At 43.2% G+C, this 52,649-nt stretch carries 47 protein-coding genes, 1 tRNA gene and 4 pseudogenes; 33 read left to right on the plus strand and 19 right to left on the minus strand.

The window, feature by feature from the left end; translation table 11 throughout:
- Window positions 1-303: 303 nt before the first annotated feature.
- On the plus strand, window positions 304-462 hold the full coding sequence (locus tag V7L20_RS25650) for a hypothetical protein (protein WP_334746783.1): 159 nt from the start codon (window positions 304-306) through the stop codon (window positions 460-462).
- Here V7L20_RS25650 and V7L20_RS25655 read toward each other — a convergent pair.
- Window positions 459-602 carry a hypothetical protein gene (locus V7L20_RS25655; protein WP_334746784.1) on the minus strand — a complete coding sequence of 48 codons (144 nt, stop codon included), beginning with the start codon at window positions 600-602 and terminating at the stop codon, window positions 459-461. The two genes, V7L20_RS25650 and V7L20_RS25655, sit on opposite strands and share 4 nt — an antisense overlap.
- Window positions 603-850: 248 nt before the next feature.
- Window positions 851-952: pseudogene (locus V7L20_RS25660) on the minus strand (transposase); the annotation flags it as partial.
- A 33-nt stretch (window positions 953-985) separates the two neighbouring features.
- Here V7L20_RS25660 and V7L20_RS25665 point away from each other — a divergent pair.
- Window positions 986-2,310, plus strand: a pseudogene (locus V7L20_RS25665) (RNA-guided endonuclease InsQ/TnpB family protein).
- 20 nt (window positions 2,311-2,330) lie between these two features.
- Window positions 2,331-3,584 carry a DNA polymerase III subunit beta family protein gene (locus V7L20_RS25670; protein WP_334746785.1) on the plus strand — a complete coding sequence of 418 codons (1,254 nt, stop codon included), beginning with the start codon at window positions 2,331-2,333 and terminating at the stop codon, window positions 3,582-3,584.
- 330 nt (window positions 3,585-3,914) lie between these two features.
- Here the strand turns inward: V7L20_RS25670 and V7L20_RS25675 are convergent, their stop codons facing one another.
- Window positions 3,915-5,111: a pentapeptide repeat-containing protein gene (locus V7L20_RS25675; RefSeq protein ID WP_334746786.1), complete on the minus strand. Its 1,197-nt coding sequence runs from the start codon at window positions 5,109-5,111 to the stop codon at window positions 3,915-3,917.
- A 115-nt stretch (window positions 5,112-5,226) separates the two neighbouring features.
- On the opposite strand from V7L20_RS25675, the gene V7L20_RS25680 reads away from it, so the two are divergent.
- Window positions 5,227-7,431, plus strand: coding sequence for a Z1 domain-containing protein (locus V7L20_RS25680; RefSeq protein ID WP_334746787.1), 2,205 nt, complete (start codon window positions 5,227-5,229; stop codon window positions 7,429-7,431).
- Window positions 7,432-7,488: 57 nt separating this feature from the next.
- On the opposite strand, the gene V7L20_RS25685 is transcribed toward V7L20_RS25680, so the two are convergent.
- Window positions 7,489-7,731: a hypothetical protein gene (locus V7L20_RS25685; RefSeq protein WP_334746788.1), complete on the minus strand. Its 243-nt coding sequence runs from the start codon at window positions 7,729-7,731 to the stop codon at window positions 7,489-7,491.
- 340 nt (window positions 7,732-8,071) lie between these two features.
- Between V7L20_RS25685 and V7L20_RS25690 the strand changes: the two genes are divergently transcribed.
- The 6 genes from V7L20_RS25690 (at window position 8,072) to V7L20_RS25715 (ending at window position 12,607) form a co-directional block, all read left to right on the plus strand.
- Window positions 8,072-9,313 (plus strand): AAA family ATPase, encoded by a 1,242-nt coding sequence (locus V7L20_RS25690; RefSeq protein WP_334746789.1) that lies wholly within the window; start codon window positions 8,072-8,074, stop codon window positions 9,311-9,313.
- Between the two features lie 60 nt (window positions 9,314-9,373).
- Window positions 9,374-10,876 carry a vWA domain-containing protein gene (locus V7L20_RS25695; protein WP_334746790.1) on the plus strand — a complete coding sequence of 501 codons (1,503 nt, stop codon included), beginning with the start codon at window positions 9,374-9,376 and terminating at the stop codon, window positions 10,874-10,876.
- 95 nt (window positions 10,877-10,971) lie between these two features.
- Window positions 10,972-11,484, plus strand: coding sequence for a hypothetical protein (locus V7L20_RS25700; protein ID WP_334746791.1), 513 nt, complete (start codon window positions 10,972-10,974; stop codon window positions 11,482-11,484).
- Between the two features lie 2 nt (window positions 11,485-11,486).
- Window positions 11,487-11,723, plus strand: a complete 237-nt coding sequence (locus tag V7L20_RS25705; RefSeq protein ID WP_334746792.1) for a hypothetical protein — start codon at window positions 11,487-11,489, stop codon at window positions 11,721-11,723.
- A gap of 250 nt (window positions 11,724-11,973) precedes the next feature.
- Entirely contained in the window at window positions 11,974-12,345 is a 372-nt protein-coding gene (locus tag V7L20_RS25710; protein WP_334746793.1) for a hypothetical protein, read from the plus strand.
- Between the two features lie 43 nt (window positions 12,346-12,388).
- Entirely contained in the window at window positions 12,389-12,607 is a 219-nt protein-coding gene (locus tag V7L20_RS25715; protein ID WP_334746794.1) for a hypothetical protein, read from the plus strand.
- Between the two features lie 125 nt (window positions 12,608-12,732).
- On the opposite strand, the gene V7L20_RS25720 is transcribed toward V7L20_RS25715, so the two are convergent.
- Window positions 12,733-13,398, minus strand: coding sequence for an O-methyltransferase (locus V7L20_RS25720; protein WP_334746795.1), 666 nt, complete (start codon window positions 13,396-13,398; stop codon window positions 12,733-12,735).
- Window positions 13,399-13,483: 85 nt separating this feature from the next.
- On the opposite strand from V7L20_RS25720, the gene V7L20_RS25725 reads away from it, so the two are divergent.
- The 4 genes from V7L20_RS25725 (at window position 13,484) to V7L20_RS25740 (ending at window position 16,544) form a co-directional block, all read left to right on the plus strand.
- Window positions 13,484-14,167 carry a TetR family transcriptional regulator gene (locus tag V7L20_RS25725; protein ID WP_334746796.1) on the plus strand — a complete coding sequence of 228 codons (684 nt, stop codon included), beginning with the start codon at window positions 13,484-13,486 and terminating at the stop codon, window positions 14,165-14,167.
- A 401-nt stretch (window positions 14,168-14,568) separates the two neighbouring features.
- Window positions 14,569-15,177, plus strand: a complete 609-nt coding sequence (locus V7L20_RS25730) for a hypothetical protein (protein WP_334746797.1) — start codon at window positions 14,569-14,571, stop codon at window positions 15,175-15,177.
- Window positions 15,178-15,259: 82 nt separating this feature from the next.
- Window positions 15,260-15,565 (plus strand): hypothetical protein, encoded by a 306-nt coding sequence (locus V7L20_RS25735; protein WP_334746798.1) that lies wholly within the window; start codon window positions 15,260-15,262, stop codon window positions 15,563-15,565.
- Between the two features lie 4 nt (window positions 15,566-15,569).
- Window positions 15,570-16,544, plus strand: coding sequence for a hypothetical protein (locus tag V7L20_RS25740; protein WP_334746799.1), 975 nt, complete (start codon window positions 15,570-15,572; stop codon window positions 16,542-16,544).
- Between the two features lie 5 nt (window positions 16,545-16,549).
- Here the strand turns inward: V7L20_RS25740 and V7L20_RS25745 are convergent, their stop codons facing one another.
- On the minus strand, window positions 16,550-16,834 hold the full coding sequence (locus V7L20_RS25745; RefSeq protein WP_334746800.1) for a hypothetical protein: 285 nt from the start codon (window positions 16,832-16,834) through the stop codon (window positions 16,550-16,552).
- Window positions 16,835-17,037: 203 nt separating this feature from the next.
- Between V7L20_RS25745 and V7L20_RS25750 the strand changes: the two genes are divergently transcribed.
- Window positions 17,038-17,232, plus strand: coding sequence for a hypothetical protein (locus V7L20_RS25750; protein ID WP_334746801.1), 195 nt, complete (start codon window positions 17,038-17,040; stop codon window positions 17,230-17,232).
- Window positions 17,233-17,363: 131 nt separating this feature from the next.
- Window positions 17,364-18,299, plus strand: coding sequence for a sigma-70 family RNA polymerase sigma factor (locus V7L20_RS25755; protein WP_334746802.1), 936 nt, complete (start codon window positions 17,364-17,366; stop codon window positions 18,297-18,299).
- A gap of 203 nt (window positions 18,300-18,502) precedes the next feature.
- Here the strand turns inward: V7L20_RS25755 and V7L20_RS25760 are convergent, their stop codons facing one another.
- Window positions 18,503-18,700: a hypothetical protein gene (locus V7L20_RS25760; protein WP_334746803.1), complete on the minus strand. Its 198-nt coding sequence runs from the start codon at window positions 18,698-18,700 to the stop codon at window positions 18,503-18,505.
- Window positions 18,701-18,905: 205 nt separating this feature from the next.
- On the opposite strand from V7L20_RS25760, the pseudogene V7L20_RS25765 reads away from it, so the two are divergent.
- Together V7L20_RS25765 and V7L20_RS25770 are read left to right on the plus strand one after the other, a co-directional pair.
- Window positions 18,906-19,799, plus strand: a pseudogene (locus V7L20_RS25765) (IS5 family transposase).
- A gap of 47 nt (window positions 19,800-19,846) precedes the next feature.
- Window positions 19,847-20,044 carry a hypothetical protein gene (locus tag V7L20_RS25770; RefSeq protein ID WP_334746804.1) on the plus strand — a complete coding sequence of 66 codons (198 nt, stop codon included), beginning with the start codon at window positions 19,847-19,849 and terminating at the stop codon, window positions 20,042-20,044.
- 143 nt (window positions 20,045-20,187) lie between these two features.
- Here the strand turns inward: V7L20_RS25770 and V7L20_RS25775 are convergent, their stop codons facing one another.
- From V7L20_RS25775 to V7L20_RS25795, 5 genes and pseudogenes are all read right to left on the minus strand, one after another.
- The gene (locus V7L20_RS25775; protein ID WP_334746805.1) at window positions 20,188-20,382 is read right to left on the minus strand and encodes a hypothetical protein; all 195 of its coding nucleotides are present in this window, start codon (window positions 20,380-20,382) and stop codon (window positions 20,188-20,190) included.
- A gap of 3 nt (window positions 20,383-20,385) precedes the next feature.
- A complete protein-coding gene (locus V7L20_RS25780; RefSeq protein ID WP_334746806.1) occupies window positions 20,386-20,649 on the minus strand; it encodes a hypothetical protein in 264 nt (87 codons plus the stop codon).
- An 85-nt stretch (window positions 20,650-20,734) separates the two neighbouring features.
- Window positions 20,735-21,730, minus strand: a pseudogene (locus tag V7L20_RS25785) (RNA-guided endonuclease InsQ/TnpB family protein); the annotation flags it as partial.
- Window positions 21,731-21,742: 12 nt separating this feature from the next.
- Entirely contained in the window at window positions 21,743-21,922 is a 180-nt protein-coding gene (locus V7L20_RS25790) for a helix-turn-helix domain-containing protein (RefSeq protein ID WP_334746807.1), read from the minus strand.
- A 154-nt stretch (window positions 21,923-22,076) separates the two neighbouring features.
- Window positions 22,077-22,472 (minus strand): hypothetical protein, encoded by a 396-nt coding sequence (locus tag V7L20_RS25795; RefSeq protein WP_334746808.1) that lies wholly within the window; start codon window positions 22,470-22,472, stop codon window positions 22,077-22,079.
- Window positions 22,473-22,561: 89 nt separating this feature from the next.
- Between V7L20_RS25795 and V7L20_RS25800 the strand changes: the two genes are divergently transcribed.
- From V7L20_RS25800 to V7L20_RS25820, 5 genes are all read left to right on the plus strand, one after another.
- Window positions 22,562-22,861 carry a hypothetical protein gene (locus V7L20_RS25800; protein WP_334746809.1) on the plus strand — a complete coding sequence of 100 codons (300 nt, stop codon included), beginning with the start codon at window positions 22,562-22,564 and terminating at the stop codon, window positions 22,859-22,861.
- Window positions 22,862-22,964: 103 nt separating this feature from the next.
- Entirely contained in the window at window positions 22,965-23,309 is a 345-nt protein-coding gene (locus tag V7L20_RS25805) for a hypothetical protein (RefSeq protein WP_334746810.1), read from the plus strand.
- Window positions 23,278-23,628 carry a hypothetical protein gene (locus V7L20_RS25810; protein ID WP_334746811.1) on the plus strand — a complete coding sequence of 117 codons (351 nt, stop codon included), beginning with the start codon at window positions 23,278-23,280 and terminating at the stop codon, window positions 23,626-23,628. The genes V7L20_RS25805 and V7L20_RS25810 overlap by 32 nt, the downstream gene beginning before the upstream one ends.
- A gap of 79 nt (window positions 23,629-23,707) precedes the next feature.
- Window positions 23,708-23,938 (plus strand): hypothetical protein, encoded by a 231-nt coding sequence (locus V7L20_RS25815; protein WP_334746812.1) that lies wholly within the window; start codon window positions 23,708-23,710, stop codon window positions 23,936-23,938.
- Between the two features lie 10 nt (window positions 23,939-23,948).
- Window positions 23,949-24,344, plus strand: a complete 396-nt coding sequence (locus V7L20_RS25820) for a hypothetical protein (protein ID WP_334746813.1) — start codon at window positions 23,949-23,951, stop codon at window positions 24,342-24,344.
- Between the two features lie 63 nt (window positions 24,345-24,407).
- Here the strand turns inward: V7L20_RS25820 and V7L20_RS25825 are convergent, their stop codons facing one another.
- The 4 genes from V7L20_RS25825 to thrC (V7L20_RS25840) form a co-directional block, all read right to left on the minus strand.
- Window positions 24,408-25,538 carry an integrase gene (locus tag V7L20_RS25825; RefSeq protein ID WP_334746814.1) on the minus strand — a complete coding sequence of 377 codons (1,131 nt, stop codon included), beginning with the start codon at window positions 25,536-25,538 and terminating at the stop codon, window positions 24,408-24,410.
- A gap of 193 nt (window positions 25,539-25,731) precedes the next feature.
- Window positions 25,732-25,802, minus strand: a tRNA-Cys gene (locus V7L20_RS25830).
- A gap of 304 nt (window positions 25,803-26,106) precedes the next feature.
- The gene (locus V7L20_RS25835) at window positions 26,107-26,697 is read right to left on the minus strand and encodes a chromophore lyase CpcT/CpeT (protein ID WP_334746815.1); all 591 of its coding nucleotides are present in this window, start codon (window positions 26,695-26,697) and stop codon (window positions 26,107-26,109) included.
- A gap of 314 nt (window positions 26,698-27,011) precedes the next feature.
- Window positions 27,012-28,103 carry a threonine synthase gene (thrC, locus tag V7L20_RS25840; RefSeq protein ID WP_334746816.1) on the minus strand — a complete coding sequence of 364 codons (1,092 nt, stop codon included), beginning with the start codon at window positions 28,101-28,103 and terminating at the stop codon, window positions 27,012-27,014.
- Between the two features lie 440 nt (window positions 28,104-28,543).
- Here thrC (V7L20_RS25840) and V7L20_RS25845 point away from each other — a divergent pair, with 440 nt between their 5' ends.
- A complete protein-coding gene (locus tag V7L20_RS25845; protein ID WP_334746817.1) occupies window positions 28,544-28,735 on the plus strand; it encodes a hypothetical protein in 192 nt (63 codons plus the stop codon).
- A 63-nt stretch (window positions 28,736-28,798) separates the two neighbouring features.
- On the opposite strand, the gene V7L20_RS25850 is transcribed toward V7L20_RS25845, so the two are convergent.
- Complete coding sequence (locus V7L20_RS25850) at window positions 28,799-31,177, minus strand: hypothetical protein (protein ID WP_334746818.1); 2,379 nt, start codon at window positions 31,175-31,177, stop codon at window positions 28,799-28,801.
- Between the two features lie 249 nt (window positions 31,178-31,426).
- On the opposite strand from V7L20_RS25850, the gene V7L20_RS25855 reads away from it, so the two are divergent.
- Window positions 31,427-33,082: an iron uptake porin gene (locus V7L20_RS25855; protein WP_334746819.1), complete on the plus strand. Its 1,656-nt coding sequence runs from the start codon at window positions 31,427-31,429 to the stop codon at window positions 33,080-33,082.
- Window positions 33,083-33,391: 309 nt separating this feature from the next.
- Here the strand turns inward: V7L20_RS25855 and V7L20_RS25860 are convergent, their stop codons facing one another.
- Both V7L20_RS25860 and thrC (V7L20_RS25865) read right to left on the minus strand, forming a co-directional pair.
- Window positions 33,392-33,667, minus strand: coding sequence for a ubiquitin-like small modifier protein 1 (locus V7L20_RS25860; protein ID WP_334746820.1), 276 nt, complete (start codon window positions 33,665-33,667; stop codon window positions 33,392-33,394).
- Between the two features lie 86 nt (window positions 33,668-33,753).
- A complete protein-coding gene (thrC, locus tag V7L20_RS25865; protein WP_334746821.1) occupies window positions 33,754-35,064 on the minus strand; it encodes a threonine synthase in 1,311 nt (436 codons plus the stop codon).
- An 833-nt stretch (window positions 35,065-35,897) separates the two neighbouring features.
- Here thrC (V7L20_RS25865) and V7L20_RS25870 point away from each other — a divergent pair.
- The 8 genes from V7L20_RS25870 (at window position 35,898) to V7L20_RS25905 (ending at window position 52,439) form a co-directional block, all read left to right on the plus strand.
- Complete coding sequence (locus V7L20_RS25870) at window positions 35,898-38,381, plus strand: beta strand repeat-containing protein (protein WP_334746822.1); 2,484 nt, start codon at window positions 35,898-35,900, stop codon at window positions 38,379-38,381.
- A gap of 173 nt (window positions 38,382-38,554) precedes the next feature.
- Entirely contained in the window at window positions 38,555-39,142 is a 588-nt protein-coding gene (locus tag V7L20_RS25875) for a hypothetical protein (protein ID WP_334746823.1), read from the plus strand.
- A gap of 303 nt (window positions 39,143-39,445) precedes the next feature.
- Window positions 39,446-40,987, plus strand: a complete 1,542-nt coding sequence (locus tag V7L20_RS25880) for a hypothetical protein (RefSeq protein ID WP_334746824.1) — start codon at window positions 39,446-39,448, stop codon at window positions 40,985-40,987.
- On the plus strand, window positions 40,984-44,937 hold the full coding sequence (locus V7L20_RS25885; protein WP_334746825.1) for a TonB-dependent receptor: 3,954 nt from the start codon (window positions 40,984-40,986) through the stop codon (window positions 44,935-44,937). The genes V7L20_RS25880 and V7L20_RS25885 overlap by 4 nt, the downstream gene beginning before the upstream one ends.
- A 319-nt stretch (window positions 44,938-45,256) precedes the next feature.
- Window positions 45,257-47,677, plus strand: coding sequence for a hypothetical protein (locus tag V7L20_RS25890; protein WP_334746826.1), 2,421 nt, complete (start codon window positions 45,257-45,259; stop codon window positions 47,675-47,677).
- Window positions 47,678-47,777: 100 nt separating this feature from the next.
- A complete protein-coding gene (locus V7L20_RS25895; protein ID WP_334746827.1) occupies window positions 47,778-50,555 on the plus strand; it encodes a GEVED domain-containing protein in 2,778 nt (925 codons plus the stop codon).
- A gap of 43 nt (window positions 50,556-50,598) precedes the next feature.
- The gene (locus V7L20_RS25900; RefSeq protein ID WP_442943634.1) at window positions 50,599-51,192 is read left to right on the plus strand and encodes an alpha/beta fold hydrolase; all 594 of its coding nucleotides are present in this window, start codon (window positions 50,599-50,601) and stop codon (window positions 51,190-51,192) included.
- A 629-nt stretch (window positions 51,193-51,821) separates the two neighbouring features.
- Window positions 51,822-52,439, plus strand: coding sequence for a hypothetical protein (locus V7L20_RS25905; RefSeq protein WP_334746828.1), 618 nt, complete (start codon window positions 51,822-51,824; stop codon window positions 52,437-52,439).
- Window positions 52,440-52,649: the final 210 nt, after the last annotated feature.

Here is a 52,649-nt window from a genome sequence, read left to right on the forward strand (position 1 = left end):
CCCATTTTACCCGATTCAAATATTATGACTGTCTCTTTTAAAATACCTGTCCTGGGCAATGACTATGGTGCTGTTTATTTTTTATTTATAAACACTCTCTAAGACACCTCGAAGAAGCTGAACAGAAAATGCGCCAAGCTCATAAGTGATAGCAATCTGCGGGTTTGCTTTGACCTATTTATTTCACCAGACACTGCTTATAGCGGCATCTGGTGGTTTTTCACAAGGAAATTATTTCTGAAGAGAAAGCAGGTATGCCTAAATGCAAGAAACAGCAGAACATTAATAGCACTGCCTCAAATCTTGAAAATTCAAAAGGCGGGATTACTCCCGCCTTCAGTCCGCGCCGGAACCACCCTTTGCGGAGAACCTCAAACCACCGAAGTTCAGACTCTTGTTGAAGAGAAAGAATCCGATGATTTACACGTCCAAGTTAACACAGATTTGTTCGGTCAACATTAATGATTTTTGTAAAGCGATCGCCATTGCTTCATAGGTTGCAGTAAGCGATCATCACTGCGACCGAAATGGTTATCACGGCAGAGCATTTGAGTTTGTGGAACCAGAATTTTATTTGCTCTGTGCCGCTTACTGTCGGGCACAAGCCACTGAAATTTATAGCGCTTTCAGAAAGCTTACGAAAGCTGTGCCTCAAGTGGCAGTCGTGGACGACTCAGATAGAAATTTGTACCACGACAGATAGCCTGGGACGAGATTGTTTGTTGCTCAAAAGAAAGACGCCTGAAAATAGCGACTTTGAACGTATCGCGGCAGTCCCTACCTTCAACGTACTCGTAAGGTAGGGATCAGAGTGGGTTATTGAAACGAAGTGGAAATAACCAATCCATATTTATTCAGTTGGTACATCTTGCTCTTTAATATATTCTTTTAATTTATTAATCGATGCGCCACCACTTGAAACAACATAATACGAGCTAGACCAAATTTTTGGAGGAAACAAAAACGTACTGTGGCAACAAGACGAATGACTTTTCGGTTGTACCCAAATGAGAAAACTAAATCAATTTTGCGGTATCACCGAAAGCTCCACAAGAACTTGTATAACGCCGCAGTAAATAACCGATTTACTCAATACAAAAAGTTCAATCATCGTGTTAATTATTTTGAGCAACAGAATTGTTTACCTGCGTTTAAAGAGGTTTGGATAGAGTACAAAGAACTTCCTAGTCATGCTCTGCAAGCGACTTTAAAACGTGTTTATTTTGCTTTTGAGCGTTGGTTAAAAGGACTTGGTAAGCGTCCTAGATTTAAATCAATTAGGCATTATTCAGGTTGGACTTATCCAGACTGTGCAGGTTTTAAGGTAGAGTCATTAGGTGAGAACGGGTATCTCAATTTATCTAAAATTGGGCGTATTCAGATGCGTGGTCAGGCTAAATATTGGGGTAAACCAACTACTTGCACTATTCTTTATCGCAATAGTAAATGGTATGCCTCAATTACTGTCAACGTATTAGACCAAATTTTACAGCCAAAAACTTTACCCATTAGCGCTGTTGGTATTGACTTAGGGTGTAAATCTGCATTATCGATCACTGACGGTGAAAATCATAAACAAATAGATGCTCCTAAGTTTTTGAGGAATGCAGAACATCTAATCAAAAAAGCATCTAAGGATAAACGACGCAAACGTGCGCCAAATATAAAAAAGAAAATTAAAGCTTCTAGGCGGTTTAAAAAAGCTCAAGCTTCGGTTTGTAAGCTGACTCAAAAGTCGCTAGTCAACGCCAGAACTGGGTACATCAAGTCGCTGCACAAATCACTAGCAGTAATAGCATGGTGGCGACTGAAAAACTAGAAGTCAGAAACATGACCAGTAGAGCGAAAAAAGGCAAGCGCAAAAAGCAAAAAGCAGGTCTAAACAAATCTATTCTTGATGTTGGTTTTGGAATGTTACGCAACACTATCAAATACAAAATTGAGCAGATTGGTGGAGTGTTTGTAGAAGTGCCAACACGACTTCTTAAACCTTCTCAAACCTGTCCCAAGTGTGGACACCAACATAAAAAGACACTTGATATCAGAACTCACGAGTGCGCTATTTGTGGATATGTTCAAGACCGTGACATTGCTGCTGCCGAAGTTATGCTTTATTGGGCAAAAGGTACTCTACCGGGATTGGGAACCAGTCTCGTAGGCGCTGATCTTGCTAGCTCTACCTCACGCACTTGCAAACAAGCAGGAAGCATGAAGCAACTGGGGGAAAAGAAGCGTCAAAAATCTCAAAACAACTTTGCTAAAAACAAGTTAGAGGATGTAGAAACCTCTAGCTCAGGCAAAGCCAGCTAGAGGTAGTTCATTTTATTTTGATGCCTCCGCCGCCTAATGTTGGGGATGAAAGCAGCTTCCCAGAACCTGATGCTATTGTCGCCGAAGTTGGAAATGCAGCAGTTGATGCTAACGCTTTTGGATTGGCATTGCAAAAGGTAGCGATCGCTATGTCAACAGATAAAACAAAAGGTTGTATGTGTGGAATCAAGTTAGAGAGCATCGGCGCTCAAGTGCAGCTGACGGCGACAGATGGCAATGTTGCAGCTTACGCAGCTATCGCTAGTACTGGAAGTCCGTTTCTTGGCGTTGTTGATTCTGGCAGTGTTAAAATCCTGTGCCAAATTTTGTCCCGTTCTACAGGTGCAATAAATATCAAGTTTGGTAAGGCAAACTACGCTCAAGATTTCTTGAGCTTTGAAATTGGTGCTTACTCGTTTTGCAGCAAAGTTTTAGAAGTAAAGCTGTTCCCGCAAATCAGCAAACTACTCGCTAGTGCAATCAAATCTCCCACTAAGCTGGTGGGCATCTGCAAAAATTTGCTAGCCTCTGTTGAGAGAATGCTTGCTGTAAGCGACAGCAAAAGGCGAGTTTTCTTGATGACCGACAATGGCGATGTCGCTGTTTACGGCTGCCACGGCGATGTAATTTGTGGGGAGGCTGTGGAGCTAACGCGCTTTGGTAATGACATTCTGTTTCCTGTGAATGGCATCAAACTACAAAAGGCGTTAAGGGCGCTAGCTGATGCTGAAGGGGAAATAGAAATTTACTTAAGCCAGACCATGGTTTTGATTCAGTCAGGAGATTACTGTCAACTTGTAGCCGCTATTGAGATGAACGGCAGTCTAGAATTTCCTAGTCCGAGCAAGCTAAAGTCAGTTCCCATTGCTCCAACGGAGGAGGTTGCAACTTCTTCGGTAGTAGAACATGAGCCGGAAGAGGAAACAGAAGAACCTTCACCTGAAGCTTCTCAAATGCCTCCGTTCTTTGCTCGATACACGGAACTGAAGCAAAAGTATACCGAACACATATTGCTTGCTCATGTAGGCAACTTCTACGAGGCATATAACGAAGATGCCCGCCAACTGGCAGATGGACTCGATTTGGTGCTAACTAGTAAGCCTGCCGGAGCCAGTAGAGTGCCAATGTCAGGCTTGCCAGACTTCGCCTTAGAAAAGTACCTGAATACTCTGACAATGCTGGGCTATTCAGTGGCGATCGCTGATTATTCCGAACAGTTCCACGACAATAACCCGCAGATTGAAGTGGTAAGAGTGCTCGAGGTAGAGTTTTGATGAAAGAATTCCAGGAAAATTTTCCTGGAATTGGATATTAACTGTACATTAACTAATTATTTGTTACTGTTAACAGATTGATGTCATGTTTAACAAAATGATGTCACTGTTAACAGATTGTTTGTCACAACTACAAACAGATACACTATTACAATGGCAGACCTCTGCCTTACCTTTCAACCCACCATAAATCTAGCAAAGCTTCAGCACAACTACTAAAAGCTTAATATGTAGAAGCTTACTCAACTCAAACTTGATAGAGGCTTGTTGAAAAAAGCGATGCCTACAACGATTTATCAGCAGATAGCAACTAGGCTGGTTGGATAACTTTTAAATGTTGATGATGTCATCATCATGAATGCTACCATCGGGCATTGTTGCTCCTCCTAAGTAAGCATCATCTAAATCAACACCACTGAGATCAATCCCAAAAAGGTCAGCATATTTAAGGTCAGCACATTTGAGTTTAGCCCGACTCAAGTTAGCATCCCTAAGAATAGCATTTCTCAAATTTACACCACTGAGGTCAGCATTACTCAAATTGATACTACTTAAGTTGCAACCACCTAAGTTACAATCTCTTAAATTAGCACCCACTAAGTATGTATCATCAAAGTTGGCAGTGCTAAGGTCAGTTAAGCTTAAGTTGGCATTATTGAGGTTAGTACTGCTGAGGTTAGTTTTTTTAAGCTCGGCATGAGTAAGGTTGGCACTACTGAGGTCAGTTTGAGTCAGATTCGCATCATTAAGGTTAGCACTGCTGATGTCAGCATCTATTAAGCAATTTGCTTCTAGTTCAGCACCACTGAGATTAGCGTTAATTAACTTTGCTTCACTCAGGTCTACCCACTTTAAGTCAGCTTTCTTGAGTTCGGCATCAGTCAAGTCTACTTTCCTCAGATTTGCTCTTAGTATTTGTGCGTTATTTAACTTTGCTGCCTTTAAGACTGCTCCGCTTAAGTTTGCCCATCTCATCTCACTTTTTTGCAGGTAAGCTCCACTCAGATCTGCATCAGTTAGTTCTGTATAGGTAAGCTTGGCTGCTTGCAGATTTGCTTCACCAAGCTTTGCAGTTCTCAAAGTTGCTTTGTTCAGTATTGCCCCTTCTAAATCCGTTTCTCTCAAGTCCGCTTTATCCAAATTTGCATTAGTTAGGTTTGTCTTGCGAAATATAACTTTACGAAGTATTGCCCCAGTAAGATTTAAGTCTGTTAGGTACAATCCGCTAAGATTAGCTTCACTTAGGTCTATCCCAGGAAAATCCCTCTCTCCAGCTGCATATCGTTTAAGAAACTCTGAATCTAACATTCGCTTTGAAGAAACTGCTTCTAAGGGAAAAAGTTCACATAAGTCGCAGCCAAAGTAGTTGCACAAAACTTCAGCGGTGTTGCAGTCAATCCGGTCAAACTCTTGTTTGTAAAGCCTGCCAATGGCATTGATACTGAGACTTGTTTCCTTTGCCAGTTGGTACTGGGACAGATCCTTTTTTTCCATCAGATCCTTTAAATTACAACGAATTTTTTTCATAATGCGTAATGTTGCCGTTTCCAGGTAAATAGGAGTATAATTTTTACTAGCGCTAGCGTATACTATTCACGCTAGCGAATATATTATAGCGTTAGTAATATACGAAAGCGAAGATATGTCTAATTATTCTGAAACACTTGAGATGATGGAAATTACTGTTCAAACAAATGACTCAAGCAAATTATGGTTCTTCGTAATTGGTGAAGAAACACAAGCTTTGCTTAACCACCTTGGTCTTCCTGATGAAGAGAGTCAAACAAGGATACACAACGAAGCAACCGAAGTAATACAGCGATGTGTACCACCAGTATCGCCCCGTGGTAGTAAGACAGGATTGGTCACTGGATATGTACAAAGTGGTAAAACAATGTCTTTTACAACAGTCGCAGCTTTAGCCTGTGATAATGGCTACCGAATGGTAATTGTAATTGGAGGAACCAAAACAAACCTATTTAAGCAGTCCAACGACAGACTGAAAAAAGATTTGCGTTTGGATACGCGCAGCGATCGCAAATGGAAGTATTTTGAAAATCCAAGAAGTGACAAACGACAAAATATACAGAGTACTCTGGACACATGGCAAGACCCCTCAGTACCAGAAGACGAGAGGCAGATAGCACTCTTAACAGTGATGAAGCAGAGCGATCACCTGCAACACTTGAACAACCTGCTTCGTAATATGAATTTGGAAGGAGTACCTGTACTGATAATTGATGATGAAGCAGATCAAGCAGGACTGAATAACAAAGTCAATCAAGGAGCGATGAGTACAATTTATCGTCACCTGATTGAGCTTCGACAACTGCTTCCTCACCATTCTTTCTTGCAATATACTGCAACACCACAAGCTCCATTGTTAATAAATATTGTTGATGTGCTTTCGCCAGACTTTGCTGAAGTGCTGACCCCTGGTGCGGACTATTCTGGGGGTAAAGAGTTTTTCTTAGAAAATCCAATATTAATAAAAACTATTCCAAGTTACGAAATTCCTACTCAGGATAATCAAGTTATCGATCCTCCTGAAACGTTCTTGTTTGCCATGATGCTTTTTTACCTGGGAGTGGCTGCTGGTTATCTCAGGGATAAAGGTAGAGGTAATCGCTCCATGATGGTTCACCCGTCACAAAAAATTGCACCTCATGGAGAGTACTTTTTTTGGGCTAGACAGATAAACAATCAATGGAAAAAAACTTTAGATGCAAATGATCCAGCCTGCATAAACTTATTGGCATCTTTTAATAAAGCCTACCAAGACTTAGTGAAAACCGTAGCGGACTTACCGTCGTTTGACGAACTTGTTAAGGTTCTTCCCAGAGCAATTAATCAGACAAACATTCAACAGGTAAATACAGCTGGAGGAAAAACACCGACAATTGATTGGAAAAATGAATACGCTCATATCCTCGTTGGTGGACAAGCAATGGATCGAGGCTTCACGGTCGAAGGTTTGACTATAACTTATATGCCGAGAGGTGCTGGTGTTGGCAATGCCGATACCCTTCAGCAAAGAGCGCGTTTTTTTGGATATAAGCGCTCATACTTGGGGTATTGTCGTGTATTTCTAGAGCAGGACGTAAGAGATGCTTTTACAACCTATGTAGAGCATGAAGAGAATATACGCCAACAGTTGAAAAAATATCGAGGCAAGCCACTGTCAGAGTGGAAGCGTGCCTTTTTCTTGGACAATGCTCTGAGCAGTCCAACTAGAGGCAGTGTTCGGGATTTACCCTTAATGAGAGGTGGATTTGGTAGTGACTGGTATGTACCCAACTATCCTCATGACTCGGATGAAGATGCTATTAATACAAACCGGAAGGTTGTAGATACATTTTGGTCGCAGTTAACACCCTCGAAAGAAAAGAGTTTTGGGAAATTATCAGTTAACAAGCATTTATTTGCAACTGATATTTCCCTCAGAGATACGTTTGAACAACTTATCATCAAGTTCCGTACAACGCATCCCAGCGATTCGCAGCGATTCACTGGACTGATGCTACAGGTGCAGCGTTACTTGGAACAAAATCCAGATGAACTGTGTGATATCTACCTCATGGACAAAGGTAGACACCGCCCAAGAACTATAACTAAAAACATAGGTAGATTGAACTTGTTTCAAGGGAGAAATTCTAAAGACCCAGATAAATACCCAGGTGACAGACAAATTGTGGTGAAAGACAAGTTAACAATTCAAATCCACAAACTTAATCTTCAAGTAGAAGCGGAGGAACGAGATATTCCCAATGTGTCTGTCATTGCTATATGGGTTCCTCAAAAAATGGAGCATCATTGGGTTAGCCAAAATCAAGGTGGTGTAGTATAAAAGTACCTATTACACCAGAACTCAAAGTTTGTAGCCTGGTTTGTATTACCGGGCTTTTTATTTCACAATTACGGAAATACCTTTCTGCGACTTCATCATTCTCTCAAATGCCAGAAAACACCTCTGACACCACCCATCAACCCACAAAGCTGGAACCTTAAACCTCGCTCCACAATTAGGACACTCGGACAATAACCTTAACTGATGACGCTTACACCCCTGCGTTACCATCAACTGCCATTCAATTTTGTCAGAAGGCGACTCGGCATAACAAGCAGCACATAATCGAATTGGCTCCATCTTTATTCTCTCCCCAGCAGGTGGTAACATCTGCTCTAACCTATCGGTCTCAACTCCCATCACAATAGCCAACGCTTCCAACTGCTGACGTGAGGGAGGCGGATGTACATTAACTTAACACCTTGACATAATCCCCCGAATTTAGCGAAGCGGATTCGGGGGATTCTAGGCTCAAACACTGATTGCAGTCTCCGACCGTCTTACTTCGCCTAACCCAACCAGTAAGAAACAGATACCAGTCCCGTCCCCAGCGCAACTTAACTTGGCGGCTCACTTTACATCAGATTGACCTCCGAGATACGATTATAAAAGAACCTCAAACCACCAAAACTGAAGAAAAATGGCAGCACGCAAGACTCAGACTCCGGCTGACTCGACAATTTTTCCTGTTGATTCAACCGCGACTTCCAACGGCAGCAAACCTAATCCTAGATCGCTGCTGCAAACGTTACGTACCGAAGTAAACCAATACGTACTGGAACGCGAAGAAGTAATTGATGGCATCATTGCAGCATTGCTTGCCAAAAAGCATGTGGTACAGATTGGGCCAAAAGGCTGCGCCAAATCTTTTACTTGCGACTTGATTGCTTCGGCATTCTGTGACTTAAATTACTTTTCTAAGCTGCTGCACCAAGATACCCCACCCGATGAATTGTTTGGCCCACCCAATCTTAAAGAACTACGTGATAACGGCGTACTCAAACGGAACATAGAAGGGCGGCTTCCTTGGGCGCACTTGGCGAACTTGGAAGAAATCTTCAACGGGCCTGATATGTTGTTCGGTTCACTCCACAGGGTTGCCAACGAACGGATTTTTGAGAATCCCACTCCTGAAGATTGCCCTTTATTTTCAATTATTGGTTCGTCTAATCACTTGCCTGGAGAAAAGGCGGAAGCATTTTTGGATCGGATACTTTTAAAATATCCGGTTGACTACCTGCAAGACCCAGCCAACAAGAAAAAATTGATGATGAATCGGGTTAAGCCAAACATTCAAACGAAAATTAGCTTGGCTGACTTGGTTACGATGCATAGTGAAGTTGAACAAGTAAAATTTCCCGAAATTATCGCTGACACCCTACTCAATTTGGAATTGAAACTTGCTCAAGAAATGAGTATTTTCATCTCAGACTGCAGGCGTGGTGACATTATCGATTTACTCAAAGCATACGCCTACATGCTCGGTGAAGATGCTGTTAGCGAGGAACACCTTGATATACTTCCTTACTGTTTGTGGAATGACCCCAAACAAATGGGTGGTATTAATTCCATCGTCTTGCAAATTGGTAGCCCTGTGACTGCTAAGGCGATCGAAGTTTTTGATGCTGCTAAACAGCTTTACAACCAAGTTGGTGACATCCCTTCAAATGCTTACGAAGACAAGGCAAATACCTGGCAGGTTAAGGCTTCTGGCAGTACCAAGCAGATGAAAACGATGATAAATGATTTAAACCACCTGCTGGCATCCACTCCCAATGCTTCGCCCAGCGCTATCCGTAAAGTGAATGATACGATTAACAAAATTGAAGCCATGAAAAATGAAGTCTTTGAGAAGGTGAAATCCTTCTTGCAGCAAGAGTAAATTCTACTTTAGAGGCAGTGCCACTGCCTCTAGTTAAACCTCAAACCACGGAGCAATAAATTGAAGTACTATAACCGTAGCCTACCTCTAGTTTTTGACATTTCGATTTGGGACAACTACCAGTGGAACGCCTTTGTTGGAGGCAGCTTGAAAACTCGCTCGATCCTCCAGACTGGCGAAAGCAAAAATTACGAGTTCCCTACGTTTGCCAAGGAAGTTTTTTACCGCCTCCATAACTCTTCACCTCGCCGACTACCCAAAGTCCGTCCAGAGGCGCAATGGGCAGTTAACTTGCATAGCCAACTTGACGAGATTACCGAGTGGCAAGACTTGCAGGGACGTTGTGAGCATGATAGATTCGCGGCAGGTGTGGCTGCCACCTCCCTGTTGAACAAATTAATCAAGTTGATGCCAGACTCCCCCAAGGAGTTAGAGCAAGTTCAGCAGATGCGTGACCAGCTACTCGGTCTGCGGGATATGAAACAGGCATTGATCGACCAAAACCAGCAAGAAGCAGCTGAGCGGGTTGAGGCGATGATTCAACAAACCATCATCAAAGGGAAACTGGCTGTAGCCATCGCTCAAGCTTATGCCGAATCGCTGACTGATATGCGGACATCCCTTCGAGATTGCTGCAAGGATGCGATCGCCGAACAGCAGGATGCAGAGGAATCTCTCGTTGCCTTTGGATTTAGCTACAGTGGCCACGGTGGTTCCCTTGATGGAGGGCGGCATAATGTATCGTTGCAGGAAAAACTAGAACTTGGTCGCCGCCTCACCCGTTCCCCCAAACTCAAACTGATTGCTGAACAGGCAGGCAGGCTCAAGCGTTTGCGGGAGGCATTTGGAGGCGTTAAACGGAAGTCAAACGATCCAGAGACGAGCGAGTTTGTTGTCAGCAGAACCTACGGCAGCCGGATTGACCGGGTGCCAATGAACGAACTGCTGTATCTGTGCGATGATGACTTGTTCCTGCTTTTTGCTCAAAAGTTCGCTGAGGGACGGCTACCACAGAATGTTTGGGAATCCCGTAAGGAAATGGGTGAAGGTCCAGTCATTGTTTGCCTAGATAGTTCTGGTTCGATGACAACGCAGAGGGAAGTCTGGGCGAAAGCTGTGGCGCTCAACGTGGCGATGATAGCCAACAAGAACAAGCGGGACTTCTGCTTGATTCACTTTGACCATTCCGTGAGGCGAACGGACGTATTCCCATTTGAGGCAATGAACACTGAATTTCGCAATAGGCTACTGTCTTCCATTGGTTATCAAGCAACCGGCGGGACTAACTTTGAATTGCCTCTAAGGGCATCAGTAGAGCAGATTCGGAACTCGAAAATTTTCAACAAGGCTGATATTATCCTCGTCACCGATGGGGAAGATTCTATCAGCCCAGATTTTTTGGATGAATTCAACAAAGCCAAGGAGGAGCTAAAGTTTACCTGCTACGGCATCTCTGTTGAAACTGAAATCTCGTCAGCATTGCGGCAAGTATGTGACCAAACTGTATCAGTCACTGATATGGCAAATGATGTAGGAGCCGTAGAAATGCTTTCTTCCCTATAAGAATTAAGTAGGTAAATAAAAATACAAGGGGGTGTTCTTTGGCTAGGACACCTTTTCCTCTGTCCAGATTTCAAGACGTTAAAAAGGGCGTTTAAATGCCGCTAATTGAAGCAATGACTATCACTACCACTCGAGGCCAAGGTGGCCTGCGCCCAGGCGCTGGGCGGAAGAAAATCCCGAAAAACCCAATTCACCGAATCCGAGTAGCCGATAGTATTCATGAACTACTGACTCATATTACGAGCCAAATGAATGAGCGATCGTTGCATCGATCCTGGATGAGTGATGCCTTTGCACAGATTTTAAGCAATTTACCTGTTGATGATTGCTTGATTGACAGATTGTTAGTGATCGCCGAATTGCCGGATGTAAAGGTTGTGCCGCCAGGTAAACTAATTCAGGTCAAAGAGGAACATTTGAATGAGCTAATTCAGATTACGCAGACGATGGGTTCGCGTGCTAACAAATCTTACGCCCCGCCTTTATCGCTGGCAGTTTCGGCGATAATTTTGTACTACCAAGGACTACCAAGGTCGGCAGCAGGCGTCAATAGTCCAATTAGCTCTCGACAACCTTTCACACAGCAGACAAGATACAAGAAGTTCTAGACTTGGTTGTAAAAATAATGAGCCTGAAGCAACTGATTGAAAATCAGACGGAGTGGATGATTCGCATGGGATGCCCAGGCTGGCTTGTTGAACAGGCGATACAATCGTCTGCTATACATTGCTGGGAGGAAGCTGCTATACGTGGCATCCCTGTCGATGAGATAGCACAGAAATTTATCGAAGCCCGCCGTCAGCTTGGCGGACATGATTTTATTCCCAAGGTTGAATCGCATGAATGAACAAGAAAAATCCATAAACAATGCTGACTAAGCCCTGAAGGAAATGCTAGAAATCGCCCAGCGCTATGGGCTTTCGTATGAGCGACGCTAACTGGAAACGGTTAGGGCAAATTGCTTCTAGTAAAGTACACTTAATTCGTCGTTCTAACGAAGAAATTGTTGCCTAGAAGATATGTAAAGCCGTCCTTCGCAACGCTTTAGGATGGGGTTTCAAACCCATTTTTCTGATGAATGTTCAAAAGCAAATCAAATGACTGAACCAGAACAGAGTTACGACCCAAAGCTTAGAGAAGCCCTTACCAAGATGCAAGCGATCGCTAAGGAATATGGCTGCGGTTACGTTATTGCGTTGGCGAATGCCAATTTTGCAGAATTCAAAACTGATTTCCCAGAGTGGTCGCTGATTCAATATCAGCCTGGAGGTATTCGGTTGAGGTTACGTTCGGCAGAGCCGCAGCTAACTAATGACAGCCTTTCAGTTCTGCTAGGGCTAAAAGATATGTCCGGCATGATGTACGAATGCCTTGAAATAGCGCATTTGCAGGCTACAAAACATGTCAATAACGCATATCCGAAGTTCCGCAGATCCAAGCTTAAATACTTGGCAAAGACCAAGAGTTAAACGCAAAAAGCCCAAAGGATTTAAGTAGCCAAGGAGTAGAGTCGTGGAACACGATTTAGTGAAAATCCCAGCCAGTTATCAGTGCAAAACCTGTAAATGGACGTGGATGAATAAAACTACCACAGATTGTCCTGGCTGCGATCGCTACAGTTGGGGTGGACAACGCAGCCCTCTCAATATTGACATCCCCACTGTTCCACTGCTCGAAAGCTCAAGCAATACAAAGCATCTCTTGGTGCTATCCCGTGAAGCAAAACCATAAAATATGTTATTTGTCAATATTTAGAGGGCTGGGCTATGAAGCTTATACAACAAGCACTTTAACTCGCTTGTCGCCCCTTGAAGTCGTTAACTTAGTCCGGTATATGCCTGCAAATGGCATTCACGTCAGACGATCCGCATCGACAGCTCGACGTCGTCGCCGAACGGCGTCGATAGGTAGCCCTGTTCAGGCGAACGCACGCGCTCCAGGTAGTCGGGGCTATGATCGGCGTTGTCGGCGACGATGAATGCGCCCGGTCTAAGGCGACTCTCTACCAAGTCGAGGATTTCGGGATAGAGCGCCTTTGCACCGTCAAGCAGAAGCAGGTCGACCGTTTCAGGGAGATTGACGTTCAGCGTCAGCAAAGCGTCTCCCTCTCGAAACTCCACCAGGTCGACCAGACCGCCGACCGTCAGATTCTCTTTTGCCCGCGCCACCTTCGACGGCTCGAACTCGCTAGTGATCAGGCGACCGCCGCCATTGTCCCGTAGGGCTGCGGCGAGGTGCAGTGTCGAGATGCCGAATGAGGTTCCGAACTCCACGATCGTTCGCGCTTTGCTGCCTCGCGCCAGCATGTAGAGCAGCGTGCCGGTTCCTCGTGAGACAGCAAGTGGAAAATCCTTCAGGCGCCCGTAGAAGTCGAGGTAATCGGTCTTGCTCCGCATCAGTCGCGCCCGCTCTTCGGTGGAGAGGTCGGCGACGGCAGAACTCGTCTCCGGCGATGACGCCGCATCCTCGTTGAACAAGCGATCCAGCAGGGGTGCAAGCGGGTTGGTTGTCAGGGTAGTCATGCAGGTCTCCTTTGAGTTGATCGTGTCCTTGTGCTAGAATACGACGAATTATTCAGGTTTTTCAATTCGCATTTACCACAGCTCCATGCCCGAACGCCGAAACGCCCCAATTTCCTTGCGAAAACAGCCCAAGCAGTCCCGCTCGAATGAGCTTGTCGCCATCATTCTGGAGGCTGCGGTTCAGGTTTTGGCAAGAGAAGGTGCACACCGCTTTACCACGGCGCGGGTGGCCGAGAGGGCCGGAGTCAGTGTCGGCTCGCTGTATCAGTATTTTCCGAATAAAGCGGCGATCCTCTTCCGGCTCCAGAGCGACGAATGGCGGCAGACGACCGAGTTGCTGCGCGGCATTCTTGAGGACGTCCAAAGACCGCCGCTTGAAAGGCTGCACACCTTAGTCCACGCCTTCGTCCGCTCGGAATGTGATGAGGCCGAGATGCGTGGGGCGCTCAATGACGCCGCCCCTTTCTATCGCGATGCGCCAGAAGCGCAGGAGGCGAGGGCGTCAGGGACCCGCACTGTCCAAATCTTCATGCAGGAGGCGCTGCCCAATGCTTCAGAAGCGACTCGTGCATTGGCCGGCGACCTGATCACAACGACGTTAAGCAAGGTGGGAAAGCATTTTTCGGAAACTCCTCGAACCCCCGCAGAGATTGAAGCCTACGCCGACGCCATGGCCGATATGTTTTGCGCCTATCTCAGTGTATTGGCCGGGCATAAATCGGAGTGTGGGGCATCAGGCGCAAGTCAGTTGAAGTGTGGTCAAAAGTAGTTGGTGGATGAGCGCTCCCGATGGAGGTAAAGCTATCTTTTGATAATTATTCTCATTGGCACGAGATCAGCCAATCAACCCTCAAAGGTGAAAATACCTCAAGAATATGGCAGTGTCTTGAACAGAGATAAAATATGCTTAACAGCTTACACTGACGGGGCTGGCTTCTACAAAGGCATCAAATATGGGAGATAGCATCAGCTCTTAAGTATAATTTTAGTCTTACCTCCTTAGACAAACCACATAGTGTACTATTTGTCAATATTGAGAGGGCTGGACAAGAAAACCTGCCATGTCTAGACTGGCTAGAAAGGGTTAACAAAGCGTATCAGTGAAACGTGTTGATACGTGTCTGCATGTACTGGTACAATTTCCCTAAGAAGTAATTTACTAAACTGAATATGCAGACGAACGCTGATAGAGTGCCTATCGCCGATCTGAAAAAGCTTTACGGGCAAAGGAAGTTTTACGCTGAGTATGTCCCCGCTCTTGGGATTAGCATTGTCAAAGATGGGCGTTCAGGATTTGTATCTGGTGACGATGCTCGACTGCTTGAGCAATATCATCAAATCCGGGGTCAAGGCTTGAAGGCTAAAGAGGAATTTTTAGCCGCATTGGGACATGTGCCAAAAGAATCGGAATCTGTTCCAACGGTGATCGCCGAAAGGCACAAAGCCGCGCCACTAGAGCAAACATATCTACCAGAACGTATTGGATTGCTTGGTACGGCTGCACCTGCTCCCTTCGATTTGTTGAAAATCGCGGGTGAATTAAGAAATATGCCAATGCTTGCTAGGTGGTTGGCCACTCACATGCTTCTTCAGGAATCGGCATGGTCAAATTTAGTTATCCCTAAAGAACTTTTGTTAGTTTTATTTGAAATGAAACGTCTGCCGACTTGCAAAGAAAATAAATTCAGCCGATATGGATTTGACTTTATTGCCTGTACGCCCAAAAAAGCAGAGTGGTTTGTGCGGTTTAGTAAAGGTACTAATGCAGCAATTTCCTAATTCGGCAGTCACTGTCTGCCGAATTGGGCAAGCTCTGTACAGGACTGGTGAAACTTACTTGTAGCTAGTACAAGTAAAAATCGTGACACAAACTCCACCACCTGAACCAGAATGCTTGGTTGGCTGCCCAAATCGGCGCCGAGATGGTATCAACCTTACATTTTTCAAACGCACCTTCCGCCTCGATCCTTTCGAGTTAATGTTATTTGCTTTGATTCTTGCTGGGCCTGTGGGCATCAGCTTGAAGGACGCATGGGACGGCAAGATTGATTTTGAAGAGTCAGCCAAGCGCATCGGCATGATTTCTGCTCTGGGGACGGTAGTACGTCTTTCCCCGACTGAGCAGGTATCTAATCTGTTGTCAAGCTTTTCTCTAGGGAAAAAATGAAAAAGTGCAAACAACCTGGCTCGGAAGATTACGAAGCTGGATTAGAAGATTATTCCAGCTAAAGAAAAAGCGTCGTAGCTCCCCGCGAGTCCTGGCACGCTGGGACAGAAACTTCACGGTTGTCCTACGACTTGAACGCAATACCGCAGGTGGAATCGCCACATACAGAATCAATTCTCTCTACGGAGAGAGCGATTATCTTATCACGCTTGATTATTTGCCCGATTTACATGGAGAACTGGTTGGCGAATTCGACGGTACCCTTATCAGGGTGGGATATTTTGATTATCCGTCTAATCCAGCTACGCACCGCTTTGCAGTTTTCCGTCTTGGTCATGATGGCAGTAGTCACCCTATCAGCATCTGGGACGTGGATCTTCAGGGATTTTGTCAAAATGCCTCGCTTAGGGAACTCGCACCAAAGCGTTGGAGAATTCGCCCGCTAAATATAGTTTATCTAGAAGATGCCAACGCCGATACATGGCATCCTTTGCCAGGAAGGCTCGACACCTGGGACGATGTTCGCATTGTTGTTAGTGACAAAGGAGAAGTTCTACTTAGTTGTGAGGCAACCTGTGAGCCAGGGTTGTACTACACAGAAAATCGCCTAAATCCAAATGGAGCGTTTCGGATCAAGAGCGATGAACAGTTCCAAGATGCTTGGCAGATAGGACATCATAAGAACCAGCTAGCTCTGGTGCAGTGTGCCAACCTGACTGGCTTCCGAGATGACAACGAAGATGGGCTACGGACTGGCGATCGCCAGTTTACTGGCAACGATTTTGGGGTTAACCAACACACTACTGGAGATTCGCCGGATGCGGCAGCCCCTGACAAGATAGGGCACTGGTCTGCTGGCTGTCTTGTGGGTAGATATGCCAGTACGCACTATGGCAAGTTCATGCCTTTGGTTAAGTCAATGAATTTAGCCAAGTTTGATACTGCGATCGTTCCTGGTGATAAGTTTGCTCAGTTTTAAATGTTTCAAGCCGAATCCGAAAAAGCAGGAAAATTTTCCTGCTCCTTTATCCACTGGTAAAAAGAATGCCAGGTTTGAATATCGCAAGCATCGCCTAAGTCTCGGTTGTTGGTGATCGCTTCATCCAAGTCGCGCCAAATAACTTTCTGGTCGTTGGCAGCAAGTTTCGCCCAGTGACGTTTAGTCCAGTCAACTACCAATGATGGCATGTAGGTTCTGCGTCCCAGGCAATAACGCAGAGCGCAGATTACAATAGCCCCTGTTTCTGAGTCAGATTCAATGGACGACATAGTTTAGAATTTTTTTAACCAACTACTGATTGTACTAAGCCTTGCCAAAGAATAAGAATTGCCCAAACTGCAAAAGCGATCATATTTACAGGACAGAACCCACAAGCCTGACCGTTAAATGCGAAACCTGTCGGCATTCTTGGAAGACCGGACAAGCTCAAAGGGCAATATTACGAGGGACGCATTACTTGAAGCGTGGGCCCATGAAAGGCAGCCATGATATTACTGTTTGGCATTGCCCGATTGATCCAAGTTGCTATTCTTTCGCATTGGGATATGGCGGCGGAATCGCTTCTTTTAAAGAGTATGCGGAGGACGAATTTTTGAGCGGGAGTTTTGAATCCCCAGAAGCAGCGTTGGCGGCAGGAATTGAGAAAGTCAAGGCGATAGAAAATTAATTGCCTTGTTTGACTCAGACATCCAGGAAAATTTTCCTTGATATTGATGCTACAGACTCATTGAAAAAAACGCTGCCTTTAATGCCCTGGCTGTCCTACAGTAGAAAAATATTTATTTGTATTCTCTGCAAATGACTACTGATTTAGTTCGTTCCTACCTAAAAGAGATTGGCCGTTATCCTCTTTTGAGCAAGGAGGAAGAGGTCTCTTATGCAAAGCAGGTGCAATCGATGATAAAGCTTGAGCAGCAAGCAAGAGATTTGGCATTACGGCTGGGACGAAAAGCGACTTCTTCTGAATTAGCTCTTTGGCTCAACAAAACAGAAAAAGAGTTGCGCTTGATTGGTTTCAAAGGACAAAAAGCAAAGAACTGCATGTTAACCGCTAATCTTCGATTGGTAGTGTCAGTTGCCAAAAAGTATAAGAACCCTAATATGGAGCTTCTTGATTTAATCCAGGAAGGCTCTTTAGGGTTGCACAAGAGCGTAGAAAAATTTGACCCAACCAAAGGATATAGATTCTCAACTTATGCTTATCGATGGATTCAGCAGGCGGTTGGAAGGGCGATCGTGCAAAAGTCCCGCACCATTTGCTTGCCAGTCAACTTAAGCGAAAAAATAAATAAGATTAAGAGAACGCAAAAAGTCTTATTTCACTCACTGGGTCGGCGTCCCACGAGTGCAGAAATTGGCGAGGTTCTAAATCTAAGCGAACAAAAAATAGTGGAGTGTTTAAAGTACTCCAGACATCCTGTTTCCCTGAATTTATGTCTTGGTGAAGGAGAGGATATAGAATTAGTCGAAATCTTACAAGCTGATGAAGCCCCGCTTACTGAGCAGATAGATCAAAAGCTTTTGCGTGACAATTTGGAAAATATCTTATCATCCCTGCCCGATGTACAACGGCAAGTATTGAGTTTAAGATACGGAATTGACTCAAACAAAGAACTGACTTTAGACCAGGTTGGAGAACAGCTTAATATTTGTCGAGAGCGAGTTCGCCAGATTCAGAATGAAGCAATTCGCCGTCTGCGTTTAAGGTACGGTGACATGAATTACAGCTTTTAAATCTTGATATTACCCTGATAGCAATATTTTATTTATATGCTCAATGATTTATTAGTGTCGTTTTTTTTAATCCCGGACAAAAGATTGCCGGACTGGTTTAATTTTTGCCTTGAGATAGCCTTGAGATAACAATTTTTATTAATTATTGTGTACTTTTTCTGATGATTGCTGCTTTAATCAAGAAATTGCTGAAATACTTTAACTCACTTTAGATCAGGTTGGCGAAGCGTAATAGATCCGATATCATCAACGCCCTCTTCTCTGACTTCAGCAGCAAATCTTTCAGCAGCTAATGCAATTTCCAATGGTTTAAACAGGATGCTTGCCGCCATTTTTCTCTTCCATTGATGAAGCAAGTCTACAAGTATTTCTATGTTCTCACTTTGAATTTTTTCAGGCATATTTTATAAAAAAGTAAAATATTTAGTAACAACTTATTGCTAATTGCTTAAAGTGTGTTACAACTGACCCGTATTTTACATTAGGTTTCTGAGGCTTTATGACTAAAACAGCCGATGCTCTAACAGCTCAAGGTGCGCTGCTTAATAGACCTCTTGCAAAAGTCCCAGATACGTGAGACAAGTAGGTTAGAGTTGGGTAGCATTTATGACCTATGACCAAGTAAAGAGCCTAAAGCCAGAAGAGTTTAAACGCTTGTGTGGTGTACGCCCGGAGACTTTTAACCAGATGCTAGAGGTAGTGCGATAAGCCTAACGGCATGGCTTCGCTTACCGCAACAGCGAACAAAACAAAAAACAGGACGGCCAGGTAAACTCAGTTTGGAAGACCAATTGTTGATGACATTGGAATATTGGAGCGGAGCCGGAGACGCTCCGCCTCCGGAGAATACCGCACATACTTTCATATTGGTCAATCGTGGAGAGTAAACGAGTCTACAGCTTACCGAATTATCCGAAAAATAGAAGACACACTGACTAAATCCAGGACTTTCACTCTTCCAGGCAAGAAAAGACTGACAAATTCTGATTATCAGTTACAGGTAGTGATAGTTGACGTTACTGAAAGCCCGATTGAACGTCCTAAAAAAAACAAAAAAAGTTCTACAGTGGTAAAAATAAACAGCATACATTGAAGTCTCAGGTAGTGGTAGATCAGGCGAATGGTAAAATCATCTGTACTGCTCATGGCAAGGGTAGAGAGCATGATTTTCGGATATTTAAAAATAGTAAACTTAGGTTCAGAAAAGACATAGAATGCTTAGGAGATAAAGGTTATCAAGGTATTCAGAAACTGCATAACAATAGTTGGATTCCTAAAAAAAAGCCAAGAGGAGGTAAGTTAAGTGATGAAGATAAAAAGAGGAATCAAGAATTAGCCAAAATTAGAGTTTTAGGTGAGCATATAAATCGGAAACTCAAGGTTTTTAAAATTTTGTCCCTTACTTATAAAAATCGTCGAAAAAGATTTAGCTTAAGGTTTAATCTGATTGCTGCTCTCTACAATTACGAGCTTTGTCTCCCCAAAATCAAATCTTCCTGAGTGACTTTTGCAAGAGGTCTAATGAATATTCAGTAGTTATTCGGGAATTGATTAAGCGTAACAGTGATTTACAAGTAGACAAAGACAATGCTACTGCTCAAATCGCCGCACTGCTTGATGCCGATGAAGCTACCGCTTCAGCTATTCTGGCAGACAATCCCCACATTCAATCGCTAATTGATGAAGCTTCCGCAGCTTTGCCAAGTACGCCAAGAGCAGTTGAAGCATCGATTGCCGCAAGTTAAACGCAATATTATTGTAGTAATCGTTTCTAGAAGAATACTCCAGTCACTTCTTGGGTATTCTTCTAAAAATATCCAGGAAAATTTTCCTAGATATGGGTGATGAGAGATTAATATGATCACAAAAGCGATCGCACCGACGGTAATCAAAATTCAGCCTTGGCGCATTGCAAGAGGCGGTTCATGATTTCTGTGTATTGAAAAGCAAGAATAAACTTTGTCGAGGTGATGCCATACTCTGCCAGCACCGCCCTGACTTCGCAATCTTGCAGCTTTAGTTCAACTCTGGCGATCGTCCAGAGTCTAGTGGCTTGAGCTTGAGTAATTAGTCTGTCGAACATGATTTAGCGCAATACCAAAATTTCTTCAAAGCTAGGATTGATCAACTGTTCGCTACCGATAACTATCACGTTGTCTGTGCTAGCTATGAATTTTACCCTTAATTGTTCGGTTCCATTCCAATCTTCTAAAGCCAAAAATATGTGGGCGTAATATTGCTGGCGATAGCTAAATGCCCATACGAAAGTTTGTCCTGCTTTTACGATTGTTTCCACAATTGAAAGGTTTAGTCCAGGAAAATTTTCCTGGATTTGCTGTAGTGATCGCATTCATGGCAGTTTCCGGCAATCGAGCTTGGAGGCAAATTATTGACATCCTCTCGCCGCTACACCGCAAGCGGGAGATTCCTAAACCTCACGATTCAGGTTTCTGTTTCCTTCCCTTACGGGTTTTTTGCAACTGCCCTTTAGACTTATGCCCATCAGGTCTTATGTTCGCTCCACAGACTGCAACTGCGAGTCCCGCAGCCAATATATTCCGACTGGCGTTGATGTCTCGGTCGTGGTGTGTTCCGCAATTGGGACAGTCCCACTCTCTGATACTCAACGGTAGTTTATCAATAATATGCCCACAGTTTCCGCAGCGTTTAGAGCTTGGAAACCATCGGTCAATTTTCACCAAGGTTCGACCATACCACTTAGCTTTGTAATCAAGCTGCCTCACCAATTCCGACCATGCCGCGTCGCTAATAGCACGGGCAAGTTTCGGATTTTTAACCATGTTCAAAACCTTCAAGTCTTCAACCGCTATCGTTTGGTTTTCACGAATCAGTCGGGTTGTCAATTTGTGGGTATGGTCTTTACGAGAGTCAGAAATTTTAGCTTGAATCCGAGCAACTTTGAGTCTAGCTTTATCACGATTGTGAGAATCTTTTTGCTTTCGACTCAAAGATTTTTGCACTCTCTTAAGCCGTTGATAATGCTTGTCAAACGCCTTGGGATTAGCAACTTTTTCACCTGTACTCAGGGTAACAAGAGAACTGATTCCCACATCCAATCCAACAGCATTATCTACTGGCTGCATTACTTGATTGGTTGAATCGTCAATACGCAAGCTAATAAACCAACGTCCAGAAGGCTCAAATCTGACTGTGATAGTTGTCGGTTCACATCCATTAGGGAGTTGCCTAGACCATTTAATTGGCAATGGCTCAGAACACTTAGCCAAGTAGACTTGTCCATCTTTCCATCTGAAAGCTGACTTAGTAAACTCTGCACTACCGCCACTACGCTTCTTTTTAAAGTTGGGGTATTTCGCCCTACCTGCAAAGAAATTAGTGAATGCAGTTTGCAGATGTCTCAAACCTTGTTGCAGTGGTACACAACTAACTTCGTTCAAAAACTGGAGGTCATCAAGTTTTTTTCAAGAAGTCAGCATGGCACTTGTTTGAACGTAGTCTACTCGTTCTTGCCTCTCGTACCAAGCTTCGGTTCGACAAGCCAACGCTCGGTTAAACACCAGCCGCACACAACCGATTGTTCGACGCAATAGTAATTCTTGTTCCGCATTCGGGTAAAAACGGTAGCGGTAGGCTTTTTCCATATCTCAGGGTGTGAAGCTCCTCACTTGTCCTATTCCTCTCGCTGCCAAACTTGGTTGCGGCCGGAGTCTCCTGGGGTGTTGTTAGATGATCGTAGAGGAAACGAGCTAACGTAACAGGCTCCCTTACACTTCTCCTCTAGGCTGACAAGTGATCTCATTCTTCCTTCCTTTGTACTAGTCTTTGAAGATACTCTTCAACGCTCACCCCGTCTCGATCTGCTGATGCCTGAAGGGTTGAAGCCAACTCCGAACTAAGTTCAATCGATTGCTTCTGTTCAACTTGAGATTTAGCCTCATATACACCAGACCGAAGAATTATCACTTTTGCGGCAGTTATCCGGTCACTTCCGGTTCGTAGCATCTCCGCAGCGATCGCAGCCTCTATCTCATCTCGATTAGAAAAAGCCCGTGCAACCGCAATATCCCACAAGTGAGTAGCCGAAGACTTTCCGTAAGCGTCTATCCAGATCGAAACTAATTCGCCACCGTGGCAGACACGCGGGCTGACTTGAATTTTTTTAGGGGTTAGCTCATCAGGATCGAAAAACATGGCAGTTACTATATCTTTTGTTTATTCTATCCAACATACTGCCATGCTTGAGGATAAACTATGATAATTTAAAAAAAGAGATGCGCCCGATGCTGACACACCGGACGACTTCCCCGACGACAGACATTACCTGTAGAAGGAGCGATCGCATTATGACTCAACAGATACTTCCTTTAATGCACCCAAGGGAGTTTCTTTATGAATTCCCATTAACCTATGGACAGCTAGCGCAGCAGCTAGGAGTAACAATATACGCAGTTGATAACTGGATGGGTAACAGGGCTAATCCATCCAAACAAACACAAAGACAGGTCGCTGATTTTGCAGCAAGACTTAAAGAAAATGCTCAACTAAGAAAGTCTGTATTATCTACAGAAGCAGAAGAGTAATTGGAAAGTGTCTGTAATTACTACAGAGTACCTATTGCCCGCCGAGTGCGGGTTTTTTATTGTAGAGGTGTGAGCAGATCGTGAGCGATTCATGAACACAGCCATGAGCAGATCGTGGTCTGACATTTACAAAACAGAATGGGCTTTTAAAAGGCTTGATGACGTACTTAACAAGGCGATCGTTGAACTTCCAGACGTAGTTCGAGAGTTCTATGGAGGGGCAGACAGTACGCTGAGGAGAGACTTGTTATGTCTTGTACCAATGAAAGTTAGACCCCGTGGATTTGATTTTATTCCTCAAGATGAAAGCTTTAAAAGAAGCTCCATTGAGGTACTTTTTGAATTTAGAAAACTGGTCAAAAAATACCAGTACGATACAGCCGTTCGATTAATTCACCAAACAATGGAGGAAATTCATGAGTTACAAAACTGCACAACAAGCTGTTAGAGGCGCTGCCAAGCCTCCTGAGACTCGCTCTGAGCAAACAGGGCAAGAAGCCGGGTTTGTGATGGAAGACCAGTTTGAAGCTTTCGATGAGGCGGTTGCAGACAGCATTGTTGATTTGCGCGGCGCCAGGATTATGCAGCGAGTGCTGACCCGTATCGGTGGTGGGGATATGGGCAAAATTGCTCCGCAGATGTTCAAGTCCTTTGAAGTTGGGACTTTGAACGCATTGGGGGAGCAAAAGAAGCACAAGTTTGGGAAGCCCACGCCAAATCAAAGATTATGGCGTGGGAGGATGTCACCGTTTGGAAGTCGTGGCTGAAATATAGCTAATCGTTACTTTTACGTGGCAAACGGCGCTTTCGAGTTACAATTTCTAAGAAGCTTTCTATTGCCGTTTTATGCCGAAAGTTAAGCTTAAGCCTGGTGACATCAAAGAGTCCGATTTGTGGACTCTGCAAGAGGTTCACGACGAGTTGGGAAGAGGGTATAGCCCAAGAACGATTAGAAGAAAAATTGCTGAAGGGTTTTACAAGCAAGGTGTACATTTCTTTCGTACCGGAGGAGTGGACGGAATCATCAAAATGCACATGCCATCTATCAAGCAAAACCTGATCGACATCAACAGCTAGTCCTTAATGCATGGCTTACACAATTTTTAATAAGCAAATCGATCTAAGAAAAGGTAAAGCTATACTGCGGCTTTCAGAATGTAACTATCCGTATGATTACATTGCAGGAATTACAGCTTTCTGGCAAAAAGTCGAATGTCCCTCTGAATGTAAAGGTATTCTCTCTATTCAATGGGGGATAAATTTTGTACCTTGGATAGATTTTAGGTTCCCAGTTGAGGTTTGTGTAACCTGTGTTGACGATTCGATCTTCAGCTACTACGTTGGCAACGCTTGGTCAGAAAAAGAAGCGATCGCCAAATTAACAAAAATCATTGATGAAAAACGTAACAAGTATGGGTTTAGACTTTCTGAGAAGGAGGTCAGGCACATTAACGAAAAAGTAGCTAGCTTGGATGTTGCTTAAGAGCAAACCAATATTCACAACATTTATAGGCTGAAACACTTATATATTCAGCAAAAAAGTGCTTTAAAGCAAATCATTGGGGGGCTTAGGTCTGTCAATTTTTGCGATCGCCTTGTTGTAATCGGCGATGTAAACTGATTCATCAAACCACGCCCTGTAAACTTGCAGATGCACGTTAAGAGAATGCCCCATGAACTTCGCCGCTCTATCGGGAGCGATGCCAAATTCAAAGCAGCGGCGGGCGTAGCAGTGGCGAAGATTGTACGCTGAAAAAGGCGCTTTGCGATCAAAGAACCATTCAGAAACTTTGGTACCAACTTTGGAGTTTGTGTAGTTCAGGTGGTCGATGTTTGGCAAATAGACATCCTGCAAGTTCCATGAATCTGCCCACTTATGATAAAGCGGAACGATAAAGCGCTTGCCTGTTTTGCCAAGATTTAGACGAATCATCGGAAAATCTTCCAGCGACAGTCGGAATGGTTCATAGTTTCTTAACCCGTAGGTGGCAAGCATCCGCACGACCCACTGCCAATTTGGGTCTTTAATGCTATCGCAGAAATCAAAAATTTGTTGGTCGCTGGGAAGTGTTCGCGGGTCAACAGAGTTAGTCGAATAGTTTCCAGTCAATTTGCGAATTTGTTCCTTGCCTTCTAGCCCGGCAAATTCTGCCAACCTTGAGCAGTAGTCGCAAGCCCGTTTTCTGGGACGACTATCGGGTTCGGTTGTTTTGATGTAGTCCAGTAAAACTTCAATAGTCAACGGCGCATCTTGAGGTAATTTGGAAAATACTAAGCCGTGGTCTTTTTTCCAGTTGCCAACTCTATCTGGTGTTTTCTTGATTCTCTGCCAGTAGTCCTTCTCGTACTCTTGGCACGAGTCCTGCACCCGCCGCGCTTCCAATCTGGAGGGAGCAACTTTGTCTAAGTCAATCCATTCACCCCAACGAAAGTTCCCTGACTGCAATTGTCCGGTCAAAAGCTCGGCCTTGGCGATAGCGTATTTTATGCCTTTTTCAGAAACGATCGCATTGCTGCCCAACGATACAAACTGAGGATAGTCCTTGTCTTTACCAAGAATGTGCGGTTTGGGTGGCAGAGTTCCCCTCAGCCACAAACGGTTACCTCGCTTGTAAATTTTGACTCGATTTCCTTTTTTTGTCAGCCGCTCATTCGCTTGCTGAATCTTCGTTTCCATTGGATCGTTCATGCCAAAAATGTAGCTAATTTTGTGACTACTTTTGACATAATACGGCAATGAATGGCAACAAATGGCAAGGGTATATAATGGTCTGCAAAGCTTGGATAATTACCCCAGTTTTACCCCAGAAACAATAAAGGACGGGTTTCTACCCGTCCCTGCAATGCTTGTAAAGCTTAGTATTCTTTGAAGGCGGCACCCGGATTTGAACCGGGGGTGAAGGTTTTGCAGACCTCTGCCTTACCACTTGGCTATGCCGCCACAGCAAGATTCCCTCAACTACTTTAATGTTGCTAAGTATCTTAGTAGCCATTTAGTAGTCATAGGGCGCTAGTTAAACCATGATAGCATAGGATTCTGAGGTAGAGATAGTAGGTTAACTGGATGTTTCTGGTAGTCTTTAGGCGATCGCTAAATGCACATCATCAACCAAATCCAAAGTTTTTGAGGTAGAGATAGTAGGATGTTAGTCTTTAGGCGATCGCTAGAGAGTCCTGATTACAGGTTGACCATAAATAAGTTATGAGTTATGAATTTTAATTTCTCACTCCTCACTCCTCACTTCTTACACCTTGACTTCATCGGCGAAACTACCCCATCGGACAAAGTGAAATGGGCCGGCGATAGAACCCCACAGATGTTCATCAGTATCTAAATCTCTTCCCCGATCAAGGCTAAAAAATTCTTTAGCGTCAATCTCAAATTCGTTATCCAGATAAGTATTTTTGCCGTCACGAACCACAATGCAGCATTTTCCAGGTTCAACCCTGCCTTTAAAGCTGTTACCTGTCCACTCTACAACCATGTTGCAACCTGACATTTTTTCCAATTGATCAACAGATAAACCTTTTAAACGTTCGGGATCGCGAGATGCGCCGTAAAATTTTTGTTCTTCTTTAACCGTGTAGTGTTCAATAACAATGTGGTTTTCTGCCGGAATCAATTTCATTACCCGCATCCGGTAGGGTTGATTGAGCATAAAATCATAAGCTTGTTCGAGAAACAAACTTACTCCTGAGAACAATTCCAACGGAAGGGGACGGATACACACGCGAATGTGGGCATAAAAAGGCGGATTTTCAAAAGCTTGTTGTTGATTGCTAAAGTCAGCCGCCATCAACTGGGCTAAAGTGGCAATATCAGTAGAATGAGTCACGTTGCTTCGCTCCGAATTCAAAATTCACGCATTCAAAATTAGTAATCTCCATACTTCGGCTACGCAGTTCGACTGCGGTTCCATCGAACAAAGCCGAGATGCTCACCGTAAACTCAGTAACCATAAATAAATTTAGAGGCTTGTATCATGAGTCTGTTTCGGTCATTACAAGATGATCAACTAGTGGTTTAAAAATTATCTAGCATTATTTTGACACTCCCCAGACGGAAAAATCCTGGCTGCGATGCCTTTGGTGGGCTTTACCTACGCAATTTTTTAATTCACCATTATGATCGCCTTGAATTCCACAGTGCTTAAAATCCCATTGCTTCAGCTACTGCACCCAATTTTGCTGCAATACCCTGTTTAAATTGACTGTGATTGTGTTTAATGGCTGTATCTGGGTCTTTTAGACCATTACCTGTGAGAACACAAACCACTGTCGCCCCTGTAGGAATTTGGTCTTTTACCTGCAACAACCCGGCTACAGAAGCGGCGCTAGCAGGTTCGCAGAAAATACCTTCTGATGCTGCCAAAAGCCGATAAGCATCGAGAATTTCTGTATCGCTAACGGCGTGGAAATTTCCCTGACTTGCGGTTTGGGCTGCAACAGCTAATTCCCAACTAGCAGGGTTGCCAATCCGAATTGCTGTCGCTAAGGTTTCGGGATTTGCTACTGGTTGACCGGTCACTAAGGGGGCTGCACCTGCGGCTTGGAATCCCATCATTCGGGGTAAGCGATCGCATTTTCCATGTTGATGATATTGACAAAAGCCCATCCAATATGCTGTTATATTACCCGCATTGCCCACGGGAATGCACAGCCAGTCTGGCGCATCACCCAGCGCATCAACAATTTCAAATGCTGCTGTTTTCTGGCCTTCTAGGCGGTAGGGATTGACGGAATTCACCAAAGTTACCGGGTAGCTTTCGGACATTTCGCGGACAATTTCTAGGGCTTGGTCAAAATTCCCTTTAATTGCCAATACCTCTGCACCGTACAGTAAAGCTTGAGCTAATTTGCCCAGAGCCACATAACCGTCGGGAATCAGCACAAAGGCATTCATGCCCCCACGCCTTGCATAAGCGGCGGCTGAGGCTGAGGTGTTACCCGTGCTGGCACAAATTACTGCTTTTGCACCTGCTTCCTTGGCCTTGGATATTGCCATAGTCATCCCCCGGTCTTTGAAGCTGCCGGTGGGATTAAGACCGTCATATTTTACAAAAACCCGCACTTGTCTGCCAATGCGTTCTGCGATAGCTGGCGCTGATATTAAAGGTGTGTTACCTTCCAACAGAGTGACAATCGGAGTTTTTTCGCTGACAGACAAGTATTCGCTATAGGCTTCTATCAGCCCGGGCCAGGGTTGGCGATGAGATTTAGCAACAGACAGGCTCAAAGTCACGGTATTTAAAATTTATTAATGTAAAGGATTGGATATTTAGAAAGGGTGGTATGGGGAAGGGCAGAATCGGGAAGAGGAAAAAAGTGAATTTTTCTTTAATAGTTCCCAGTTCAAAGTCCCCTAATTCCAAAATAATCTTATGTAAGAATATTATTTTTTGTGGTCAGGCGTTTGATTTTTGGCATTTTTATTTTTTATTTTAGAATGTCAGTTTATCATAACTGCCACGGATTACTAAGTAACATCGAGTGGACGGAAGCTTTGTATACCTGGGGCAATGTTTTTTCAGGAACACAGCCATTATGATCGCCGTCTGTTATGATTGAACCTGAAATCCATTAGACTAATTGATTGAAAATACACAATATTTTAATAAAGCTTAAAAAAGCAATATTATAATATTTCTAATGGTGTGAGTTAAGTTTTGGATTTAATTAGCGATGCCTACTTGTTTATCTAGTGTTTCCGATCGCCAGTCCCAGGCTAACTGGGTCAGTAAGTTAACCAAGTCTTATTATCAAGACGATCAGCAAGCTAAATTTATGCATTTACAAGCAGAGGTAGACTCTCTGTTGCAGCAGTTGGAAAACCTGAAGCACCAACGTCTAGCCGAAACCGACCAAAAAGAATAAGCTAGTTTTTTGAGATAGCGATCGCTTTTCCCCTCTCTAATCTAAATTTAAGTGAGGGGCGTACTATTCAAACCGATGATTTTTCTGTGACCAGCGCCTCAAACTGTAGTTATGAGGATTTTCGACTAATAAAGCTAAGGATTGCACCCCTGAAAGCCTGGCGATCGCAGATAGTCTTTGTAAGTTATTTCTTGTAAAATCAGTGTAAATAACTTCATTGCTATCAGACAAAATTATAGTCCGGTCACGGCGTTGCTCTATGTTTTCCCCCTGAATTTCAGGTGTAGGCTGATTCAAGGATGCTATTGCGCCTGCTGAAATAGTCAGTATTATTTCTGGTTGACCATTATTTGTTAAATCAATCACTTGAACTGGCCAATCACCCAATTTTCCCTGCATCTGCTCAAAGCTAGGAATAGCACCACCCGGAACTTCATCAGATTTCTGTAAAGATTGCCACACACTCGATAACATTACCTTCACCCCTTGGGGATTTTGTTGATGCAGTTGTTGTAGAGTAATGGGAGATGGTTGTACCCATTCCAATGCTGCATTTGTCAACGCTAAAGGTTTGGGTTGGAGAACATCGTTTTGATTCTCTGGGATTTTGGGGCCAGCAGCTAATAAGCGCAAAACTTTACCCTGTAGTTGCACCCCTTTGATAGCGGTTATAGTAATTTTTTGTTCTCCATTTGGCAACCAGACCACAATTTGAATTTCCGGGTCAGAACTGATTCCCAAAGTTTTCCAGAAAAATTTGGCGGCGTCAGTTTTGGGTAAGTTTAAATTCTCAAAGGGGGAACTGAGCCAACGTTTCCCGTCATTAAATGCACTCACCTCCACCTGATACCAAACTTGGTTATCTGTGAGTTTCAAGTCTGCTGAGGAATTTAGTTGCAGCCATTGAGTGCTAGTAACTTGAGTGATTGGTTGGACTGTACCAATAATTTGACTAGGGTGAGTAAAGGATATTTGCGACTTTGCACCCTGATTATTCAGTCTTGCTAACAAATCTTGAATATAGGCAAGATTATCTTTTGTAATTTTTGGTTGCGCCTTCAACCAAGAATTAGCATGTTCTTCTCCCTGCTGAACTGCTAAAATCAAAGCAAACCAAGCTTGCACCTCTCGTCTATTTGGGTTCACCCGCAACGCTGCCACCGTGCGATTCCACAACCGTTTTTCATCAGCTTTGAGTAAGGTAGCAATTTCTTGGGCATTATTTGGCGACGATTCAAACACCTGTAAAGCTTTCTCCCAACGACCATCAATTAAATCTGCTAGCACTTCTTGACTAGGACTTGACCAATTTTTCTGGGCTTGGGTTTTAGTAAATTGCGAATGCAAGCGAATCAAATCCATTTGGGCTTGCGCCGCCTCTGGCAAAACTCCTTTGTGTTGTTTCTTGATGAATTTCAACCATTCAAAGGCTGGTGTCCATAGTCCACTACGGGCAATTGACATGGCATTTTGGTATGCATAATCCTTGAAGGCTGGTAATTTGAGGGTAATCGTCTCCAATTGAATTGGTTTGAGGAATAACTTCAGAGGCTTGACTTGGTAAACCTGTAAGTGCGGTTCTAAACCTATAGTTTGATCAATAACTAACTCTTTGGTACTATCACCAGTTATCTGCTGCCATTTGGGCAGTTGTCCGTTGGGACTAGTCCAAGACAACATTTGTAGTAAGTTTGTGCGTTCTGGATTGTAGTATATGATGTGACCGTAGGCGATCGCACCAGTTCCTTGTTGACGTTGACCCCGCAAATTAAACCAAACACCTGATGATGGTGTCCCATCTTCAAAGCGTTGCACTTCAGTTAAAGGTAGAGGAATGCTGATATCCTGGAGTTGTGATGTCCCATCAGGTAAAGGAGAAATTACAAAGGATTCATCTGGTCCAGTTACAGATAATTGAGTCGCTAGATAGTAGTAATTTTCTAAGTTAGATTTAAACTCTAACTCTTGTGAGCGTTCATAAACCCTGAGTTCTACAAGTTCTTTACAATCAGATTGACAATTAGCACGCTGTTGAAAAACTGGCAATAAAAACGACTCTTCTACATTTTGATGTAAAGGCAGAGTTTCCCCAAATATTTGATTTTTTTTACTTAAATCAAGTTGAATTTGTTTGAGAGTTTGGGGGCGTTCGTGCTTACCAAGGGGGATTTGTGCCCATACAGGTAAAATTTTATTTAGCCAGCTTACCTGATCTGGATTGAAGATGAAGAGAACACTAATCCAGGCAAAAGCCATAATTAGACTAGCACTACTTAAGAGAATTGCGCAGCTTGCCGCCGTAGGCATTGCTACCATTGACGACAACCAACTTCCCCGTTTTAGCTTTTTCTGGGGTTTTTTAACGACGCGTTTCACCATACCTGCATGAGGTTTATTTTGTTTAGAGGTTTTTGGTGTCGGCTTGCGTGAGCGATTTGGCATAGATTAAGAACTAGGGACTGCGGATTAAAGATTAAGGATTGAGAAAACTCTTTCCCAGTCCCCAATACCCTGTTATACTCGTCCTTTCAGAAGTTGCCCAGAAAGACTAAGTCTAATTTGGAACAAAATACGTAAATTTTCCCATGTGATTGTTAGATGATTGCGAATACACTTTTCACTTAAGTATGTGAGCAGAGTTTAAACAAGTTGAAAGGTATACTTATTAGTCGCAGTCATAGCAAAACCTGGATGCTCGCATGGTTATTAATTGCGGGAGTAAATGGAGTTGCACAAAAAGCACTAGCACAAGAGTACACAGACACACGAACTACTCAGGCGCAGGAGAGTATAGATTTAAATTCTTCTTCTCTCTCCCCAGTAAATCCGATGGCACAAGTTACATCGGTTTCTCAACTCAAGGATGTACAACCCAATGATTGGGCATTCCAAGCATTACAGTCTTTGGTAGAACGCTATGGTTGTATAGCTGGTTATCCAGATAGCAGCTATCGCGGTAATCGCGCCTTAACTCGGTATGAATTCGCCGCCGGTGTGAATGCTTGTTTAGATAGAGTCAACGAATTAATCACTACAGCCACCAGCGATTTAGTCACCCGCGAAGATTTAGCAATATTACAAAAATTGCAGTCAGAATTTGCCCCTGAATTAGCAACTTTGCAAGGTCGTGTCGATAGTTTAGAAGCCAAAACCGCCGAAATCGAAGCCAACCAATTCTCAACAACAACCAAACTCAGTGGATTACTAATAGTTGGCATTCAAGGACGGACTAGCAATCGTGGTGATGTGAATCCTAGAGATGGACAAAAAGATACAAATGATGCGGGGACAAACACTAATGTCATATCCCTGGCGCAACTATATTTAACTAGTCAAATCACTCCCCGTAGTTATTTATTTACAGGTCTTTTAGATGGTAAAGGAAAAACTACACCTAGATTTACCAATAGTGTTTCCCGGAATGATGTTTTACTTGGCTACGAATTTCCTACAGATAGCTTAATTATAAGTGATCTCAATTTTCATTGGCTGGTAACAGATAAATTAGCAGTAATGGTGGGAACAGAAGGCGTAAGTATGCCAACTGCTTTCCGAGGCCCCAATCGGGTAGAAAGTGCTGCAACAGGTCCATTATCTTATTTTGCCCAAAGAAACCCAATTTTAAATATGGGATATGGTCACGGTGGTATAGCTATTGATTGGCAATTTGCTAAACGCGCTAGTTTACAGGCAATTTATACTAGTTATCAACCAGGAAATCCGGGTAAAGGTAGCGGTTTATTTGATGGCAACACAACAACAGGGGTGCAATTGCTGCTGACACCAACCGATACTCTAGATTTAAGTTTGTATTACGTTAACAATTACTCTTCGGATGGTTGTTTACTAACCTTTGTTGGTGATGAATGCTTAACTACAGTTAATACCACTACCGGAAAATCAGCACCGTTGCAAACTAACGCTGTAGGTGCGACTGTAACTTGGCAAATTTCTCCCCACATTAGCGCAGGTGCATGGGGTGGTTATACTAAATCTTACATTCCTGGGCAATCGGGAAATGTAGAGACGACAAATTATATGGTGTTTCTGAATTTCCCTGATTTATTTGCTAAAGGAAATTTGGGAGGAATTTATGTCGGTCAACCTCCTAAAATCACCAGTAGCAACTTACCTGTAGGGAATAATGTTCCTGATTTTATCAATACTGGTTTAGGACGTGCAGATGGACAACCAGGGACGACCACTCAAATTGAGGCATTTTATCGTTTTCAGCTAACAGATAACATCAGCATCACACCAGGAATAATTCATATCATAGAGCCTGGACATACACCAGATAGTGACTCAGTTACCGTCGGCATTCTACGGAGTACTTTTACTTTTTAATTGTCCTTATACATAAATATTATTGAACTTAAATTAGACGCAACAGCCATCTTCCCATAGGATGTATGCAAATATCCTGAAATCTAATATAAAATTACCCTAGTATACCAGAATATTAAATAAAAGCGTTGGTGATTAGATGTATGAATCTTGGTGTAAAGACGTTGAAATACAATGTCTCTATAAACGATTATGCAAATTAGATGTTTTTTAGCTTAATAAACAACAAAAAGGACGGGGGGTTAGCCCATCCTCTGTCTCTCAAAGGTATGTGTAGTCAGGCTTCTACTTTATTTAGTATTCTCTGTATTAACCACCGGCAACAGCAGGAACAATACTTACTTCATCACCATCTTTCAGTGTTGTGTTTATACCATCTAAATAGCGGATATCTTCGCTATCGACGTAAAAATTTACAAATCGACGTAGCTTTCCTTCTTCATCGCACAACCGCGATTTAATTCCAGGAAAACTTTGTTCTAAAGAGTCTAATAATTCAGCAATAGTGCTACCGCTAGATTCGAGAGCCGCTTGATTATTAGTCAAATTTTGAAGAGTAGTAGGAACTAAAACTGTTACAGCCATAAAAGTACAAAGTGAGGAGTTAGGAGTGAGGAGTTAGGAATAAAGTTAAGAGTTATGGATAAAAACTCATAACTTATAACTCTTAACTAAACGAGGACTTGTTGCCATTCCAAGCGATCCAGAGTACGCGACCGCTCTAGCGCACGTTCAAAACTATCGAGTTTAGCATCAATAGTCAAGGGTTCGCCAACATAGCCTTGGATTGCTTCTTGAGTTTTCAGACCATTGCCAGTGATGTAAATCACGGTGGTTTCATCTGGATCAATTTTGCCAGCTTCTACCAGTTTTTTCAGCACGGCTACAGTTGTACCGCCAGCTGTTTCTGTGAAGATGCCTTCGGTTTCTGCCAGCAGCTTGATGGCATCAATAATTTCTGCATCATTGACTGATTCAATGTTACCACCAGTCTTCTGAGCTAACTCCAGAGCATAAATGCCATCTGCTGGATTACCGATCGCTAACGATTTAGCAATTGTATTCGGTTTTACTGGCTTAATAAAGTCGCGTCCTTCTTTAAAGGCTTGGGCGATAGGTGAACAACCTTCGGCTTGAGCGCCACTGAAACGGACTTTCTTGTTTTCTACCAAACCAACTTCAACAAATTCTTGGAACCCTTTATAAATTTTTGTAAATAGTGAACCAGAAGCCAAGGGAGCAACAACATGATCGGGTAGCTCCCAGCCGAGTTGTTCTGCAACTTCAAAACCTAGCGTCTTAGAACCTTCAGAGTAATAAGGACGCAGATTAATGTTGACAAAACCCCAGCCATGTGTATTAGCAACTTCTGAACAAAGACGATTGACTTGATCGTAGTTGCCTTTAACTGCCATCAAGGTGGGACTGTAGATCAGGCTACCGATAATTTTACCGGCTTCTAAATCTGCGGGGATGAACACACAGCAGTCTAAACCGGCATGAGCTGCGATCGCAGCTGTAGAATTTGCCAAGTTACCAGTGCTAGCGCAAGAAACAGTAGTGAAACCCAACTCTCGCGCCCTCGATAGAGCAACTGAAACTACCCGATCCTTAAAGCTAAGGGTGGGCATATTAACGGCATCATTTTTTATATAAAGCTTATTTAGACCCAGGCGACGGGCAAGGCGGTGAGAACGAACCAAGGGAGTCATACCCGTTCCCACATCTATAACATTGTCAGTTGCAACAGGCAAAAAGGGACGATAGCGCCAAATTGAATTGGGCCCGGCTTGAATTGTTTCACGGGTGACACTCAGGCGGAGGGCGCTGTAGTCATACATGACTTCTAAAGGGCCAAAACATAACTCACAAACATTGCTGGCTTTGAGTTCATATTTCGCACCACACTCCTTACACTTCAAGGCTTGAAAGTAGGCAGTGCTGGTTTGGGTTTGGATTTGGGTTTTGATTGCCTGAGTCATAAACTAGCTTTCCCTGTTTCTCTGTCTGCTGTCGCCTGATACTAACACGAGCAAAAATACCAGTCAAACATACCCGACTAAAAATGTCGGGTATTACTAGTATTGAAAAAAGGGGTTTCTGTAAACATTTTATATGCGTAAATGTATGATTAAGTATTTATGCTTATATTATTATGGTGACAAAATCAGATAATAGCTTTAGGTACTCAGTCTTAACACTGAACATTGATATGATTAAATTGCATTTTATCTATGATGAATTTGCATTTAGTGAAATTACTACCCAATTTTGAGTGATTTATATCACTTAAAATAACCTTCTATTTTTTATTTCAATGACTCTAACAGTTAGTAAACATAGATGACAGCAAAGATTCAAAAGCATCTCTATATATAAGTTTTAGTCTTTTTAGCGTCTGATTAAACCCCTAAAATTGCTATGTGTGTTGCCAAAATGAAATTGATTTTTCAGCTTTGATGCACTAATTCATCGCTAAAGAAGTTACTTATTTCTACGGAAGTTTTTTTTTGCGGCAAAAGTTACATTGCTACTTACATCGACGATTCAGCAAAACACAGTAGTTAAGTTACCCATATTTGCGATCGCTAGCTTTGATAATCAACGGTAAGCGTAAAACAAGTAGGCAATAACTTTTCTGCCTATTGCCTCAATCTAGTTTTTCAGGAGTAGCCAATAAGTTAACTCCTCAAATAGACATCTCCGAAACATTAACGTTTTGGCTCGTCTAATCGGTAATTCTTTAAGGAATTGCCGAACTTTATCCTGTCTCAAAACCCAAGATAAAAGTTCAGCAAATAAACAAACTATTTCTATGGTAAACCGAAAGAAATCTGTCAACAAGCAACACCAGCCTTACCAATCTTTAATAGCAACAGCATTATTAACTGGTAGCCTTTTCCAATTTGTTGCACCTGTATTAGCTGAAGGTACTACAGCAGGCACATCTATAAGTAACACAGCGACAGCGACCTACGAAGATCCCAACGCGCCAGGGAGTCCCATCAATTCCACATCTAACGCCGTCACCGTGACTGTAGCAGAGGTGGCTGGTATTACTGTTACAGGTTCTGGGATTACAGGTACTGCTAACCCTGGTAATACACTAGTTTACACTTACACCGTAACCAACGTCGGTAACGACTCCACCAAATTCCAGATTCCTAACTTAGCGACAACAACAGGGCCAGCCACGGTTTCGGGTAAATTAACTCCTAGTAGTCCATCTGGTAACTTGCAATACAGCATTGATGGTGGTAAAAACTGGACAGACATTCCTGCTGGTGGACTAACTACAGGTGCGATCGCAGTTAATGGTACTGTGTTGGTGCGTGTACCAATTACCGTGCAAGCTGGCGCTCAAACAGGCGATATTATCACTGTCCAATTAGGACAAACTCCTGGTGATGCTCAAAACCAACCCCGGAGTGCTAATGGTGGCGACGTTTACACTGTAAAGATATCAGCAGGCGGACCAGTTAATGGTGTCAGAGAAGCCAGTGCTACCCAGCAGATTAAAGTAGGAAATACTGCTAATACAAGGGCGTTAGCAACTATCCTCAAAACTAAGACAGCCTATGATAATGCTGGCACTTCTAGTTCCCTGAGTGATGACCTGCTAACTTATGGTTTGAGCTTGCGGGTTGAAGCTAACGATGTAACTGCTAGTGGTGTTACTCCCGCAGCTTTGGCTGGTACAGATATTAATGTTGATGGTACAACAACCTCCCACATTTTAGTTTCTGATGCTATTCCAGCAAATACAGTGCTTAATGGCATTCCAATTGCTCCGACAGGTTGGAAAGTAGTTTATACCACTACTCCTACTACTACAAATGCTGAAGCGGCTACATGGACAACTACGCAACCAGCCTTAAATTTAATCAAGCGGGTTGGTTTCATTAACGATCCTAGCGTTGTCACTTCAGTTGCTACTGGGACAACTGTTAGCGGTTTTAGCATCCAAGTTAAGGCTAGTGGTATTGCTGCAAATACTACCTCAGCAACCATTAACAACATCGCTCAAGTGGCTGGTACAACTGCTGGAGACCCAACCACCAAAATTTATGACAACTCAGGAGACCAAAACCCAGATAACTTTGACTCTACCAATAAGACCTTTCCTACTACACCAAATCCTGGTACTACTAGTACGACGACTGACACACAGAATAATAACACTGGTACCAATAGTACTACTGGGGCTGTAAACACAACGACCCTCACAGTCCCCAGTCCCACCTCTGTGTTGAATGGGCCAAATGGAGCGCCTGATGCTGTTGGGCCCAACAGCAACAATGATGACTTCACTAATAAATCAACACTAATTCCACCCAATATTGCTCCTGGCTCAACAGTTGATCCGGCTGCGGTATCCTTTACTAACACAGTTCAGAATACTGGTACATCTGCTGCCAATATTTCTCTCCTACCTACACCACCTACAACAGCAGGTGATTTACCTACGAATACAGTGGTGACGGTATCCTACCAAGGTTTATCAGCTGCTTATAAGTACAATGGCACAAGCTTTGTCTTCGTACCAGGAAGTGGTGTGGGTACAGTCGGGGGTAACCCAATTAGTGCCACTAATCCAGTGCGAATTGATGCAGTTGCAGCCAATGGTGGTAAAGCTGACTATGGTGTAAGCATTGACCTGCCTGCTGGTACACCACTTTCAACTGATACTACTGCTCAAGGTGCAGCTGTCACAACTATTATAGAACGCGGCTTCCCCACACCGATTACGGCTTTTATTGATACAAACAATAATGGCTTACCTGATGACGCAGCTACTAACACCAGCATTGACCGTGTATACACTGGCTTCTTGCAATTGCTGAAACAGTCACGAGTTTTACAAGGAACTGGTCCAGCACTGCCAACAGGTAGTACTGATGGCACATTTAGTGTTACACCGAAAAAACCCGCCCCAGGCAACATTATTGAGTATCAGATTACCTACAAAAATATTTCTACTCCTCAAGTGGGAACCGGGAATGTAATTCTGAATGCTGACAAGATTGTGATTACTGAAGATGGTACTCAAAGCCCCAACAACTGGGCGCTAGACAACGATACCAGTGGTCAAATTGATACCAGCAATATCGTTGGATCAGCTAAAGATTCTGGGGCTTCAACTATCCAGTTCTTCACTGGTAGTCCAGCTAATAACCCTGGCGTCGATCAAACTGGAACTACGGTAAGCAGTGATGTCACAAAGTATGTAAATACTGCTACTGGACAGATTGCACCTGGTGTTCTAAGAACATTTACCTTCCAACGCAAGGTTAACTAAATAGCTTAATTTCACCCCTCTTTGCAAATAAAGAGGAGTGTGATCGCGCATCTGTGTTTGTAGTTGGCGATTTAAGGCTAAAGCGCTAACTATAAACTGATTATTCCCCAGCGAAAACAGGGAAAGATAAATCAACAATCGACATTGTGAAAGTTTTTTTGAGGTTATTTATTATGAAGCGTCTTTCTTTTGCAGGTTTAGGAGCGTTCGCCTTTGGCGTTGGCGGAGCCATTGCACTCATTGCTACCGTTCCATTTGTCAGTCAAGTGCCGGGAATAGCTTCTCTATGGCATTCTACAAGCGCCATCGCTCAAAATGTCAAACCTCAAGGGCAGTTACAGTTGCGCTTAGAGGCAGAAAAGCAAGTAGTGGCACAGGATCAACAAGGTAAGCAAAGTAAGAAATGGGAACCTTTGAAAGGTCAAGCAGTGGTGCGACCAGGAGATGTACTTCGCTATACCTTAAGCGGTGAGAATACAAGCGATCGCCCAGTGAAAAATTTGGTTCTCAATCAACCTATTCCCAAAGGAATGGTATACGTACTGAAATCTGTATCTGCCGCTAATAATACTAAAGTTATTTACAGCATTGATGGCGGGCGCAGCTTTGTCGAAAATCCTACTGTTAAAGTTACTCTTCCTAACGGCAAAGTGGAAACAAAACCAGCACCAGCGAATGTTTACACCCACATCCGTTTGCAAGTTCCGTTAGTTGCAGCAAAGACAACAGTCAAGGCGACTTATCAAACCCAAGTGCGCTGATTGAAATTAGGTTTGTCCTTTGTCCTTGGTCATTTGTCCTTTGTAATTAATAAATGACCAAGAACAAATTTTATGCAATATTTCACTAATCAAATTGGATTACTGTAGCAGTGAAATTGCGGTAAAAATCTGGTGAAAAAGAATGCATAGACATAGCAATCCTACGTCTATACAAGGGTTATGGATAAAGCATATTTAAATTCTGCTGATGTCTAGTAAGTACCATTTAATAATTTAGATTTTCTTAAAGAAAGCAGTGTTTTTATTACTAACAAGTTTGGCATTTCAGAGGAGATATATCCAGTGAGCCGTCCTCAAAACCGAAACCAAATTACTTCTAGCAGTAGCTGGTATCAAAGGTTAACGGCTACTGTTCTTCTGGCAACTGTTTTGCATACTAGTATACCTATACCAGCGATCGCGCAACAGAATAAGAATCTGGTTGCGTCAGTGCCATTAACAAATCAAGCTACTTATACTTATACGGATTCTGCTAGTAATTATAAATATCAAGGAAGTTCTAGTCAGCTGAATGTTAGTCCTAACCCATTAGTTGACCCATTAGGGCGGATTTTAGGTTGCGCTGGCGAACTTTTAGCTGACTATACAGGTTTTTCAGTGAGCGTATACGAACCTAATCCCAGCGATCCAACGGGGACAGAATTGGGAAACTTAGTGCCTCTAACTCGAACAGAGTTACCTGATATTCCTAATAACAACGTTTCCGGCGGTAAATCACCAAATATCGAGAATAGTAATCCGTATTTTATTACGAATAACCCTGCGGGTGTCTACAATTTTCTCCTCGATCCCAATAAGGGTCAAACTAATCCAGGTAGAAGCTACATTTTTGTAGTCAATCCACCAGTAAATTCTATCTTTAAACAACGACGCATCAAGATTGAAATAATTGCTAGCACTGGCACTGAAGGTAACAATATCGTGCGCTATGTCGCTACTTCTTTAGATGGTCAGCCAATTAGTCTTCTAGGTGAAACAAGAGTCGAAGATACGGTTGTTTTAGTTAACAATGCTGAAAACCAAGCACTGAAGTTATTTGCCTTTGATTTCACCACAAATATGTGTCAACCCAATCAGGTGCAGATTATCAAAACAGGCGATCGCGCTACTGCTGAACCTGGAGATACAGCGATCTACCGCCTCTCAGTAAAAAATCTCGCTGATGCTGGTTTGAATAATTTAGTTGTCACCGACAACTTACCTTTAGGATTTCAGTTCTTGCCTAAATCTGTGCGGGGAGAGTTGGATGGTCAAGCGATCGCTATCACCTCAGAACGCAATGGAAACACGGTGACATTCCGCACAGATGTAACAATTCCTACAGATAAAGTCTTGAATATTGCTTACGCGGCTCAATTAACAGCCGATGCTTTGCGCGGTACTGGTCGTAATAGTGCGATCGCTAATGCTCGACGAGCTGACAACGGTTTTAGCACTAAGGATGGTCCAGCAACCCACCAGTTAAAAATTCGTCCAGGAATCGTTTCTGATTGTGGCACAATTATCGGTCGCGTGTTTGTTGATAAAAACTTTGACGGTGAACAACAGCGTGGTGAGCCTGGAGTTCCCAATGCGGTGATTTTTCTGGAGGATGGAAACCGCATCACAACAGATCCGAATGGTTTGTTTTCATTAGCCAATGCCTTACCAGGAAATCATACGGGTGTACTAGACCTCAGCAGTCTTCCTGGTTATACTCTGGCTCCCAATAACAAATTCCGTGAACGTAATAGCCAATCTCGTCTAGTACGTTTAGAGCCTGGTGGCTTGGTACGCATGAATTTCGCAGTTACCCCCGCCTTTCAGGAGCCAGTCAAGAAATGAAACCTAGACTGCACTATATAAATAGATTTAACTTGAGGTTGATGGGGGCGATGCCGATAGTAGCTCTCAGCCTTATTTTGTACCCTGCAATAGTCAAAGCAGAACCCGTCAATGAAAATCTCTTTTTCTCTGATTCCCCTTCGCAAGCAGATAAGGGGGTTGAAGAAGAGGCAAGGGAGCAGGGAGCAGGGAGCAGAGGAGAGGCTTTGAATTCTCTTCCTTCTCTACAAGGGAAAGACGCTAGGGGATTAGGTTCCGCTTTGGTTTTTCCAGATGACCTGAAAAGTTCCGAGCAGCAGCTTCCACCTCACAAATTTCCTTCCACTTCTTCAGCATCAACTACTGATACTTTAATTTCAGATGTTCAGCCAAGTGAAATGGAAATACAACCATTTCAACCAGCAAGTTCCGTAGGTTTACCCAGAGGCTTACGGAAAATAGCCGGAATCGAGGACAAGAATGATAGAGGTAAAGATACTGAAATACAGTTGCAAGCTTCTCCAAGGCAAATACAACCATTTCAACCAGCTAGTACCGTAGGTTTACCTAGAGGTTTAAGCAAAATAGCAGGAGTAGAGAAGGGGCAAGGGGTGAATGAAAATCTTCCCGTGTCCCCCACTCCCGCCATTTCCACAGCAATCAAAATTCTGACTCCGACGGCTGACAGCGTTGTAGATGTACCAGCTACCACAGTGGCTGTGCAATTTCCTGTTGGTAGTCAGGTGGAATTGCGGGTGAATGGCGTATTAGTAGATTCTTCTTTGGTAGGACGGACAGAAAGTGATGCCACCACTAACTTAATAACGCAGACATGGTATGGTGTCTCGTTAAAAGAAGGTAAAAATATCATCTCTGCACAAGTAGTAGGAGGGACAGAACCCCCTGTAACGGTGCAAGTCGCAGTCCGGGGAGCGCCACAGCAACTAACTTTAGAAACTGTTGAGTCTCGTATCCCGGCAGATGGACGTTCCACAGCGACAATTCGGGGTCAACTGATCGATGCAAATGGCAATCGCTCTAATCGTGATGCTGTTATCACTTTGATACCTACTGCTGGGGAGTTTGTCGGGAAAGACTTTAAACCCGATGAACCAGGATTTCAAGTGGAGGCGAAAGCAGGGCAATTTACAACTACGTTGCGATCGCAACTCAAAGCCGAAACTGTCCGAATTCGGGCGATCACTAATAATTTAGAAGCCTTTACTCAACTACAATTTGAAACGGCGCTGCGTCCGAGTTTGGTGACAGGGGTAGTAGATTTACGTTTGGGCGCTAGAGGTACAAATTATTACGGCAGTTTCCGTGATTTCCTCCCTCCTGACAAAGACAATGGAACGCAATTAGATTTCCACTCAGCGATATTTGCCACTGGTGCGATCGGGGAATGGTTATTTACAGGTGCATATAACAGTTCTCGTAGTCTCAATGAAGATTGCGACTGCAATAATCGCCTATTTAGAACTTACCAATTCAGTGAGCAAAATTATCCTGTCTATGGCGATAGCTCGAAAGTTGATGTCGTCGCTCCTTCCATTGACAGCGTATATCTGCGTTTGGAGCGTTCAACTGGTATCCCTGGATCTTCCCCTGATTATGCCATGTGGGGTGACTACAACACAGAAGAATTTGCGCGGCGATCGCAGCAATTTACTTCTATCACCCGTCAACTCCACGGTTTTAAAGCTAGCTACAACTTAGGGAACCTACAAATTACAGGTTTGTATGGCAACCATTTAGAAGGGTTTCAACGGGATACTATCGCTCCTGATGGCACTAGTGGTTATTACTTCCTCTCTCGCAGACTTTTACAACAAGGTAGCGAAAATGTCTTTATCGAGTTAGAAGAACTCAATCGTCCTGGAACTGTACTAGAACGCAAACAGCTTAACCGAGGCCCAGACTACGAAATTGACTATGATCGCGGTACTTTATTATTCCGCGAACCCATCCTCCGCACTGATATCGATCAAGTCGGACAAGTATTGGTACGCCGGATTGTTGTTAGCTATCAATACGATAGCCAAAACTCTGATAGCAATATCTATGCTGGTCGTTTGCAATATAATCTTTCCCGTAAGCTGAACTTTGAAAGCTGGATTGGAGCAACTTATGTTCAAGAAAATCAGGGAGTGCGTGACTTTCAACTCTACGGTGCAGATGCGCTGATTTCTTTGGGTAATCAGGGTAACTTAATCGCAGAATATGCCCATTCCAATAATGATTCTGATGTTGTGGGAAAGGTTAGCGGTGAAGCATACCGGCTGGAAGCTGAGGGACAGATTACTAACGGAATTCAAGGTCGTGCTTATTATCGCTTTGCTGATACAGGTTTTGCCAATAATGCCACTATCAGCTTTGTCCCTGGACAAAGCCGTTATGGAGCGCAGGTTACAGCTAAACTGGCCTCAACCACTAACGTCAGAGTGCAATATGACCACGAAGACAATTTTGGGATTGCTCCCCAACCCCTAGATACTTTTGAAGAACTATTTGCACCGCGTTCTGAAGCGATACCTGGAAGCAAAGTTGATAATTCGCTGACGACGATTTCCGCCGGTATTCAACAACGTCTGGGTAAATCTACTATTGATGTGGATTGGATTCATCGTCATCGGGAAGACCGCATCCCCGATAGTGCCCTAAGTAGTACTTCTGATCAACTGCGATCGCGTTTTTCTGTTCCCATTGCGAAGAATCTGACTTTTCAGGCGCAAAATGAACTAAGTTTATCTTCTCAAAAAGATACTGTTTACCCAGACCGTACCATTTTCGGGTTAAATTGGGCAGCAATTCCTGGTGTGAATATCAGTCTGGCCCAACAGTTTTACACTAGCGGTCAATATTCGGGTAATTCCATCACCAGTTTGAGTGTCAACGGTGAACACAAACTCGGATCGGATACTACTTTGACCGGTCGTTACTCAATTTTGGGTGGTGCGAATGAAATGACTACTCAAGGAGCGATCGGTCTAAATAATCGTTGGACTATTGCTTCGGGATTGCGGCTGAATGTTGCTTACGAACACGTATTTGGCAACTTCTTCGGACGGACTGGAGCAGGCCAACAATATGCCCAACCTTTCGCTTTTGGTCAATCAGCATCTGCGATCGGCTTTGATGGTGGTGACAGCTACAGTGTTGGGCTGGAATACTCTGATAATCCACAGTTTCAAGCCAGTGCCCGTTATGAACATCGTTCTTCTTCTAGTGGTAGCAATACAGTAATTAGCGCAGGCGTTACAGGTAAAATTTCTCCTGCTCTGACAGCTTTGGTACGTTATCAACAAGCTGGTTCTTCCAATCAAAAGCTTTCAGGATTGGGAGATACGGCTAACCTGAAGCTGGGTTTAGCTTACCGCGACCCCAATAGCGATAAATTTAATGCTTTATTGCGTTATGAATATCGTCAAAATCCATCAACTATCCCTGACACCATCCTGTTAGGAAGTGGTACAGGTTCCCAAGACCATACCTTTGCTTTAGAAGCTATTTACGCTCCTAACTGGGAATGGGAATTCTATGGTAAGTATGCCTTGCGTAACAGTACTTCTTACATAGCCAGTGATTTAGCTGGTACTAGCACAGTAAATCTGGCGCAATTCCGGGCTACTTATCGTTTGGGATATAGCTGGGATTTGGTGGGTGAGGCTCGTGTAATTAGTCAGTCTAGCTACAGCGAAACAGGGTTTGTTGTAGAAACTGGCTACTACCTCACGCCTAACCTGCGCGTTTCGGCTGGATATGTGTTTGGTAAAGTTGACGATCGGGATTTTTCTGGCACACGTTCCGTAGGCGGCGCATATTTGGGTATAAGTGTCAAACTCAACGAATTATTTGACGGTTTTGGACAACAAAAGATTCCGCCACGCCAGCCACAGGAATCTGCAATCAAAACTTTAGTGAGTAAACTCAAGGCTGCAACAACGGCGATACAAAAGCGTGAAATATAAAACGGTTATTTGTAGAGCAATCATGTCCACGGAATTGTAGTTATTGATAAACCCCTATCCAAAATTAAAATGTAGAGACGTTGCATTGCAACGTCTCTACAAATCGTCAATTTGTAGCCAGGTTTCTTAAATTTAAAATGAAATATTTCTTTAACTTTTAAAAGCGATCGCTACAGTAAATCTGAATAAAGATGGTAGATTATCGATGATTTTGGGCAAGCTAAAGACTGGAGCTTTATTTGAGGTGAATCAGCCCTTATTGATGATTACGCTTAAGGCGATCGGCATTTTGTAAATGTTATTTTATGGTGATTTACTAATGAAGAATTTATGGCAAAATTTTCATATTTTTGGCTGGGGGCTGCTTGGTGCGACATTAGTACTTCAACCTACATCAGCGCAAGCTCAATATATCCAGCGATCGTTCTTAAATCCCAGCTTTGAGTCACCTGTTTTTGGTTCTGCTGGTCAAAAATGTTATGTTCAAGTGTCGCCAGGTATTGTCCCTGGTTGGGAAACTACTCATGGCTCAGTAAAGGCGGGAACAGGTAGCTGTAGTGGTTATACATCTCCAGGAACAGTACCTTTGATTGAGATTTGGACAACAGGATTTAGTAGTGTTAATACAGCAACAACACCAACTAGTGCAGGAAATCAATTTGCTGAGTTAAATGCTGAACAAAATTCTGAGTTGTATCAGAATATATGCTTACTTAAAGATGAGACGATCACATTCTCTCTTTTACACCGAGGGCGGGGAGGAAATGGAACTACTCCTGATGTTGCAAATTTTTTGATTGGGCTAAATACTGATTCAACATCAACTGTTTTTGGCACATTTTCAACAACTAACAATGGAACAGTTACGGTACAACCCGTAGCACAGAATGGTGCAACTATTCCTAATGTCAGTAATAATAATGCAGGAAATGGCTGGGTACGATATACTGGCACAGTGCCTTACACTGGTGCTTCTGGCAATCGACCTGTAGGATTTGCGGCCGTTTCTACAGCAAGTGGGAACAATACTGTAGGCAACTTCCTTGATGAAGTCCAATTTGCTGGTAAACCTGTGGTCGAGTTTACAGCAAGTTCGGGTGGTGCAGCAGAATCGGAAACTACCCCTACAACTAACCCCCCCAAACTCAGAATTGTTGGTTTAGTGCCAACTGGAGGGATCTTTGTTCCAATTTCTGTTTCTGGTACAGCAGTCAGAGGTACAGACTACGATACAACATCACACACATCCACTTTTAATATCACTATCCCTGCGGGTAACTACGATGGTAGTGATGGTACTAGTGTCTTTACCATTCCCTTTACTGTAATTAATAACAATATTCCTCAAGGTGTGAGGACAATCGTATTTACCATACAATCTTCAACTAGTTTTTTCGCCAGTTCTACAACAACTTGTGGTAGTTCCCCAATGATTGCTTCCAGCTACACCATATATGATGATGATTTCCTTAGCGGTAAGGTTTGGAATGATGCTGACAATAGCGCTAACGGGACTTTTACTAATATTAATACTGGCTCAGAAATCGGCACTAATGCAGGTGGGTTGTTAAATGCTATTCTTGTAGACTCTAACAATAAAGTATTAAAAACAACAACTGTTGCAGCAGATGGTACTTACACTTTTTTCGATGTTCCCCTGAATCAAAGCAACGTTAAAATTCTCTTAAGTACAACAGCTGGCACAGTAGGTAATACTGCCCCGACAGCATCGCTCCCTCCTAACTGGGTCAATACTAGCCCACTAACAACAGCTGCTTTTAATACTGGCACAAACATCTCTAGTAAAGATTTTGGGATTGAGCAACTTCCGGATACGACCAACTTAAATCCAGCGTCTCAAACCAATCCGGGCGGAACGGCAACGGTTCAAGTGCCAACCTTAGCGGGGACTGACCCCGAAGATGGCGCATTGGGCAGTGGTAATAAATTCAAAATTGTCACCTTACCGACCAATGGGACGCTGACTTACAATAACGTAGCCGTGACTGCGGGGCAGGTGATTAATAGCTATAACCCAACGTTATTAAAGCTTGACCCTCAAGATGGAGCGATTACCGTTAGTTTTACCTATGCAGCGATTGATGCTGCAAGCAAAGAAGATCCGACTCCTGCCACAGTGACGATGCCCTTTGTCACTCCTGCCAATGTTTTATTAGTCAAACGGATTACGGCGATTAATGGCGATCGCACCAAAAACCCTAATGACAACACACCGCTAAATGCCTTCGTTGACGATACTACCTCGACTCGTAAAGCCGACGATAACAGCCCCAATTGGAAATCTAATTATCTGTTAGGGGCAATTGATGCTGGCAAAGTTAAGCCAGGGGACGAAATTGAATATACAATCTATTTCCTGAATGCGGGTACTAGTAATGCCAATACTGTCAGAGTGTGCGATCGCATTAGTGCTAACCAAAATTTTAAAGTCGGTGCTTATGGTACTAGCAAAGATGTGCAATTGCAGCTAGGAACGAGTACAGTACTAGATTTAACTAGTGCTAATGACGCAGCCGATCGCACTCAATTGATTAGCGCTGGTGGTACTGTTCCGGCTAATTGTTATCTCAAGGCAGCTAATGATAACGGCACTTTAGTTATTGATATTACTGGTAATACTGGAGTACCAAATTTAACTACTATGCCAGGGTCAACAGGGCAGGGTTCACCTAATGATTCCTATGGTTTCTTCCGCTTTGTGACGAAGGTGAAGCCCTAATTTTAACTAACCTTGACGTTGTAGAGACACAATATATACTGTCTCTACAATCACGGAAATATATTTAAATTCTTCCAGTATTAAAAAACCAAAACTATTTATGTTAAAACATCAATTCATCCAGAAAAAGAAAGACCGAAAGGGTAAATCCTATTTTTACGTAATTATACTCCCATATTTATTTATTAGTTATAATTTACTACAGTTATTACCAATATTGGCTGCTAGTCCGACACCTGGTACTGTAATTGATAACCAAGTAACTGGTAGTTTTATTGATTTTACGGATAATACTGAAAAACAAGTTGAATCAAATATAGTTAAAGTAACTGTGGCAGAAGTTGCAGGGATTACAATTACACCAGCGAATACACCGGGTGCGACAAATGGTAGTACTGTCAACTTTGACTTTACAGTAACCAACGTCGGTAATGACCCGACACAGTTCTTTATTCCCGATGCACCTTCGGCCATTAGCGGCGGTACAGCTGGCACACTGAAAATTGTTGCTTATGACCCGGATGGTAGTGGGCCAGCAGCAGCAGTAGACCTTACGTCCAATAATGTTACAGTTCCTAATGGTGGTGGTAATACGGGGACATTGTTAGGTGCGATCGCCTCTGCTAATAATGGTTCGATTCCCGCAGGCGGTTCGATTGTTGTACGGGTTCCAGTGACAGTGACGGCAGCTGGTGGACAAACTGTAAGTGTGACACTAGGTAATACTAGTGGACAACCCAGCAATAGTAACACTCCATATATTCTGGGTGCAAATGGAACTGGCAGCAAGGATTTATATACTGTTGATAACGCTGATAACATTTCCGGTGAATCAGCAGGCGCACCAATTAATGGAGATGCAACAAATCACCGCCAGGAAGCCAGTGCAACCCAGACCGCGACGGTTTCTAACACTTTCGGTATTTCCGGGACGCTTTACCGGGATGATAATCGCAATAGTACGAATAATGGTGAGCCTGGGATTGGGAATGTGCGTGTAATTCTCTACCAAGATACCGACAACAATGGTGAACTTGCTACTAGTGAAATCATCCAGCAAGTAACAACTCTTGCTGACGGTAGTTATCAATTTACTAACGTCGCTAGTGGAACTTACAAAATTAAAGTAGATATTGCTGATACACATGTGCCTGTAGGCTACACGCTCGGTACTCCTGATAATTTGCCAGTTACGGTTAGCACTACCAATATCACCGGACAAGATTTTGGCTTTTATCCTGCTTCTAGCTGTGAGTGGGAAGCTCAAATTTACAGTGGTCATTTCCCTATTTCAGGCGCAGCTACAAACGATAGTGGAGCTGTTGGTCTCTATGGTATAGGTGGATTACCAACGCTCCGTGGCACTGCAAAATTTGGAGCGGCAAGTTCTGCATTTACTTTTAACGATCAATCTATAAGTGTAACTGACCATCCCTTGAAAACAATTATTAACGGCAGCTTTCCTTCTTCAGGTTATGTTCCGATTAACGGAGACTACACTTCACCAGGAAATGGTAGCGATCAACCCAACTGGGCAATAGTGTTTAAGCGGCAAGCACTCGCCAAAGGCAGAGTTATCTTGGGGCAAGCAGGAGCTTACATTGATGATTCAATGGAAGTTTATATTAATGGAGTGCGGGTCGGTAATCCTGTTCTAACTTATACTACCAGCCTACCAGCAAGCAGCGTATCAACAGTTTCCGTCAATGCTGGTGATATTATTGAGATTCGCCTATCGAACTACGGCTATGTTGGTGGCTTTAAGGTGACTACTGATTTTGTCTCTGACTTCGGCGATGCACCAAGCAGTTATGGTGAAGCTGCACACGCAATCAGTTGTAATAATCCCACCCTTGGCGCGACTGTAACTGGAGAATACAGTTCGTATTACAGTGCTAATGCGGATGGCGATAGTGGCGATGATGGTGTGACTTTACCTTCAGGACTAACTATAGGAAAATCTGTATCAATTACCGTTAACGCTTCGACAGCAGGATATCTCAATTCTTGGATTGATTTTAATAAAAATGGGGTCTTTGATAGTGGCGAACAGCTCAATTTGACCAACGTTACTAAAGGTATACCTGCAACAGTTAATAATGTTCCGCTCAATGCTGGAAACAATACTTTAACGTTTACCGTACCCAGCAATGCAACCCTTGGTAGTAGCTTTGCTCGTTTCCGGTTTACGACTACTACAGTTACAACACCCAGTCCAACGGGTTCAGGGGAAGCTGGAGAGGTGGAAGATTACCCAGTCACGTTAACAGGCCAACCTAAGCTAATTTTAGTTAAACGGATTACCCGCATTAATAGCCAGGACTTAACTAATATTGTGGATGGTCGTAGCGACGTTTCTACTAACGCTGCTAACTACGTAGCATCTCCTCGTGATACTGATGATGATAGCAGTAACGCATGGCCTAGTGGTTACTTGCGCGGAATGATTAACGCTGGCACAGTCAAGCCAGGAGATGAGTTAGAATACACCATTTATTTCCTTTCTAATGGTCAGGGTAATGTTACTAGTGTGCAAATTTGTGACTTAGTACCTACCAATACTACTTTTATTGCCACTGCTTTTAATGGTATGACTCCTAATGATGGCGGCTTACCAGGAGCAGATCAAGGTATTGCTCTTGGGCTTGGTTCTAGCACCCCTACAGCTTATCTTACCAATGCCCAAGATGGCGATCGCGGACATTTTTATACAGCTAACGAATCAGGCATACCATCATCTTGTGGCAGTAACACTAATGGGGCTGTAGTGGTGAATATCACGCGGAGTCCAGATTTGTCAAATCTACCTCCAGCAAATGGATCTGGGACTCCAGTTAATTCTTATGGCTTTGTTCGCTTCCGCGTTAGAGTGAAATAAGGTTAGAGGAAGGGGGAAAGAGGAGGTCTGTGAAGGAAAACAGATCAAGCGATGCCTACGGCGGGCTTCGCCTACGCAGACACCATTCGAGAGTACGATTACAACGAAAGATGGCACGCAAATATATTACAAAGACTGGGGTACAGGACAACCCGTAGTCTTCAGTCATGGTTGGCCACTCAATGCTGATGCTTGGGATGAACAACTGGTTTTGGTAGCATCAAACGGATATCGCGGCATCGCCGATGATCGTCGCGGACATGGGCGGTCAAGCCAACCTTGGAACGGCAATGACATGGATACCTACGCGGACGACCTTGCAACGCTCATTGAAACACTGGATCTTAAAGATGTAGTCCTAGTAGGTCACTCGACCGGCGGCGGCGAAGTCACCCGTTATATCGGTTGCCACGGCACTCTTCGCATTGCAAAAGCCGTTCTAGTGGGTGCAGTGCCACTTCTGATGCTGAAAACCGAAGCTAATCCTGGCGGATTGCCGATTGAGTTTCTAGCAGATGTTCCACTATTCCTGCGGCGAAATCTGGGCGACAACTCCGAGCCTAGTGATCGCAACATTAGGCGTAGCTCATCCACTGCTAAAGGGAGCAACAGGTGCGCTAAACTGTTAAGCATTTAGCAAGCACATTGAAGCTGCACAAGGGCAGTTCTTGCTGGGAGCAACGGAGAGGGTTTGCAGCTTTTTTTAACAATGAAAATAGTACAACTTGTAGGCGCAACAGCTTAATTAAGGAGACTTCAATTAAAGTTTACCTTGAGTAATGACTTTCCCATTATCAACAAAATAGCTCACCTCAAGATTCTTATTACTAAAAGTTTTAGAACCATCGTTCTCAGAAATAATCATGTAGTTTTCTGACAAAAGAAGAATTCTTATCAATCAACATTACTAATTTTTCCACGACTAGCAAAACAAGAATCATAACTACTATTTGTAGAATAGTCCCTAGTGTATAAACTAAAACTGCTCTGATATCTAGTTATGGTGTAGTAGCTATTGATGTATTTGGAAGCTGCTATTGATTGAGAGTTTTTACTTTCATAACTGTATTGACAAACTGTTCAAGTATTTCAGTATTATTAGATTCATTGAGAATTAATAGATTGCGTGTAGTTTCTAATTAGTAGTAATTAGCCATTATATGATAATCTAATAGTTAAAAATATTTTTTAGGTTTTTTTAGCCTTAAAGCTTATAAGTTCCAAATCTAATGTACAGTCTTTTGTAAATGGTGTTGAGGAAAAAACGTGGAATTTAAAAAGTTATTGTATATTTTTACTCTAGTAAAGATTGCTACGTTTGCTCTGAGTATACCTGTATTTGCTCAAATCGCACAGACTCCCTCCAATTCTTCACAGTCGATTTGTCGTGCAACTAAAGTAAATACTCCAATTTTCAAAGAACCTTCAACATCATCCAACTCCATCAGAATATTGCCAGCACAAACAAATATTTCTTTAGCATATATACCAGCTAGTGGAGATAGATTTGTCAGAATTAAATTTCCAATTTCAGGATTTATTCAAACTGCTGTGCTGAAATTTTGTCCGACCAATAACAACGCTCAAAACCTATGGAGTCAACCTACTATTGGCAGCGTATGTCGGCAAATTGTACAACCTGTAACTCTACGTCGCCAACCAAGTGCAAAAGCAGCTTTTATTACGACACTTAATCCCAACACAATCGTGTTTGTGAATTTGGTTACAGGTAATAGAGTTAAGTCATACAAATCTGAAAATTTCATTTGGGTAGAAATCGACCTTTCAAGAAGTTTCCCTGGAGAGTTATCTGGTAATGGTTGGATAACCAATACTGACTTAGTAAATACCCCCGGATTAAGCAGTCTGGCTTATTGTAGCTAGTGGGATTTAAACAAAAAACAATAATAGCCCTTGGAGGTAGAAATCTCCAGGAAACTTGGTGTTTCATTCCAGACGACCAGTTCAGGTCGCGCACATCCTCACAGTAATCTAAAAAAACGTGAGTTCGACAGAACTAAAAAATAGCAGGAGGCAGTGCAGGTAAATCTTTTGGGTAGATGTCAATAGATGGTTTTTTAGGCAAATAGGTAT

Origin of the sequence: Nostoc sp. (genome assembly GCF_036916735.1) — a bacterium.
In the GTDB taxonomy this organism is placed as follows: Bacteria; Cyanobacteriota; Cyanobacteriia; order Cyanobacteriales; family Nostocaceae; genus Nostoc.

What these genes read in the sequence shown, in the direction of transcription:
- V7L20_RS25670 (WP_334746785.1), top strand. Translation starts at nt 2,331, where the DNA reads ATGCCTCCGCCGCCTAATGTTGGGGATGAAAGCAGCTTCCCAGAACCT.
- V7L20_RS25675 (WP_334746786.1), bottom strand. Translation starts at nt 5,111, where the DNA reads ATGAAAAAAATTCGTTGTAATTTAAAGGATCTGATGGAAAAAAAGGAT.
- V7L20_RS25680 (WP_334746787.1), top strand. Translation starts at nt 5,227, where the DNA reads ATGTCTAATTATTCTGAAACACTTGAGATGATGGAAATTACTGTTCAA.
- V7L20_RS25685 (WP_334746788.1), bottom strand. Translation starts at nt 7,731, where the DNA reads ATGGAGCCAATTCGATTATGTGCTGCTTGTTATGCCGAGTCGCCTTCT.
- V7L20_RS25690 (WP_334746789.1), top strand. Translation starts at nt 8,072, where the DNA reads ATGGCAGCACGCAAGACTCAGACTCCGGCTGACTCGACAATTTTTCCT.
- V7L20_RS25700 (WP_334746791.1), top strand. Translation starts at nt 10,972, where the DNA reads ATGCCGCTAATTGAAGCAATGACTATCACTACCACTCGAGGCCAAGGT.
- V7L20_RS25710 (WP_334746793.1), top strand. Translation starts at nt 11,974, where the DNA reads ATGACTGAACCAGAACAGAGTTACGACCCAAAGCTTAGAGAAGCCCTT.
- V7L20_RS25720 (WP_334746795.1), bottom strand. Translation starts at nt 13,398, where the DNA reads ATGACTACCCTGACAACCAACCCGCTTGCACCCCTGCTGGATCGCTTG.
- V7L20_RS25725 (WP_334746796.1), top strand. Translation starts at nt 13,484, where the DNA reads ATGCCCGAACGCCGAAACGCCCCAATTTCCTTGCGAAAACAGCCCAAG.
- V7L20_RS25730 (WP_334746797.1), top strand. Translation starts at nt 14,569, where the DNA reads ATGCAGACGAACGCTGATAGAGTGCCTATCGCCGATCTGAAAAAGCTT.
- V7L20_RS25745 (WP_334746800.1), bottom strand. Translation starts at nt 16,834, where the DNA reads ATGTCGTCCATTGAATCTGACTCAGAAACAGGGGCTATTGTAATCTGC.
- V7L20_RS25750 (WP_334746801.1), top strand. Translation starts at nt 17,038, where the DNA reads ATGAAAGGCAGCCATGATATTACTGTTTGGCATTGCCCGATTGATCCA.
- V7L20_RS25755 (WP_334746802.1), top strand. Translation starts at nt 17,364, where the DNA reads ATGACTACTGATTTAGTTCGTTCCTACCTAAAAGAGATTGGCCGTTAT.
- V7L20_RS25760 (WP_334746803.1), bottom strand. Translation starts at nt 18,700, where the DNA reads ATGCCTGAAAAAATTCAAAGTGAGAACATAGAAATACTTGTAGACTTG.
- V7L20_RS25775 (WP_334746805.1), bottom strand. Translation starts at nt 20,382, where the DNA reads ATGTTCGACAGACTAATTACTCAAGCTCAAGCCACTAGACTCTGGACG.
- V7L20_RS25780 (WP_334746806.1), bottom strand. Translation starts at nt 20,649, where the DNA reads ATGCGATCACTACAGCAAATCCAGGAAAATTTTCCTGGACTAAACCTT.
- V7L20_RS25790 (WP_334746807.1), bottom strand. Translation starts at nt 21,922, where the DNA reads ATGGAAAAAGCCTACCGCTACCGTTTTTACCCGAATGCGGAACAAGAA.
- V7L20_RS25795 (WP_334746808.1), bottom strand. Translation starts at nt 22,472, where the DNA reads ATGTTTTTCGATCCTGATGAGCTAACCCCTAAAAAAATTCAAGTCAGC.
- V7L20_RS25800 (WP_334746809.1), top strand. Translation starts at nt 22,562, where the DNA reads ATGCTGACACACCGGACGACTTCCCCGACGACAGACATTACCTGTAGA.
- V7L20_RS25805 (WP_334746810.1), top strand. Translation starts at nt 22,965, where the DNA reads ATGAGCAGATCGTGGTCTGACATTTACAAAACAGAATGGGCTTTTAAA.
- V7L20_RS25810 (WP_334746811.1), top strand. Translation starts at nt 23,278, where the DNA reads ATGAGTTACAAAACTGCACAACAAGCTGTTAGAGGCGCTGCCAAGCCT.
- V7L20_RS25815 (WP_334746812.1), top strand. Translation starts at nt 23,708, where the DNA reads ATGCCGAAAGTTAAGCTTAAGCCTGGTGACATCAAAGAGTCCGATTTG.
- V7L20_RS25820 (WP_334746813.1), top strand. Translation starts at nt 23,949, where the DNA reads ATGGCTTACACAATTTTTAATAAGCAAATCGATCTAAGAAAAGGTAAA.
- V7L20_RS25825 (WP_334746814.1), bottom strand. Translation starts at nt 25,538, where the DNA reads ATGGAAACGAAGATTCAGCAAGCGAATGAGCGGCTGACAAAAAAAGGA.
- V7L20_RS25845 (WP_334746817.1), top strand. Translation starts at nt 28,544, where the DNA reads ATGCCTACTTGTTTATCTAGTGTTTCCGATCGCCAGTCCCAGGCTAAC.
- V7L20_RS25850 (WP_334746818.1), bottom strand. Translation starts at nt 31,177, where the DNA reads ATGCCAAATCGCTCACGCAAGCCGACACCAAAAACCTCTAAACAAAAT.
- V7L20_RS25855 (WP_334746819.1), top strand. Translation starts at nt 31,427, where the DNA reads ATGCTCGCATGGTTATTAATTGCGGGAGTAAATGGAGTTGCACAAAAA.
- V7L20_RS25860 (WP_334746820.1), bottom strand. Translation starts at nt 33,667, where the DNA reads ATGGCTGTAACAGTTTTAGTTCCTACTACTCTTCAAAATTTGACTAAT.
- thrC (WP_334746821.1), bottom strand. Translation starts at nt 35,064, where the DNA reads ATGACTCAGGCAATCAAAACCCAAATCCAAACCCAAACCAGCACTGCC.
- V7L20_RS25870 (WP_334746822.1), top strand. Translation starts at nt 35,898, where the DNA reads ATGGTAAACCGAAAGAAATCTGTCAACAAGCAACACCAGCCTTACCAA.
- V7L20_RS25875 (WP_334746823.1), top strand. Translation starts at nt 38,555, where the DNA reads ATGAAGCGTCTTTCTTTTGCAGGTTTAGGAGCGTTCGCCTTTGGCGTT.
- V7L20_RS25885 (WP_334746825.1), top strand. Translation starts at nt 40,984, where the DNA reads ATGAAACCTAGACTGCACTATATAAATAGATTTAACTTGAGGTTGATG.
- V7L20_RS25890 (WP_334746826.1), top strand. Translation starts at nt 45,257, where the DNA reads ATGAAGAATTTATGGCAAAATTTTCATATTTTTGGCTGGGGGCTGCTT.
- V7L20_RS25895 (WP_334746827.1), top strand. Translation starts at nt 47,778, where the DNA reads ATGTTAAAACATCAATTCATCCAGAAAAAGAAAGACCGAAAGGGTAAA.